The organism is Xanthomonas vasicola, assembly GCF_000772705.2.
GTDB lineage: Bacteria > Pseudomonadota > Gammaproteobacteria > Xanthomonadales > Xanthomonadaceae > Xanthomonas > Xanthomonas vasicola.
In genome coordinates this window covers 115,344-173,014 of sequence record NZ_JSBW02000086.1, presented here as the reverse complement: position 1 = coordinate 173,014, position 57,671 = coordinate 115,344, and the positions used below count along the sequence as shown (strand labels likewise).

Here is a 57,671-nt window from a genome sequence, read left to right as displayed (position 1 = left end):
GTCGATCTTCGACGACACGTGCGATCGCCGCAATCAACTCGGCATCGCGCACTGTCCAGTCGAGCGGTGGCGCATACCACGCCGCACGCGCAAGCCCGACGCATGTACAGGACCGACGCAGTGGCCGCGCGTGCACCTCGATCAGGTACCGCACGGCCTCGCGCTTGCGCGCCGGCCCTAGAGTTTTTTTGCGATGAGATCCTTCATGGCCGCGTTGTCGAGCGCCAACTCGGCGTACATCCGCTTGAGCTTGGCGTTCTCGGACTCAAGCTCCTTGACCCGCCGCAACTCCGAAGCCTCCAGGCCTCCGTCCTTGCTCTTCCACTGGTAGTACGTCGCTGTGCTGATACCGACCTGGCGACAGATGTCCTTGACGGACACGCCGGCGTCGGCCTGCTTAAGCGTCGCGACGATCTGCGTCTCGGTAAACTTTGATGTGCGCATAGAACCTCCTGGCTGAGGAAACGATGCCAGAAAGAACTACTTATGCGGTGTCTGCCAGGTGGGGGAGCTTACGCCTCCACCGGCGGCAACACCTCCATCAACAACTGGCCTTCGCTCGCGGTGATGCGCAGCTTGGTGCCGATGGCAAAGCCCAGTTGTTCCAGCCATAGGCCGCTAAGGCGGACGTGTGGCACGTGCTGGTCGCCGGCGCACGCGGCAATGAGGTAGCTGACGGCGGATTGGCGCGCTTGGCGTGTGGGCTTCACCCTGCTTTGTTGAACTCAACGCGTCATCGACGGACCGGCCTGGGTAACGGCTTGCTGCGACTGCTCCAGCGCCTGCTGCTGTTCGCGTGCCTGGGCCTGAGTCTGGTTTATTGCCTGCAGGCGATCGAACGACTGGATCTCTGGTGTCTGCACGGCGTCCAGGGTCGGCATATGGGCGCGCTGGTGTGCCGGGTCATTGAGCGCACCCTGGACAAGGAAGACCTTGTCGCCGCCAGCCAATTGAGGTGTCGGCTTGTTGAGCACTACATGGTCCACCCGTGACAGCCCTTCCTCTTTTGCCAGCGCAAGCAGGCTGGCGGTCATGCGCTGACTTGCCCCGTCCCACTCTTTGCCGTGCTGGGCATCTAGCTGCGTCACGCCACCCTTGATTTGCTGGTAAAGCGCGTGGTCCGTATGGCCTGGCTGTGAGGGCAACAACGCGGTCTTCGGTGATGCCGGATGTGATTCGGGTCCAAGGCCACCCTGCTTCACATCAGAAGTAGTGATGTCGCCAACCGTTCCGGGCTCCGGCCGCCCCTGTTTAAGCTTCCAAGGGACGATGTGTTTGTCGTAGTAATCGCCATAATATTGCTCGTATGTCTTACTTGGAGCGACCGAAGGTTGTTCCGTCTTGAAGACCTGGGCAATCTGGTTCAATGCAGCATCGCGTGTGATGTGACCTGATATTTGCTGATCTGCAATTGCCTCGTACTGCTGCGGCCTCGTGCCGCTTCCAGAAATACCGATATCCGGCCCCTGATGATTCAGAATCTCGCGTCGGACTAGTGCGTTACTGAGCGTTGCAGCTGCTTCGCCGCGCAGCATGTTATTCACATAAGCTTGCTTGGAAGAATAATCTTTAGGCTCGGCAAACCCATGGTGTCCAATCTCATGCGATAGTGATCTGGCAATCCGCTCGCCTTTGCCAGCTGCGTTCTGGTCAATCACTACTTTTTTACCTGGATCCAGGTAAGTGCCTCCACCCGCACTGCCCCAATCAACGCCTATGCCATCGCGCTTGAACTGAGAAAGGCCTGCTTGGAGTGTAGGCGAAGAGTTAATTAGAGGCGCTAATGCTGGATCTTTCAGCGGAGAAGCCGGCAGCGCGCCATTGGATGGTGCACCTACCTGTTTCGGCTGTGGAATTTTTTGTTCTTCATTACTTTCCATCACGCATTTCCCTTGCTTGATTCATCAAGCTTTATCTCAAAGTTTGCTGATCGAGATATAGCTTAGGTGTGACTGGTCTTCCGTCAGACCAAAGATGACCTTGGTGCCGTTAACTGTCATCTCCCAATAGGCCCTGGAATCTCGCGCATCTGGACGAGGTGGGTAAGGGATAGCGTCTACCCAGGGAGACTCCATAAAAATCGGGCCAGGTGGTGAGAAATCGATAACCAACTTCCCACGCGATGGATCATCTGTCGCATTAATGAACTCAACATGCCGCACCTTTTTACCTGCCAGCACGCCTTGCTCGCTTACCCGAAGCTCTCTTTCTCCGTCTAAGTGCCGTGGTCCAAATTGAGCTTGGAGCTGAGTACTGACGTCGGCAACATCCTGGAAGTCTGTTGCGATCAAACGATCGACGTCTTGTTTGAGGCGCTCCGTCACGTCTTTGCTCCTGGTTTCAGAGGAGGGCTTTGCAGCCGCTATGGCTAACTGATCGCGTGGAGTGCTCGGGGCACACCCCGCATGAAGGGTGCATAGGGCCAGCAGGGCAATTGATAACAACGTTGCCTGAGGGAAGGCATTACGTCCTTGGTTAACTTGCCGGCCATGGGATTTCCCAAGGTGAAGGGCCATCTCCCTTATCCTGCGCTAAGAGTAGCGCTGAAATTTAACACGTTGATGACCTCAGATCAGGCGGCGGCAGCAATTACTTCACCTGGTTCTCCGTTGGCGAGATCGGCTAGCGGCGGACAGGATTCAGCTGAATGCGGCGAGCATCGCTCACCGACGCGCCCTAAGGTGCTTTGCAGGCACCTCCGTCGGCGGCAACACCTCCATCAGCAGCTGCCCCCGCGCTGGCGGTGATGCGCAGCTTGGTGCCGATGGCAAAGCCCAGTTGTTCCAGCCATAGGCCGCTGAGGCGGACGTGGGGCACGTGCTGGTCGCCGGCGCCCGCGGCGATGAGGTAGCTGACGGCGGATTGGCGCGCTTGGCGTGTGGGCTTCACCCTGCCTTGTTGAACTCAACGCGTCATCGACGGACCGGCCTGGGTAACGGCTTGCTGCGACTGCTCCAGCGCCTGCTGCTGTTCGCGTGCCTGGGCCTGAGTCTGGTTTATTGCCTGCAGGCGATCGAACGACTGGACCTCTGGTGTCTGCACGGCGTCCAGGGTCGGCATATGGGCGCGCTGGTGTGCCGGGTCATTAAGCGCACCCTGGACAATGAAGACCTTCTCGCCGCCAGCCAATTGAGGTGTCGGCGTGTTGAGCACTACATGGTCCACCCGTGACAGCCCTTCCTCTTTTGCCAGCGCAAGCAGGCTGGCGGTCATGCGCTGACTTGATGCATCCCACTGCCTTCCATGCTGGGCATCGAGCTTTTGCACTCCATCCCTGATCTGTTGGTAAAGCGAATGATCCACGTGGCCGGGGTCTGACGGAAGAAGCTGAGCTGATGAGCCTGGCAGCTGGGGATCGCGCTCCCGGAGCTCCTGTTCCAACTCGCGTGCAGTGATGGGCGAGACATGCAGGTGCGTATTCTTGCTGTGCTGGAACAGGCCGGGCGTTGGCGGCTGCGTGCTGCTGTCGAGGTAAGGCATGGGGCGCGTATCGCTGCCCAGGTCGATGCCGTTGCGCTCCAGTACTTCTTCCTTCAATCCCAAGCGCTGCATGTCCAGGATCATCGGTTGCTCCGGGTCTCCTGGCTTTGGCTTGTTGTAGTGGCGCTCGTAGATGGCAGCCGTTCCAACCACCCACGGGCCGTAGTGGTTGGCGTAGTCGGACTGACCCGTATAGCCGATGCGAGTGCTCTTGGCATCCTTGTCGAAGAAGTTTGCACCCATCGCCTCAACGTTGGCAGGAGTGACAGGCATCGTCATATCTGCGTTCAAGGTAAGGTTGGACTTGAGCGCGTAATTGAACTGCGGCATTCCGCCAGTTCGATCAATGAAGTCGTGCATGCGGCCGGGTGCTTCCCGATAAATATCTTCCAAGGAGGCATGCGGATTTGACTGGTTTACCCTGCTGACGATTGCATTCCAGCCTGCAATTTCTGCACTTGCTTCATCTACACGGTTACTTGCTAGAACCTTCTCCGCCGCGTCCGAATAGTCGTGCGTGGTCTTGGCTATTTGCGCCGCAGCGGTTTCGAACGTCTTACGGGAAGCAGCTGCGTTTGGGCTGTACATGGCGTGTTGCAGTTCATGCCCCAGCACAAACGTCATGTCACCGGAATCAAGCAACTTGCCGCCATGCCCATTGGAAAGCCTGGACAGCGGCAGCCGGATGGAATTCTCATTCGGCGTGAACGTCCCGCCTGCATTCGGATCAGTCAGAGGTTTTAGACTGAGTACGCGTTGCTTGGCAACCGCATCATTGAATTGGTCAAGCAGAACGGGCGATGCGGCTAGCACACCCTGCAGATTGGTGACATGTTCGGGGGTGACGCCTGGCTCGCGCCCGAAGTCATCAACAATGGCTTGTGCCTGTGGACTCAATGGCATGACCGTTCCTTGGTTTAACGAATGTAGATCCATTCAACGCAGTGGCGCTCCACCCGCTCCTGCGGTGCATCAGCCTCACCTCGTGGAAACACCTCCACGCGCACGCCTGGGCGGCTAAAGAAGTCACTCATCCATCGCCCGTCTTCCACCATGTTGCGTTGACGTACAAATCCGATGTTTTCCAGCTTCTTGGTAAACGTATCGAAATCGATCCCGCAAATCTCCGTCATGGGCGGGGAAGAACCCGCTTGCGCCGGAATAAAAGTGAACTCGAACCAACGCCCCGCAGTAGGCGTCTGATCCATGCCAAAGCTGTAACCCCACTCACTGGTAAGCGGAGCACTGGCACCGTAACGCTTGGGATCAGCTACCGCACGCGTCACCGGAACCCCCATTTTGGACTGCAGGTAGTCGGGTGTCAGATCGTCCAGTCCGTCAATAGCTTGAATCAACGCAAGCATGCGGGTGAGTGCATCCTCTGCCGTTCGTATCGGCCCATTGGGTTCACTGCCAGCGGGAGTGACTGGGGATTCGGATGAGGAACTCATGGCAGATGTCTCCGTGACGGTTGCCGGGGCTGGTGTGGCCGCTGTGTGGGCGCAAGCGCCCAGGGCGAAGGTGGCGAGCAAGGCGTAGAGGGGGCGCGCGATCATGAAGCGTCCGTTGTGCGCTGGTGTGGCTGCGACGCTAGTGGCATCCGGCACCGAGGTCAATCGCAAGGCTTCTGGCAGCCGCACCATCATCGCCGCACGCTGCGCGCCTTGGCCGGCACCTGCACCGGCGGCAACACCTCCATCAGCAGTTGCCCTTCGCTTGCGGTGATGCGCAGCTTGGTGCCGATGGCAAAGCCCAGTTGTTCCAGCCATAGGCCGCTGAGGCGGACATGGGGTACGTGCTGGTCACCGCCGTGGTCGTGAGCGCCGGGGTAATGCGTGTAGCTGACGGTGCATTGGCGCGGGCGGCGGGCGCGGCGGGGTGCGCCCAGCGTGCCGGGGCCTTGCGGGGAGGCGTCCGGGTCGGGCGGCAGCATCGGTGGCAGCTTGGTGCGGTCGGGTTCCACAACGACCCACTGCACCCGTTTGGTCGGCGCGGGGCGCGTACGCGTGCGGGTGGGCCGTGCGCTGGCAGATGTGGTGGGTGGGCGGTGGCGTGTCATGGCGCCTCCGATTGGCGGCGGGTAGCGCTACTAGGTGTAGCGACGCACTGCTGCAACGCCACGTCGATGCGTGCAGAAAGGCTGTGCAAGGCCTGCGACAACACGCCGGGCTGGTTGAGCAACTGCTGCGCAAGACCGTCGCTGGCCTGCTCAACGGCCGCGCGTGCGGCTAGCCGGCGCAGCACTTCGCCTGCCTCGCTCAACAAGCTGTGGGCGGAAGCTGGCAACAGATAACCCGGCACCGATGCCGGCATGGATGGTGCGGTAGACATGGCAACGCCCTCCTGGAACAACCCAAGAACCGTCGCCAACGGCGACGGGATGTCGGGAGGTTCGAAACCGTACATAGTCGGCGGGCATATTCCCCTTGCGGGTGTTGTATTAGCCGCCCTCCCGACGCAGGCATTGCGTCGGCTTGTACCTGCAGGATGCAGGCACAAAAAACCCACCGGTTTGACGGAGGTGGGTACCGCTATGTACGGAGTTTCGACGCTCCTTGGGCCTAGATTGCAAGTACACGGTCTGGCGTGTCAATACACGCTGGCAGGCCTCGCGCGGCTGTGTGCGCCGCTGGCGCAGTTCCAGACGGGCCACGCAAGCCGAGCGCCGTCGCCTGATAAGTGCGCCTGCCCCATGACCCCATCACGCTGGAACCGCCCGCCCGACTCGCCCTGTGAGATCGATAGGGGCTAACATCCTGTCTTTGATCCAGAGATTGAGCTATGACACGGGCGCAGTTGGCCAAGGTAGTGGCGTTGAACACCGACCATCAAGTCAGGATGGAAGTGGCCGACAACCTTGATTTTGTTAGAAGTCTGGACGCCGAAAGCATGAAGCTCGTCGTCACTTCGCCGCCTTACAACATCGGCAAGCGCTACGAGAAGCGCACCTCGTTAGAGCGCTACCTCTCCGAGCAGGCAAAGACCATTGCGGAGTGCGTCCGCGTGTTGCACCCGAACGGCTCTATCTGCTGGCAAGTTGGCAACCACATCACCGCGGATGGCGAAGTCGTCCCATTGGATGCAGTGCTCTATCCGCTTTTCAAGCAGCATGGGTTGAAGCTTCGCAATCGCATCGTTTGGCACTTTGAGCATGGTTTGCACTGCACGAAGCGCTTTTCCGGGCGTCACGAAACCATCCTGTGGTTCACCAAAGGCGATGACTACACCTTCCACCTTGACCCCGTTCGTGTCCCTTCAAAGTATCCAATGAAGCGTCACTTTAAGGGGCCGAAGGCTGGTCAGCTGTCGTCAAATCCTCTGGGCAAAAATCCGGGGGACATGTGGATTATTCCGAACGTCAAAGCGAACCATGTAGAGAAGGTCGATCATCCTTGTCAGTTCCCCGTCGAATTGGTTGAACGCCTTGTCCTTTCGATGACAGATGAAGGTGATGCGGTCCTTGACCCTTATGTTGGAGTCGGATCCAGTGTGATCGCAGCAGTCAAGAATAACCGTCTTGGCTATGGCTGCGATCTCGACAAGAAGTTCGTCAACATAGGATGGGAAAGAGTCAGGGCCTTGCGAGCAGGGGAGCTAAAAACGCGTCCCATGGGCAAGCCTGTCTACGACCCAACATTGCCAAGGGGTGGCCATTGAAAGTCGCAAAAATCTACTCACATCTGAACGGCCTGGAATTTTTAAAAGTTCACCATGAAAAGGTGATTTTGGAGCTGGATCGGGTCATTACCCGTATAGACGCTGAGGCTTGCCGCACCAAAGAAACAAAAGAGGCAAGAAAGGCAGGGCGGTTCGCTGATGGTCTTCTGTATAGCCCGGTAGCACTGAATGAAGCTTTTAACGATGCTCTGTCGCAGCTTCACTGGTATGAAGATCGCTATTCCTACTTCGTGACCGATGACGCTAGGCTCATTAGAGCGACATTAGGGTTGGACAGAGCGGAGCAAAAGCGAATAATTGAGGATGCAGGTCATAAGGCGATTGCAACCTACAATCAGACGGATTTTGTGAAAGACAGGGTGGCCATAGAAGTGCAGTTTGGAAAGTATTCGTTTGTAGCTTACGATCTTTTTGTCAAACACATGGCATTTTATGTTGGTGACAAAATTGACGTCGGCATAGAAATTCTGCCAATGAAATCTTTGCAGGAGAATATGTCTTCGGGAATTGCTTACTACGAAAGTGAGCTTTCCAATCTTGTAAGGCAAGGCCGAGGTGTGCCCGCTGTTCCTCTGGTGCTGATGGGCATAGAGCCTTAAAAAATAACCCCGCAGGCATTGACGAAATGCGTTGCGGGATTATTATTTTGAAAATCAGCTCCAAAGATAACCAGTCCTTGAAGCGAGCAAATAACTGTTCCAGGTTCACTTCTTTCAGCGAACTCTGAGTCAAGCGCAGCATCGCTGACTAGTTCGATTGAAGAAGGTTGCGAGACGACGCCATGACCAGCCCAGCGACAGTGCGAGCATTCGCAGCAGGAAAGACATCATGCGATGATATCCGGCGGTAAACGACCACGCACACGCGAAGATGTCGTCGTGGCGAAAGCTGCAGCCTAACCGTCCGCGGGCCATCGCGCCCATACCCCCACGCGGCAGGCATGGGCGCGACACGCTGGCGCCTAGAACTTATAAGTCAGCCCCAGGTACGCCAGCCGGCCTGCGTAGCCGCCGGTATAGAACCGCGCCCGGGTGTCGTCGCCCAGGTGCTGGCGCGACTCCTGCTTGGTCAGGTTCAGCACCGAGGCGGTGAGGCTGAGCGCGGGGGTGATGTTGTAGGCCGCGTTCACATCGATCTGGTAGTACGGCTCCTCAAAGACATTCAGCCCGTTGACCAGGCCTTGCACCAACTCGCCGCGGCGGTTGTACGAGGCGCGCAGCAGCAGGCTATCGGCTTCGTAGAACACGGTAAGGTTTGTCTGGTCCCTGGCGCTGCCCGGCATGGAGGTCTTGCCGGCTTCGGTGCCGTCCTCCAGCCGCACCGCCGCCTTACTGGCATCGTTGTAGGTGTAGTTGAACTGCACCCCGAGGCCGAACGGCAGCGTGTGCTGCGCGTAAAGCTCCACACCCTGCGAGACCGCGTCCTGGCCGCCGGCCTGGGTGCTGTAGTTCTGCACGGTGACCTGTTGCCCGTCGATCATCATGTTGAGGTCGCTGATCACATCGACCGCAAAGTTCTCCACGTTCTTGCGGAACAGCCCCACACCGGCGACCGAACCCGGTTGGAAATACCATTCCAGCCCCAGGTCGAACTGGTTGGCTTTGTACGGCTCCAGGTTCTTGTTGCTGCCCGAGCCGTACCAGCCCTGCTCGCTGGCACCGCCGGTCAGGCGCCGGTCGGCCACGTACTCGGGGCTGTAGTACTCCAGGCTGCCAGGCGCGGCGATGTCGTTGTAGCTTGGGCGTGCGATCACCTTCGCGGCTGCCGCGCGCAGCAGCAGGTTCTCGGTCAGGTCGTAGGCCAGGTTGAAACTCGGCAGCACGTCGGTGTAGTTGCGGTCCAGCCCGCTGACCACGAACGACTCGGTGCGCTGCACGCTGTCGGACAAACGCCAGTAGCCTTCGCTCCCGCAATAAGTGTCGGCCGGAGCGCCGCTGGGCATGGCGGCGCCCTGCTGGCAGGCCAGCGGATCGCCGTCGGCGCCGTCGAAGAAGTAGTCGTTGTAGGCGGTCACCTTGTCGGTGGAATCGGCACGCTGGCCGGTGCGCGCCACCCGCACGCCGACGTTGCCCCGCAGCCGCTCGGTGTGGAAGTTGAGTTGCAGGTAGGTCGAATAGATCTCTTCGTCGACGTTGTAGACGAAGTTGTCTTCGCTGCGGGTCTGCATCGCGCCGTAGGTTTGGTTCAAGTAGCCGATGTAGCCCGGGAAGTTGATCGCCGGGAACGCGCTGGCCTTGATTCCACCGGCCAGATTGTCCTGCGCGAACAGCAGCCCCGGCGAGAACTGCGTGGCGATGGCATTGCAGCGCCCGTTCCAGTAGCGGTTGTCGTAGTCGCTTGGGTCGGTGCCTGGGCACACCCAGTGGTTGTTGCCTGTATTGCGGTGGATGCCGCCGTCGCGACGCTTGATGCCGAACTGCAGCGAGTCGAAGAAGCCGCCGTCCATATGCCAGGTGGTATCGATCTGCGCGTACTGCTGCTGATTGGTGTTGCGGGTCCAGGACGAGCCGGTCGAACCCAGGTCGACTTGCATGATGCCGTCGCGCAGGTTCTGCATCAGCTCCGGCGAGAACGTCATGGACGGCGTGCCGGTCAGGTCCCAGGCGCTGGCGAAGTTGCCGTTGGTCCAGCTGCCGTCGGCGTTCTGGAGGCGCGGTTTGATCGGCAAGGAGAACTGCAGCTCCGGCCCGCCCTTGGCCCAGGTGCGGCCGACCTTGAACGCCACGTCCACTTGCTCGCCACGCCATTCGCCTCCCAGGTCCACCGTCTGCGACTGCGATTTCTCGATGTTGTAGCTGCCGGTGATCTGCGGCGTCGGCACGGTGCAGTCATCCGAGCCCCAGCCGCCGGGCGGCAATCCGGCTGCGGCGGCCTGGGCCTCGCTGCAATAGTAAGTCTTGCCCGGACGCAGGCTGTAGGCGGCGCCAGTGACAATCGTGCCGCTGGGATCGAACTGCAGTCCGTCGAGCAGACGGCCGCCGCGCCAGTTGCCGTCGCCGTTATAGCGGGCAATGTTCCACTCGGGAATCTTGATGGTATTGGTCTGCGAGTTCTGCGACAGGTCGAAGCGGAAGTAGTTCGCGGTCAGGGTCAGGTCGTCGGTCGGCTTGAACTGTAAGGTCAGTTGCCCGCCCTTGCGCTCGCGCTCCTCGCGTTTGGCGTCCAGGCTGACCGCCGTCGGCATCATGAAACCGGTGGCGTAATTGCCGTCCTGGTTCCAGAAACCGGTACCGCCCCACCAGTTGGCGTTGAAGTCCGACGGATTTCCGTTCACGTCGACCGCCGGGCCGACTTCGTCGCGACCGTACCACTGCCAGCTCTCGGTACTGGCATTGAGCGTGCGTGCGGTGCGCTTCTGCTGCGTGTAGCCAACGAAGACGCCGAAGCGGTTGTCCTTGTCGTGCCACGAGTACGAACCGGAGAACTGGCCGTCGGTCTTTTTGCTGGTATCCGACCAGGTACCCTCGGCGGAGACGAAGCCGGAATTGGGCTCCAGTTCCAGCGGGCGCCGCGTCTGCAGGATCACCGTGCCACCGATGCCGCCTTCGTCGATGCGCGCTTCCGGGGTCTTGTACAGCTCCGCGCTGCCGAGCAGGTTGGACGGCAGCAGCGTGTAGTTAAACGAGCGGGTCGGGTCGCCGTTGGACTCGGCGGTGGCGATGTAGTTGCCGTTCAATTCGGTCAGCACCAGCTCCGAAGACAGGCCGCGCACACTGACGTTCTTGCCTTCGCCACCGTCGCGGCTGATGACCACGCCGGGCACGCGCTGCAGCGCATCGGCCACGTTCTTGTCGGGGAACTTGCCCACGTCCTCGGCGGTGATCACATCGACCACGGCGTTGGCGTTGCGCTTGTGCTCCAGACTTTTTTCGATCGCGTAGCGGTAGCCGGTCACCGTCACCGCGTCCAGGTCCGTGGCCTGCACCGCGGCCTGGCCCGTGGGCGCCGGCGTGCCGTCGGCCTGCTGGGCGACAGCGGTGGTAGAGGCGGCACTCGCGAACAAGACGATGGCGATACCGGCGGACAACGTGCTGCGGTTGCGTGCGAATGGCATGCAGTTCATTTCGATCATGCTCTCCCAATAGTGATCGGCTTCGGCGGCTTTCTGTCGATCCAACGATCGGACAGAACGCCGCGCGAAGTGACGCAAAAATCCGGCGCCGTTTGCGGCGACCCGGTTTTCCTCCTCATCCCTCCCCTTGTGCGCAGATGCGATTAGATCGTTCTAATGCAGCGGAAAACTTAAGTATCACAGCCTATCCGGCAGCGCATTCTGCCCCGCAACAGGCGCGCGGCGTTGTAAGCATCACGATGACCGGCCGGGCTCGCCACGTTTGCAGGCGGCACGGTACAGCCTGCAAACGTCGCTAGCTGCAGCAGCTCGATCCCCGCATGCAAAACGCTCTCGCCATCTCCAGACGCAAGCGGTCTATCGAAGCGCCTGCACACGCCATTACTTGCAACCGAGCTCAGTGATATACGTGGTCGACATGAGTGTGTTGACACGCTCCGGGACATGTCCGGCCACACGCTGCTTGGCCGCCATCGCCATGGCAGGGATGTGCCGCGACGGCGCGTCAGACAGGATGTCTGCCGCGCAGAAGAGCCCATTCCCGGCCACGCTGGCGCCCCCTACCGAAGCCTGCAACCGAAAGTACGCGCCTGGACGTACCCTCACCCCAACCCCTCCTCCTGCAGGAGAGGGGCTTGAGCGCCGCGTCGGTCATGTCTTCTATGCCCGCCTCCTTTATGTCCACCTCCGTAACGCAGGGGCTGACCTGAGACACACTGAGCGCATAGAGACCTTTCACGACCGAGGAACCGGTCCTCGGCCGCACTCCCGCCCTCAACGAGGTCGGCAATTGAAAGACCCGTCCCCCAGAACGACAACTTTCTGGCGCATCAACCAGGCGCACCTATCAAGTCCGCCGCGCCTGGGCCGATACCGCATGCATGGACAGACTCAGCGTAATCGGACTGGTGCTGGCGATCGTGGCGATCGTGGGCGGCAGCGTGTTGAAAGGTGCCGGCATTTCGTCGCTGTGGTCGCCGGCTGCCTTCCTGATCGTCATCGTCGGCACCGTGGCGGCGATCCTGCTGCACACCTCGCCGGCAGTTTTCCGGCGCGCGTTCAAGATTCTGCGTTGGGTGATCCAGCCGCCGGCCAGCGATCGCCCGCAGCTGCTGGCGCGCATCGTCGAGTGGAGCAACATCGCCCGTCGCCAAGGGCTGCTGGGCCTGGAAGACCAATTGCCGCGCCAGGACGACGCCTTCCTGCGCAAAGGCCTGCAGATGCTGGTCGATGGCGTGGAGCCGGAAGCCATGCGCAACATGCTCGAGATCGAGGTGGACAACCAGGAGCGTCAGGATCTTGCCGCGGCCAAGGTATTCGAGGGCATGGGCATCTATGCGCCCACACTGGGCATCATCGGTGCGGTGCTGGGCCTGATGGCAGTGATGAAGAATCTGGCCGACCCGGCCATGCTCGGCCACGGCATCGCCGCGGCGTTCACCGCCACCATTTACGGCATCGCCTCGGCCAACCTGCTGTTCCTGCCGGTCGCTGCCAAGCTCAAGAGCGTGATCCATTGCAGCACCAACGAGCGCGAAATGGCGATCGAAGGCCTGATCGCGATCGCCCAGGGCGAGAACCCGCGCAACATCGAATCGAAATTGGCAGGCTACTTGCATTAGCTTGTTATGGCCCGTCGTCGCAAACACCACGAAGAACATGGCAACCACGAAGCGTGGGCGATTCCGTATGCCGATCTGATGACGCTGCTGCTGGCGTTCTTCGTGGTGATGTACGCCATCTCTTCGCTCAACGAAGGCAAATACAAAGTCATGGCGCAGGCGCTGACCAGCGCCTTCGGTGGCTCGTCGAACAAGGCCAGCCCGGTGCAGCTGGGCAAGACCCAGAGCCTGGGCGCCGATCACGACCGCCCTTCGGTGATCAAGGCCGGGGCGCCGATGGCGGCATCCAACGGCCCGACCGACCCGACCCTGCTACCGTCGATGGCCGCGCAGATGCGCATGCCGGTGTCGCTGCGCAACCAGGCGCAACTGTCGCGCGCGCAGCGGCAGATGGATGCGGTGGAGCAACAGCTGAGCAAGACGCTGGCGCCGCTGATCGACAAGAAACTCATCACCATCCGCCGCAACGATTTGTGGATCGAGGTGGAAATCAACAGCGACATCCTGTTCGGCACCGGCTCGGCCGCGTTGGCCGGCAATGCCCGCGCCACCTTGTCCACGCTGGCCTCGGTGCTGCGTGACGCACCCAATGGCGTGCGCGTGGAGGGCTATACCGACAACCAACCGATCGCCACCGCGCAATTCCCCTCCAATTGGGAACTGTCGGCCGCGCGCGCGGCCAGCGTGGTGCACCTGTTCGCCGACGACGGCGTCGCCCCGCAACGATTGGCGATGGTGGGCTATGGAGAATTCCGCGCACGTGCCGATAACAGCACTGAGGCGGGACGGAATGCGAACCGGCGTGTGGTGTTAATCATCCTCGCTGACTCGGCTGGCTCACTCGCACCCGATCCGCCATCGCAGTTGCATGCGACCGCCGCCGGGGCGCCCAAGCTTCCCAAGTCTGACGGCGGCCAAGCGGCCGCCACCACCGAAAGCGGCACAAGTTCCGTCCCCGCCGTAATTCAAGGAGTGCAGTGACATGCGTATCTGGGCAATCGCCAACCAAAAGGGCGGCGTCGGCAAGACCACCACGACGCTGGCATTGGGTCGCGGCCTGGCCGCGCTCGGCCACCGCGTGTTGTTGATCGACCTCGATCCGCACTCCTCGCTCACCCGTGCGTTTGGCGTGGCGGTCGACCCGCCGCCGCGCGGGGTGCTGGACCTGTTCGGCACCCCGCCGAGCGATCTGGCCAGCCTGGCGCACGAAAGCAGCATTCCCGGCCTGTCGTATGTGTGCGCGCAAGCCGCACTGGCCACGCTGGAACGCCGCAGCGCCAATCAACCTGGACTGGGCCTGGCGCTACAGAACGCCATGACCCGGCATGCCGGCCAGCACGATTACATCCTGCTCGACTGCCCGCCGACCCTGGGCCTGCTGATGATCAATGCGCTGGCCGCCTGCGACCGCGTGGTGGTGCCGACCCAGGCCGAGCCGCTCGCGCTGCACGGTCTGGCCAGCATGGTGCGCACGGCCGACATGGTGCAGCGTTCACGTCGCCGCGAGCTGCCGGTGTCGATCCTGCCTACGCTGTTCGACCGCCGCACCCGCGCCGGCAACGAAACGCTCAAAGAGATGCAGACCACCTACGGCCCGGTGGTATGGGAAGACGCCGTTCCGATGGATACCCGAATCTGCAACGCCGCTGCGCTGACCGTCCCCGCCACCGGCGGCGACTATCAGGGCCGCGGCCTGTCCGCTTATCGCCGCGCGCTGGAATGGGTGCTGGCCGATGACGCAATGCGTATGGAGCAAGCCGCATGAGTAATCCCACCGCCAACGGTGAGCTGGACGATTATCTGGAAGGCCTGCTGCACGATGCAGGCGTCGAGATCCTCGCCCCGCCTGCTGCGTCCGCTATCGAAGCGCCGACGCTTGCGCACGCAGATGTCGCGCTGGCCGAGCCGCCGGTGCAGGCTGCCGCGCTTCCCGAAGCTGCCGCTGTCTCCGAAGCCGCCACCTCGAACGCAATTGCCGCCGTGCTGAGCGCCGATGCGATTGCTGCCGATTTCCTGGCGGAAATGGATGCCGATCCGGCATTCGGCCCGCCTGTCGTTGCCGCGCCCAGCGCTGCGGATATCGCTGCCGACTTCCTCGCCGAAATGGATGCCGACCCGGCCTTCGGTCCGCCTGTCGCAGCCGCGCCCAACGCTGCCGACATCGCTGCCGATTTCCTCGCTGAAATGGATGCGGACCCCGCCTTCGGCGCCGCGCCCACCGCCGTGGACCTGCTCACCGCCGATCTGCTGGCAGAAATGGATGCCGACCCGGCCTTCGGGCTGGAGGCCGCACCGGTCGCCGCACCTGCCCCGACACCGAAACCGGCACCACGTGCAGCCCCTGCACCGATACGCGCGGCACCCGCGCCCACCGGGCTGCAAGCATTGCTGGCGCCCGACCAGGCCGACAAGATTCATGCCGAACGCCGCGCCAGCGAACGCAGCACGCGTTGGTTGCGTCTGCGCTGCGGCGAACAAACCTATGCCCTGGAATTGCTCAAGGTGCAGGAAGTGGTCTTGCCAGTCCCGCTACTGCCGTTGCGCGGCACTGCCAGCGCGATGCTCGGCATCATGAACCTGCGTGGCCAGGTGGTGCCGGTGATCGATCTGGGCATCCACCTGGGCTCTTTGCCGGTGGACATGGATCTGCACACCCGCGTGGTGGTGCTGGAAGAAAACGGCGAAACCATGGGCCTGCGTGTGTCGGCCGTGGAAGACGTCACCAGCCTGACCGACCAGCAGATCGAACCGCCAGACAATGCACGTCTGTGCCGCATCTACAACAACCTGTTCCGCGGTGTCGCACGTCTGGGTCATCAGCCGATGATCCTGCTCGATGCCACCCATCTGCTGCATTGATACGCGTAGCTTGCTCGCACCTGCACGCATAACGATTCAGCGTTAAAGCTTTCCCGCACCCCGCCGTTAGTACGCATAGAACCAGCCGTTCGGAGCAACAATGAGCACAGTGACATTGGGCGAGGATCTCGGTATCGAGACCAGCGCCGACCTCAAGCAAAAGCTTGCCGGATTCCTCACCCAGGACGGCGACCTGGTGCTTGACGCCGGTGAAGTCCGACGCATCCACACCGCCAGCGTGCAGTTGCTCTGCGCCTTTGTGCAGACCCGCCGTCAGGCAGGCCTGAACACCGAATTCGATGGCTGCAACGACACTTTTAGAGATGCGGCCCGTCTGCTCGGCGTCACCGACGCGCTCGGACTTCCAGCATCCAATGACAACCTGAAATCTGTGGAGAACGCCGCATGAGCGCACGTATCTTGGTGGTGGACGATTCGGCGTCGATGCGCCAGATGGTCTCTTTCGCCCTCACCTCTGCCGGCTTTGCCGTCGAAGAAGCCGAAGACGGCGCCGTTGCGCTGGGCCGCGCGAAGGGCCAGCGCTTCAATGCGGTGGTGACCGACGTGAACATGCCCAACATGGACGGCATCTCGCTGATCCGCGAGCTGCGCCAGCTGCCGGACTACAAGTTCACCCCGATGCTCATGCTCACCACCGAGTCCGCGGCCGACAAAAAGTCCGAAGGCAAAGCGGCAGGTGCCACGGGTTGGCTGGTCAAGCCGTTCAATCCAGAACAGCTGATCGCCACCGTCCAGAAAGTTCTCGGTTAAACCCTTTTCGCTTCACCTTCGGATTTCACGCCCATGAGCATGGACCTGCAACGTTTCCACGCCACCTTTTTCGAGGAAAGCCGCGAAGGGCTCGACGCGATGGAGGCCGGGCTGTTGTCCCTTGAAGAGGGCAACCGCGACCCGGAAATCATCAACTCGGTGTTCCGCGCCGCGCACTCGATCAAGGGCGGCGCTGCCACCTTCGGGTTCGACGCCGTTGCCGGCCTGACCCACGTGCTGGAGACGCTGCTGGACGAGTTGCGCTCAAATAAGCGCCAGCTCGAACCCAATGCGGTCGATGCCATGCTTGGCTCGGTCGATGTGCTGCGCGCCCTGCTGCGCGAAGCCGAACACGGCACCCCGGCCGACCCGGCTGCGGTCAAGGCCGTGCATACCCGTTTGAATGCCGTGCTCGCCGGCGAAGAACCGGTGGCTGCGGTGGTCGCCAAGCCGAAGGAAGAAGAACCCGAAGCCTGGCATATCGGTTTTACCCCGGCGCCGTCGCTGTTCATGAGCGGCAACGACCCGCTACGCATCATCCGCGAGCTCGAGCACCTGGGCCCGCTGCAGATCGCCGCGCGTCTGGAGCGCATGCCGGGCTTTGAAAACATCGATCCGCTGGAAGCCTATCTGGCGTGGGATCTGGGCCTGATCGGCAAGATTCCGCGCAGCAAGATCGAAGACACCTTTGCCTGGGTGGTGGACGATTGCGAACTGGACATCCGCCCGATGGCGGTGCCCGGCCCGCCGCCGAGCCTGGCCGTGGACGCTGCGGCTGCTGCACCGGTTGCAGCTGTCGCCGCTGCACCCAGCGCCGCGGGCGAACCTGCTGCCGCTGCAGCAACGCCGGCCAAGGCCGCCGCTGCCGAAGCCGAAAGCTCGATCCGCGTCAGCGTCGACAAGGTCGATGCCTTGATCAACCTGGTCGGCGAGTTGGTGATTACCCAGGCCATGCTCAAGCAGGTGTCCACCGGCCTGGACCCGGCGCATGCCGAACAGCTGTTTGCCGGTCTGGATCTGCTGGAACGCAATACCCGCGATCTGCAGGAAGCGGTCATCGGCGTGCGCATGCTGCCCGTCGATGCAGTGTTCCGCCGCTTCCCGCGCCTGGTGCGCGACCTTTCCAGCCGTCTCGGCAAGCAAGTACGCCTGCGCACGATTGGCGAAAGCACCGAGTTGGACAAGGGGCTGATCGAAAAGATTGCCGACCCGTTGGTTCACTTGGTGCGCAACTCGATCGACCATGGTCTGGAAATGCCCGATGCGCGCCGCGCCTCCGGCAAGGACGAGACCGGCACCATTACCCTGGCGGCATCGCATCAGGGCGGTCACATCGTGATCGAAGTGAGCGACGACGGCCGTGGCCTCAATCGCGCCAAAATCCTGGAAAAAGCGGCCGAGCGCGGCATCGCCGTGCCTGACAACCCGACCGATGCGCAGGTGTGGGACTTGATCTTCGCACCGGGCTTCTCCACCGCCGATGCCGTCACCGACCTGTCCGGTCGTGGCGTGGGCATGGACGTGGTTCGCCGCAACATCCAGGGCCTGGGTGGCGAAGTGCAGCTGGAAAGCAATGCCGGCAGTGGCACCCGCGTGTTGATCCGTCTGCCGCTGACCCTGGCCATCCTCGACGGCATGACCGTCTCGGTCGCCGGCGAAACGCTGATCCTGCCGCTGTCCTACGTGCTCGAAGCACTGCAGCCGGCGGCGGAAGACGTCCGCTCGATGGCCGGCGATGGTCGAGTGCTGCGGGTCCGTGGCGAGTATCTGCCGATCCTGTCGCTCACCAATTACTACGGCTTCGGCGGGCAACAGTCCTCCAAGGAATCGCTGGTGGTGGTGGTCGAAGGCGATGGCCAGAAGATCGCGCTGGAAGTGGACGAATTGCTCGGCCAGCAGCAGGTAGTGGTCAAGAACATCGAGAACAATTACCGGCGGATTCCGGGCGTTTCCGGTGCCACCATCCTCGGCGATGGGCGGGTTTCGCTGATCGTGGACATCGGTGGTCTGGTGCGCTCCCTACGTGTGCAACAAGCCGCCTGAACAAGATCCTCTCCTGCTGCAAGATCCACTCACATGCCCCGGCGACACCTGCCGGGGCATGTGCATTTATGGGTTAGCTTGGCTACGACGTCGCGCTGCCGACCAAAGCGGACAGAACCCCAGATGGCATTCAATGAATTCGTTTTTGCAACGCTCCAACGTCGGTCACCCATACGGTGGCGCTGTTCAAGATCGAGCATGCCGGGACAGAAAAGTAGCGCGTCGCAGTATTCAAGAAAATCACCGCGATGCCGCTATATGTGCCATGGGATTTTCGCGCATCAATCTCAATGAAGATTGAAGCACGCACCAACACAGACAGCGATCAAGCACCACTTCACCGTATGAAGACCTCTACTTTTTGACGGCATCAGTCAAACCGCATCGACGCAGAAGCACCTTGCCATCATTCGCAGTGAGGCCTGGGAGATGACGCAGATGCGCCATGTATGCGCATCGAACTCTCACAGTCATAGGAACTCCACAATGAAGCTTAGAAATTTAAGCCTTTCCGCCCTGCTCGCACTGAGCTTCGCTGCCATCGTGCTGGTGATGCTGGTCATCGGCGCGATCAACCTCAGCAGCCTATCGACAATCAATAACGCTACCGACAAGAATGACCATAGCTTCAAGGTTCTGGCGACCGGCGAAGCGATGCAGATCAACGCACTCAATATCGAAACAGGCTCACGTGGCTATCTGCTTTCGGGTGACAAATCGCATATCCAGTCGTTCGAACCCAGCCGGGAGACTTTCGAGAAAAAGTTCGACGAAGCCGTGAAGCTCACCGCCGACAACCCCAGCCAGCAGGCGCGTCTGGAACAGTTGGGGAAATCGTTCAAACAACTCATCGAGGTTGAGAAAGAAATCATCGCAGTCCGCGAAAGCACCAACGACAAGGAAAAAATCGCGAGCCTGTTTGCCGAGGCCCGTGACCGCGCGGCAATGACCACGATCCGCAAGATGCTTGCCGATTACATCGCCGAAGAGCAGGAACTGCTCACCAAGCGCAGCGCGCAATTGGTCAGTGTACGCGCGGAAAGCAAGTGGGCCATCATGCTCGGCAGTCTGTTCGTGATCGTGGCCGCGATCGCCCTGGCGGTCCTGATCCGTGGCCGGCTGTTGAAGCGGTTCGGTGCCGCGATCGTTGTCGCCGATGCCATCGCGGGAGGCAAGCTCGACAACCCGATCGATACCCAGACCAAGGACGAGGCTGGCGTGCTGCTGGTCAGCATGCACAAGATGCAGAGCCAGTTGCAGGCGGTCATCACCGCACAAACCGAAATGGCCAAGCGCCATGATGCCGGTCAGACCAGCTACCGCATGGAAGAAGGTGCCTTCCCGGGCGATTACGGCCGCATGGTCCGCGACAGCAATGCACTGGTCGCCTCGCATATCGCGGTCACGCTGCGCCTTGCGCAGATCATGGGCCGCTACGCCATCGGCGATCTCTCCGAGGACATGGATCGGCTGCCTGGCGAAAAGGCCGTGCTCAGCGAGACCATGGACAAGGTCAAGCAGAACCTGACCGCGATGAACCGCGAGATCAAGCATCTCGCCGACGCCGCCGCCGCGGGCGACTTCAGCGTGCGTGGCGAGGCCGACCGCTTCCAGTACGACTTCCGCACAATGGTCCAGAGCCTCAACCAATTGATGGCCACCGCCGATGGCAACCTCAACGCCTTGTCCAAACTCTTGCAATCCATCGCCGCCGGCGACCTGACCGCACGCATGCACGGAGACTTCCGCGGCGTATTCGCCACGATGCGCGACGATGCCAATGCCACCACCGAACAGCTGTCCGGCATTGTCGGACGCATCCAGCACGCCACCTTCTCGATCAATACCGCGGCCAGCGAGATCGCCGCCGGCAATAACGATTTGTCGCAGCGCACCGAACAGCAAGCGGTCAATCTGGAAGAAACCGCCGCCTCGATGGAGCAACTTACCTCCACCGTGCGCCAGAACGCCGAAGGCGCGCGCCAGGCCAACCAACTCGCCATTGGCGCCGCCGCTGTCGCGTCGCAAGGCGGCGATGTGGTCGGCAAAGTGGTGGCGACCATGGCCGACATCGAGGTCTCGTCGAAGAAGATCGCCGATATCATCAGTGTCATCGACGGCATTGCCTTCCAGACCAATATCCTGGCGTTGAATGCCGCTGTGGAAGCGGCGCGTGCCGGCGACCAAGGCCGCGGATTTGCGGTGGTGGCCAGCGAAGTACGCACGCTCGCGCAACGCTCGGCCGGCGCAGCCAAGGAAATCAAGCAGCTGATCAATGACTCGGTGGGCAAGGTCGCGCAAGGTTCGTTACTGGTGGATCAGGCCGGCAAGACCATGGCCGATGTCGTCGCCAGCGTGCAGCGCGTTACCGACATCATGGGCGAGATTTCTGCCGCTTCGCAGGAACAGTCTGCCGGGATCGAGCAGGTCAACCTCACCGTGACACAGATGGACGAAGCCACCCAGCAGAACGCTGCGCTGGTGGAAGAAGCCACCGCCGCAGCACGTGCGATGGAAGAGCAAGCCGGTCAGCTGTCCGATGCTGTATCGATCTTTAAGTTCCAACAAACCGCCGCGGTGGCGCCTGCGGCCAAGCGCCCTACTCCACCGCGCCTGGCCACTGCCGAGCCCGGCGTTACTAAACCGACTAATGCCAAACGCCCACCTACACGGGCTGTTGTCGACGCCAAGGCCAAGCCGACTGCAGCGCCGCGCCCGGTGGTGGCCGCAGCAGCCAATGGCGATTCGAGCTGGCACGAGTTGTGACCGCAGCGTCTGTGTAGAGCCGCCGTCACGGCAGCAATACGTTCAAGCCCCGGCAGCGATGTCGGGGCTTCTTGTTTGCGCATGGCGTCTTATCAGCACTTGAACACAAGCATCCGCGCATCCATCAGACCAGGCATCGCATCGCAGCCAGCATGCCTGCGCGATGCGTCGCCCAGCCACGGCTTGCGCTGCCCGACAGAGAACCATGAATGCAAGCATGCTGCACTGCAGCATGCGGCTTCAGAAATCCAGCTAGAGAACGCTACCGGTGTATCTCTCTCCACCCTCCCCTCTGAGAAACACCATGAAATTCCTGCATTCCATGACCGTCGGGCGACGCCTGGCGTTCGCTTTCGCGTTGCTGATCGTTTTACTTGCCGGCTCCACCACTCTGGCGCTGTACCAGTTCAAGACCGTCAAACAACAGGTCGCAATCATCGTCGAAGTCAATAACCGCAAGGCGGCGCTGCTCAATCAAATGCGCGAGAGCAACATGCTCGGCGAGCGCTACCTGCGCGACTTTATGTTGGCGACTCCACAGCAGCTGCCTGCGGTCGATGCGCAACTCAAGGCCAATCGCGCACATTACGCGCAGCTGTGGGCGGCGTTGAAACAACTACCAACCAACAGCGACGGCATGCGCGCACGGCAGGCCATCGAAGACAGCCTCACCGCTGCACGCGCCACCAACGGCCGCCTGCTCGACCTGGTGCGCGCTGGCGACCTGGAAGGCGCAAAGCGGCTGCTCAGCGGCCAGGCGCAGCCATTGCTTGAGCGTCGCTCCAGGGCGATTGCCGCCGCGGTGGAATTGCAGAATCAACAGAATGCCGCCGGTGCCGACACCATCCTCAGCAGCGTTGCGCTGGCAAACCGTGCATTGATCGCCTTCGGTCTGCTCGCGGCCGGCCTGGCCGCCGCGTTGGCGTGGCTGATTTCCCGCAGCCTGGTGCTTCCGCTGCAGCAAGCCACACAGGTGGCCGATGCAATCGCCCACGGCAATCTGGATAACCCGATCGGCGCGCAGCCGGGCGATGAACCCGGCCAGTTGTTGACCAGCATGCGGGGCATGCAGGAGCAGCTCAAGGCCGTTGCCGCCGCGCAGCAGGAGATGGCGCGCCAGCACGACAGCGGCAAGATCAGCTTCCGCATGGACCAGGATGCGTTCCCGGGCGAATACGGCAGCATGGTGCGCGATACCAACAACCTGGTCGGCGCGCATATCGCGGTCAAGATGAAACTTGCGCAGATCATGTCGCGCTACGCCATTGGCGATCTGAGCCAGGACATGGACCGCCTGCCGGGCGAAGAAGCCGTGCTGAGCAATACCATGGACACCGTCAAGTCCAACCTGACGGCGATGAACAGCGAGATCAAACTGCTGGCCCAGGCCGCCGCCAATGGCGACTTCAGCGTGCGTGGCGACACTGCGCGTTTCCAGCATGATTTCCTGGCCATGGTGGAGAGCCTCAACCGACTGATGGCCACCGCCGACGGCAATCTGAGTGCGCTGTCCAAGGTGTTGCAGGCCATTGCCGCAGGCGATCTCACCGAGCGCATGCATGGCCAGTTCAACGGCGTGTTCGCGCAGATGCGCGACGATGCCAATGCCACCACCGAACAGCTGTCCGGCATTGTCGCGCGCATCCAGCACGCCACCTTGTCGATCAATACCGCGGCCAGCGAGATCGCCGCCGGCAATAACGATTTGTCGCAGCGCACCGAACAGCAGGCGGCCAATCTGGAAGAAACCGCCGCCTCGATGGAGGAACTTACCTCCACCGTTCGCCAGAACGCCGAAGGCGCGCGCCAGGCCAACCAACTCGCCATTGGCGCCGCCGCTGTCGCGTCGCAAGGCGGCGATGTGGTCGGCAAAGTGGTGGCGACCATGGCCGACATCGAGGTCTCGTCGAAGAAGATCGCCGATATCATCAGTGTCATCGACGGCATTGCCTTCCAGACCAATATCCTGGCGTTGAATGCCGCTGTGGAAGCGGCGCGTGCCGGCGACCAAGGCCGCGGATTTGCGGTGGTGGCCAGCGAAGTGCGCACGCTCGCGCAACGCTCGGCCGGCGCAGCCAAGGAAATCAAGCAGTTGATCGATGACTCGGTGGGCAAGGTCGCGCAAGGTTCGTTACTGGTGGATCAGGCCGGCAAGACCATGGCCGATGTCGTCGCCAGCGTGCAGCGCGTCACCGACATCATGGGCGAGATTTCTGCCGCTTCGCAGGAACAGTCTGCCGGGATCGAGCAGGTCAACCTCACCGTGACACAGATGGACGAAGCCACCCAGCAGAACGCTGCGCTGGTGGAAGAAGCCACCGCCGCAGCACGTGCGATGGAAGAGCAAGCCGGTCAGCTGTCCGATGCGGTATCGATCTTCAAGGTGCAGCAGATCGCCGCCGTGTCGCCTGCGGTTACCCGCTCGGCTCCGCTGCGCCTGGCCACCGCCAAGCCGGCAAGCGCGGCGACACGGGCGATCGCAAAACCCAACGCCAACGTCACCACAGTGCCCCGCCCGGTGGTTGCCGCAGCCGGCAACGGCGATTCGAGCTGGCAGGAGTTCTAAGCGCATAGCAGTTGCACGGCCGGCCGGTTCAGTGGCGAGTGCGCCCCAAGCCCCGACAGCGATGTCGGGGCTTTTTGTTTGTGAAATACGCTGTGCTGAGGTGTTTTCGCTGGGGGTTGTCGACAGCGTGCGGTTGGGCGCATGAAGCGGCGCGCATACCCTCATCCGGCGCTGCGCCACCTTGTCCCGCGGGGAGAGGGAGTCACTGCAGCGTCGGGGCAAGCGCGCCGTTGGTCGAAAGGTGATCAAGCACAGGCTTTTGCGGCCGATACAGGAATCACTGAGGGCCGCATTGCCCACGCTAGATCGAAGGAAGTCTGCATGCACACCGCCAAGTCCAACCGCTCCGCCCGCACCGTGCTGGGCTCCGTGTTCGCTGTTGCGTTGCTGGCTGCGGGCGTGTCATTGCCGCCCTCCTTCGCCGCGCCGGCCGCGCCGGTCTCGGTGCTTCTGGACAATGTGCCGGTCACGGCATTGCAGTCGCTGGCGTTGGATCTGGCACAGCTACGCGATGACCAACGTGCACAGCTTGCCGCCAGCCACGACGCGGCGCGTATCGAAGCCTATGACGAGCGTCTGGGCAGCCTGCGCCAGCGGATCGCCCGGCATGCCGGCTACTTCCAGGCCACCGCTCCGCAAGGCGAACAGGCGCACAAGTTCGCCTTGGTGCAGCAGCAGCTAGGCAAGTATCTGGCACAGCACCGCCAGGCCAATCGCGCCCTGCACGAGGGCGACCTGCAGTACGCACAAGCCCTGTCGCTTGGCCAGAGCGGCGATACCCGCGACATCTTGTGGAACGAACTGCACGACCTGCAGCAGTCGGTTGCCAGCGTCACCGTCAGCGGTGCCAAGCGCAACTGAGCGAATGCGGGCAACGCCGACGTTGCCACGCAGCAACGGATAGCATCGACGCAAGCGCGATTTGCTCCATGCTGACCACCACAGCCTTCGCCATGTGAAGCGGCTAACAAAATGCCTGCGCTGCCGCCGGGCCTAGGATACTGGGCGCTGGGTGCTGCCGCTCCATGCAACATGTGCCACGCATGCACAGAGATGTTGAGCGCACCACGCATACAGACTGGCGACACCGTCACGGGGTAAGCGACTTCAAGCCCGCCCCGCATTGTCTGTGCCGCCGTTGCCAGCGTCCAAAGCCGATACGCCGTGTTTTGCCATCCACGCACTACCTGGCGCGACGTCATGCCCTGACCAGCGCGCTGCAACTGCGACGCGCGCGCAAAACCGCCGTATCAACGCGCTAACGCACTGCGCAGCAACCACAACATCCCAGTATCACACCGCCGCAAAGCGTCCGCACCTAAGCGTCGCGTGCGGCTCAACATTTTCGGGGCCGGGTCGCTATTCGACTTATCCCCCGTCATATTCCTTTGCTGGATATCTGCCATGACGCTGAAGACCACGATTGCAAAAACGCTGGCCAACGTGCCGCTCAAGCGCAAGGTTGCATGAAGCGATGGACGCAGCCAAGGCCAGCCTGCTGGCGATCAACACCGAGATCAAGCGCCTGGCGCAAGCTGCAGCCAACGGCGATTTCAGCCAGCGTGGCGATGCAGCGCGCTTCAAGCACGATTCGGCGCGCATGATCAACGACCTCAACGCGATGATGGACGTCAGCGACCGCAACCTGGGCAAGCTGTCCGAGCTGCTGGCGTCGCTGGCCGAAGGCGACCTCACTGCGCGCCTGGACGGCCACTACAAGGGTGTGTTCGCGCGCATGCGCGACGACGCCAACGCCACGGCCACCCAGCTGGCCGGCATCGTCGGGCGCATCCAGCAGGCCGCCAGTTCCATCACCGGTTCGGCCAGCGAAATCGCCGCCGGCAACAACGACCTCTCGCAGCGCACCGAACAGCAGGCCGCCGATCTGGAAGAAACTGCGGCATCGATGGAAGAGCTCACTTCCACCGTCAAGCAGAACGCTGAAAGCGCGCGCCAAGCCAACCAATTGGCGATCGGCGCCGCGGCGGCCAATGCCATGCAGCAGCAGGCGCAGCAACTGGATGAAGCGGTGTCGAGCTTCCGGGTCGTTGCCGCTACGTCCAACCCGTTCGGCCATGCACGCCCACCGGCGCGGCTTGCGCTGGCCGCTTACTGATCGTACGTCCCCGCTTCGGCGGGCTCCCTTCTCTCGTCTCCTCCCCGTCTGACCACACCTATGACTTCGCTCTCCAAATACTCACGTTTCAGCGGACGCTTGGCGTACCGCCTGATGTTCGGTACCGCGGTCATTGCGTCGCTGTGCTTCGGTTTGACCGCGGCCATTACCTATTGGCAAAGCAGCCGCGCGTTGAGCAGCTCTGCACAGGCCACGATGCAAAATGCCGCGCGCTACCAGGCCGAGCAGATCGGCAGCGACCTTGGCCAGGCGCTGACCACCGGTCAATCCGTGGCCACGACATTGCTGGTGCAACGCGCCAATGGCGGCATCAGCCGCGACAGTGCTGCGGCCATGGTGCATGACCAGTTGCAGGATCACCCCGAGTGGGTGGGCATGGGTACGTTGTGGGAGCCACAAGCCTTCGACGGCAAAGACAGCGCTTTCGCCAATGCCAAGGGCCACGATGCCACCGGCCGCTTCATGACCTACTGGGGACGCAGCGACCAGACCCTGGTACGCGAGCCACTCACCGACTACGAGACCCCCGGCCTGGGCGACTGGAATCTGAAACCGCGCGCCCTGCTGCGGCAGACCGTGGCCGAACCCTACAATTACAAGATCGGCGGCAAGACCGTGCTGATGACCACCTTGTCCACGCCGATCCTGCAGGACGGCAAGTATCTGGGCGCGGTGACCGTGGACGTGGCACTGGCTGCATTGCAGCAGCGCCTGGGCGCCCTGCGCCCGATGCAAGACGGTTATGTCGAACTGCTGTCGCCCGCGGGCGTGGTGCTGGCCTCGCACGACACCGCGCGCATCGGCAAGCAGGTCACCGATGCCCGCCACCGCACCATGCTGGAGGCGATCAAGGCCGGCAAGGATGCACTGAATTTCACCCCCGATGCAGATGGTGCAGTCAGCGCGTATGTGCCACTGCAAATCGGCAAGGCGCAGGAGCGCTTCGCCCTCGGCGTGGTGGTGCCGTATGCCACGATCATGCAGCAGGCGCATCGCTTGCTGTGGACCATTCTTGCCGTCGGCCTGGGCTCGGCGCTGGTGCTCAGCGTCGCGTTGTTCGCGCTGCTGCGTCGCCAGGTGGTGCAGCCGCTGGAGGCCGCCGCGCACGTGGCCGATGCGATCGCCTCGGGCAAGCTCGACAACCAAATCACGGTGCAGCGCCAGGACGAAGTGGGCCGCCTGATGGGCGCCATGCAACGCATGCAGACCGATCTGCGCGAGCGCATCGAGCGCGACGCGCAGGTTGCCAGCGAAAACCTGCGCATCCGCACTGCGCTGGAACATTCGGAAATGGAAGTGTTGCTGGCCGACGAACAGCACAACGCCGTGTTCATCACCGAAGCGCTGCACACCTCGTTCAAGCAGGGCGAGCCCGCCTTCCATGCCAAGGGCCAGACCGGCTTCAGTGCCGATGCGGTGGTCGGCAAGCCGGTGGAATACGTGTTCGGTAACGACAGTGAAGGCACCGCGCGGTCGCAACGTCTGCGCCAGTTGCAGTCCACCTCAACGGAGCGCTACCGCTTCGGGCCGGTGACGCTGGATCTGACGATGACCCCGCTGTATGCCCCCGATGGCCGCCGTAGCGGCAGCATGCTGTTGTGGCGCAATGTCAGCGCCGAAGTCAGCACTCAGCAGGAAGTGGCCGAATTGGTGCAGTCCGCCTTGATGGGCGACTTCGGCCAACGCCTGGCATTGGAAGACAAGCATGGGTTCTATCTGGAATTCGGCCGTCAGCTCAACGGCTTGCTGGAAACCACCTCGCTGAGCCTGGAACGGATTTCCAGCCTGCTCAGCGCCTTGGCTGAGGGAGACCTCACCGTGCGCATGGATGGCGACTTCCAGGGTGTGTTCGCCCGCATGCGCGACGATGCCAATGCCACCGTGGCGCAGCTCACCGGGATTGTCTCCGGCATCCAGACATCGGCTACGCAAATCAGATCAGCCGCCAGCGAGATCGCTGCGGGCAACAACGATCTCTCCCAGCGCACCGAACAACAAGCAGCCAATCTGGAAGAAACCGCAGCGTCGATGGAGGAACTCACCTCCACTGTCAAACAAAATGCCGAGCACGCGCGCCAGGCAAATCAGCTGGCCATCGGCGCGGCCGACGTGGCATCGCACGGCGGTTCGGTCGTGGCACAGGTGGTGACCACCATGTCCGGCATCGAGTCCTCGTCCAAGAAGATTGCCGAAATCATCTCTGTCATCGACGGCATCGCGTTCCAGACCAATATCCTGGCCTTGAATGCAGCCGTGGAAGCGGCGCGTGCCGGCGAACAAGGCCGCGGGTTTGCCGTGGTCGCATCGGAAGTCCGCACCTTGGCGCAGCGCTCGGCCGGTGCCGCAAAAGAGATCAAGCACCTGATCGACGATTCTGTGGGCAAGGTGGCGCAAGGCTCGTCGCTGGTGCATCAGGCCGGCACCACCATGAGCGAGATCGTGGCCAGCGTGCAACGCGTGACCGACATCATGGGCGAGATTTCTGCTGCCTCGCAGGAGCAGTCATCCGGTATCGAGCAGGTCAACCTCACCGTGACGCAGATGGATGAAGCCACCCAGCAGAATGCTGCGCTGGTGGAAGAAGCCACCGCTGCCGCGCGTGCGATGGAAGAACAGGCTGGCCAGCTGACCGAAGCGGTTGCAGTCTTCAAGCTCAGCCATGCGATCAAACCCGTGTTGGCTGCATCGACTGCCAAACCAGCAGTGCGTGCAGTAGCCACCTCCAAGCCCGCGCCCGCCGGCGGCAAGCACGTGGCGACACCGCTGCGCCACCCCGCAAGCAAGTCGTCTGGCACGGCCGGTAACGACAGCCAGTGGCAGGATTTCTAACCGCCCTGTACTGAGTGCGCTGCATCATGTCCGGCGTGGCTGCGCTGCATGCGCGCCGGACATCGCGCAACAAGCGGACACAACCTCAACCGCATGATGCGCAGCGTTATTCGCACTCCATCGCTGCAGCCCCGCACGGTGCATGATTGCCTCGCTGCGCACTGCACTGCCCCATCCGCCCGTCCGTCGCGCATCAAGATTCATGCAGCGTGGCCGTTAGTGTGGATGACATCGACTGCCGGCGCCCCACCGCATCAGCCGGTCCAGCAATGCATGTGAGCTGTTGCAGCGACTGCAGGCAGACCATGCATCCGGATATTAGGTTCCGCAGGTTGCCACGCGAGGGATGCCATGAAGTCATCTGTTATCGCCAGCTGTTTCGCGCTGTTGGGTGTGGTGGGTCATGCCCGCGCCGAAGACCCGATCGCGACCGATCGCCCCGATTTCGTCGAATCCAGCCTCACCGTGGGCGATCGCCGCGTGCAGGTGGAAACCAGCGTTGCGTGGGAACGCGATGATGCAGTGGATGCGTATTCCACGCCCACGCTGCTGCGCTATGGCCTGGGCCAGACCTGGGAATTGCGGTTGGAAACCGATGGTTGGCAGCGCATCGACCTGCCCGGCGATGCGCAGGTGAGCGGCATGTCCGATGTCTCGCTTGGCATCAAACATCACCTGGCAAGCTCCGACGACGGCAAGGCCTCGCTGGCCTGGTTGCTGCACGTGGATCTGCCCAGCGGCGCGCAGGCATTGCGCGGCCATGGTGCGCGTCCATCGTTCCGGCTGGTGGCCGAATGGGAGCTCAGCGACAGCGTCTCTGCCGGCATGATGCCCGGCGTGATCTGGGACGACGACGGCCAAGGAAACCGCTACGCCGCCGGTATTTTCGGTGCAGTGCTCGGCAAGGCCTGGAATGATCGCGTGCGATCGTTCGTGGAAGTGGCGCTGCCGCAGATCGCCAAGAGCGACGACGGCGGCACAATGGCACTGCTTGATGTCGGCTCGGCCTGGCTGCTGAGCAACGACGTACAACTGGACGCGGTCTACAGCCGCGGGCTCAACGACCGCTCACCGGATCACGCGCTGGGCGTGGGTCTGTCTTTCCGCTTCTGACACGGGTTGCACCATGAAAATCATGCACATGTTGGGCGTCCTGGTGCTGGTGGCCGCATTGGCGCTGCTCGCCTTGGGCGGCGTTGGCTATAACGGCCAACGCGGTCTGCTCGATGCGATCGCCGCACAGGTCATCTCATCCGACGCGCTGCGCAACCACATGCAGGCGGACATGATGCACGACGCGCTACGCGGCGATGTCACCGCCGCGTTGCTTGCTGCTTCTACGCAGGACGATAAAGCCGTTGCGGCCGCGCGCACCGCATTGGGCGAACATGCGGGCGAATTCCGCGAGTCGCTGGCAGCCAACAGCAAACTGCCGCTGGAACCTGCATTGCGCAAGGATCTGGATGCGGTGACGCCGGCACTTCAGGCCTATATCGCGTCCGCCGACCAAGTGGTGAAAGCTGCCGAAACGCATGCCGACAGCACAGCGGCTTACGCGGATTTCAACGAGAAGTTCGGCCAGCTTCAGACCCGCATGGGCGCCATCAGCGAGCGCATCCTGGCCGTGAATGAAGCCAGCCGCCACCAGGCAGAGCAATACAGCCACCGCGTGATGTGGCAGCAAGGTGGTGCCATGGTGCTGGCATTCGTGTGCCTGGCACTGGCCGCCGGCTGGATTCTGCGCTCGGTGTTCGGCCTGCTCGGCGGCGAACCGCAGTTGGCCATGACAGCGGCGCAGCACATCGCCGAAGGCCGCCTGGACCAACCGATTCCGGTCGCCGCAAAGCACAGCCGCAGCCTGATGGCCGCCTTGGCGCGCATGCAGCGCGACCTGCGCGAGCGTCTGGAACGGGAACGCAGCATCGCGGCCGAAAACCTGCGCATCCGCACCGCATTGGATAACGCCTCCACCGGCATGTACATCGCCGACCCCGACCTCACCATCATCTACACCAATAGCGCGCTGCAGAATTTGCTGCACACCTATGCAGACGATATCCATGCCTGCGCGCCTGCGTTCAATCGCACGGCCAATCTGGTCGGCCAACCGGTCTCGCTGCTGGAAGTCGGCAATGCACAGGACGCCGAGATCTATCAACGCCTGGATCGCCAGGGCGCTGCCCAACGCGAGGTGCACTACCGCGCAACCTGCATCACCCAAAACGTCTCGGCCATTCGCGACGATGCCGGTGCGCATCTGGGGTTTGTTTGCGAATGGCGCGACCGCACCGCCGAGGCACGTGTCGAAATCGACGTGGCCGACGTGGTGCGCAGCGCCGCTGCCGGCGATCTTTCCCAGCGCATCGATAGCGCTGGGAAACAAGGCTTTTTCCTGCAACTGGCGCAGCAGCTCAATGCCCTGCTCGATGCCAACGCGGTCAGCATCGCCGAGGTCTCGCGCCTGCTCAGCGCACTGGCCGATGGCGACTTGAGTGCGCGGATGCAGGGCGATTTCCATGGTGTCTTCGCCACGATGCGCGACGACGCCAATACCACCGCCGAGCAACTGGCGCAGGTGATCGGGCGCATCCAGCAGGCCGCCGGCAGCATCCACACTGCCTCCAGCGAAATCGCCGCCGGTAACAACGACCTGTCGCAGCGCACCGAGCAACAGGCGGCCAATCTGGAAGAAACCGCCGCGTCGATGGAAGAACTCACTTCCACCGTCAAACAGAATGCCGAGAGCGCCCGCCAGGCCAATCAGTTGGCAATCGGTGCGGCCGGCGTGGCATCGCAGGGCGGCGCAGTGGTGGCGCAAGTGGTCACCACCATGTCTGGCATCGAAGTCTCCTCGAAGAAGATCGCCGAGATCATCAGCGTCATCGACGGCATCGCGTTCCAGACCAATATCCTGGCCCTGAATGCGGCCGTGGAAGCGGCGCGCGCCGGCGAACAAGGCCGTGGTTTCGCCGTCGTCGCCTCGGAAGTGCGCACGCTGGCGCAGCGTTCGGCCGGTGCCGCAAAAGAGATCAAACATCTGATTGACGATTCGGTGAGCAAGGTCACCGAAGGCTCGCAGTTGGTGCATCAGGCCGGCACCACCATGGCCGATATCGTGGCCAGCGTGCAGCGTGTCACCGACATCATGGGCGAGATCGCGGCCGCATCGCAGGAACAGTCCTCCGGCATCGAGCAGGTCAACCTCACCATCACCCAGATGGATGAAGCTACCCAGCAGAACGCCGCATTGGTGGAAGAAGCCACCGCCGCGGCGCGCACCATGGAAGACCAGGCCAGCCAGCTGGCGCAGGCAGTGTCGCGCTTTACGCTGGCCGATGCGCCGCGTTCGCTGGGTGCAATTCCTGCCGTCAAAAAACCCGTCATCGCTGCGGTTGGCAGGGCAAGCAAAACCAGCACACGAGCGCCGGCCGCACGCAGACCAGCAGTGAGCACACCGGCGGCCACTGCCGGCAACGACAGCCAGTGGCAGGACTTCTGAACCATGTCTGCGCACAACTGCCGCCTTCACAGCGCGCAGCTGTGCGTGCAGCGGCGCATCCTCATGGCCGCTATTGCCGCTGAAACAGCGGTTTGGGCGCCCTTGGCTGGGCGGTTTCCTTTGATACCAATACTTCACAACTAAAGAATCCGACCTATCAGCCGTTAGCTCGCTGGACAACGTGTCTAGCAAATGCTTCGGAGGAAGTGATGAACAAGTTCAACGACTGGCCGATCCGCCGCAAACTGATGTTTGCGTTCTGCCTGAGTGCCGTGCTCACCGCATTACTGGGCGGCCTGGGTTTTTCGAGCATGAAGCAGATGCAGAGCGAAACCACCCTGATCAATCAGGACGTGGTGCCGGTATTGAGCCGCCTGTCCGAACTGCGTGGCTTCGCCGGCGAATTCCGTGTGTACGAAGTGGGCCAGTTCGTCAATCTTGAGGACCCGGAACGCTACGCGTATTTCTTCAAGCGCATGGACGAAATCCAGTCCAAGTACGCCGAGACCCAAAAGCAGCTGGATGCCAAGATCGGCCCGGCCTCGCCGTTGAAGGCCGAGTACGCCAAGCTGACCGATGCCAGCGCCCGCTATTTCGCGGCCAACCAGCAGCTGCGCAAACTCTATGCAGACCCCGACCGCGCCGCCGCGATGGAGTTCTCACGCAAGCAGTCGGGCGAGATCCGCAAGGAACTGTTCGCCTCGATCGACAAGCTGTATGCACAGCAGTCCAAAGCGCTTAACGACATGGTGGCTGCCAGCGCTGCCTCGTTCAAGCTCACCAGCGCCGTGCTGCTGATCGGCACCTTGCTGATGGCCGCCCTGTCGATGACGTTTGGTTGGTTGATTGCGCGCAGCATCACCACCCCGCTGTCCAAAGCACTGGGCGCCATCCAGGCGGTGTCGCGCGGCGATCTGAGTGTGCAGGTCGGCAAGACCAGCAAGGATGAGATCGGCCAGATGCTGGACGCCACCGGTGGCATGACCCAGATGCTGCGCCGCTTTACCGATGAAACCGCGCGCATGTCGCATCTGCATGCTGCCGAAGACATCACCCACCGCATGCCGGAGGATTTCCCCGGCGTGTACGGCACGCTGGCTGGCGGCATCAACACGATGATCTTCGAGCATCTGGATGCCATCACCGATTCGGTGCGCATCCTCAATCAGTACGCACAGGGCGACCTGACACAGGACGCACGCCGCCTTCCGGCCAGCCGCGCGATCCTGCACGAGGCGATGGACGCGGCCAAGGCCAGCCTGTTGTCGATCAACACCGAGATCAAGCAGCTGGCACAAGCTGCCGCCGCTGGCGATTTCAGCGCACGCGGCGATGCAACGCGCTTCAAGTACGACTTCGCGGTGATGGTGTCGGATCTGAATTCGATGATGGAAGTCAGCGACCGTAACCTGGGCAAGCTGTCGCAGTTGCTCGGCGCCGTGGCCGAAGGCGACCTCACCGCACGCATGGACGGCCAATTCCACGGCGTGTTCGCACGTCTGCGCGACGACGCCAATGCCACCACCCAGCGCCTGACCGACATCGTGGGACGCATCAAGCATTCCACCTTGGCGATCAATACGGCTGCGGGCGAAATTGCGGCCGGCAACAACGACCTGTCGCAACGCACAGAACAGCAGGCGGCGAATTTGGAAGAAACCGCTGCCTCGATGGAAGAGCTCACCTCCACCGTCAAGCAGAATGCCGAACACGCTCGCCAGGCCAATCAATTGGCCATCGGCGCAGCGGGTGTGGCCTCGCATGGCGGCAGTGTCGTCGGCCAGGTGGTCACCACCATGTCCGGCATCGAAACCTCGTCCAAGAAGATTGCCGAGATCATCAGCGTCATCGACGGCATCGCCTTCCAGACCAACATCCTCGCGTTGAATGCCGCAGTGGAAGCGGCGCGTGCCGGCGAACAGGGCCGCGGCTTTGCCGTGGTTGCTTCGGAAGTGCGCACGCTGGCGCAGCGTTCGGCCGGTGCGGCGAAAGAGATCAAGGGCCTGATCGACGACTCGGTGAGCAAGGTAGCCGAAGGCTCGGCGTTGGTGAATCAGGCCGGTAGCACCATGGCGGAGATCGTCTCGTCGGTACAGCGCGTCACCGACATCATGAGCGAAATTTCTGCCGCCTCGCAGGAACAGTCGGCCGGCATCGAGCAGGTCAACCAGACCGTCACCCACATGGACGAAGCCACCCAGCAGAACGCGGCGCTGGTGGAAGAAGCCACTGCCGCCGCACGCTCGATGGAAGAGCAGGCGCAGCAACTCACCGAAGCGGTGGCGCTGTTCCGTCTGTCGGCCGAGCTGGAAGCGGTGACGCGTGCTACGCCGGTGGTGCGCCACATCGCCGCCAAGCGCCCGGTGGCGCTCAGCAAGCCTGCCGCCAAGCCGCAGGTTGCGCGCCCGGTGGGCCGTGCCGCAGTGGCATCGGCACCGTCCAACGAGTCCGATTGGGCTGAGTTCTAAAAGCGGCGACGAACGTGGCAGCGCTCACCGCCGGGTGGGCGCTGCCGCTGCCAGAAGTGGCATGCACCTCGCTGACACCGCGGTTTCCCCGCGCCGTCCGCCCAGCTGACGACTGTTCGTACTGTGTTTGTCGTCGCTTCGAACACCCTGCACGGCCCTGAAATAGCCGCTGTAATGCGAGCCGCGCTCTTCGGAGCGCGGCTTTTTTATTGCGTGCCCAGTTCAAATAAACCCACCAGTACATAAAAACTGGATTACCTGGATACAGTCTATCTTTGAATAAAACTAGTAATAGTAGAGCTCGCATTATCCATAGATCAACCAAATTGACTCGATTCAATAACGCAGCGCTTTATTTCACAAGCCTAACTTGAGTTATATTTTTTTCGTTATCCAGGTATTCAGTAAATATATGTAGCCGCCGTTACAGCACATAGCGACGTCAGTCGGAAATCGACAGCCGTCACCGCTTCTCTCCTCTCACTGCGCAATGCCTCAAAGGAACCGGCCATGACCGCACTTCTGCAACGTTACAACGTCGGCCCACGACTGGCCGCAGCATTCGCTGTTCTGATCGTGCTGTCTGGGCTGACCGCGTTGATCGGTTATCGCGGCCTGACTTCGGCGCGTGCGTTGGTCGAGCATCTGGTTCAGCAAAACATGGTGAAGATCCGCTTATCCAACGACATGATGGATGCCAACTACGTCATCGCCACGCAGATTCGCAATGTCGTGTTGCCGACCTCGAACGAAGACAATCTGAAGTTTATCGAAAACATCAAGAATGCCCGCGCTGATTATCTCAAGGCACGCGATGCCCTGTACGCGACACCGGCATCGAACGAAGGCACGAAAATCCGTGCCGAAATCGATCGTCGCCGAGCGGTTGTCAAGGGCTTGAATGACAAGGTTATCGATCTTGGCATGAGCGGCCACAGCGATGATGCCCTGTCCGTGCTCCTCACCAAAGCCGCACCTGCGATGCAGCAATGGCAGGACAAGATTGCAGAGAACATCGTGCTGCAGAACAGACTGGCTGCCGAAGCGTCCGCCGAGGCGCTGCAGTCGATGGATGACTCGCGCAAGCTGCTGATCGGTGGTTCGCTGCTGGTTGTTTTGCTGAGCGGTACGCTTGGCGTACTCATTACCCGCAGCCTCACCCAGCCGTTGAGCCGCGCTACCCGCGCTGCCGAATCCATCGCAGGGGGTAAGCTGGATAACGATGTCGACACCCAGTTCAACGATGAGACCGGTCGCCTGCTCAAGGCGATGAAAAAGATGCAGTTGCAGTTGCGCAATCTGCTGGCTGCACAGACCGACATGGCAAGGCGCCACGACGAAGGCCAGATCAGCTTCCGCATCGATGCAGAGGCATTCCCCGGAGAATACGGCCGCATGGCCAAGGACACCAATAACCTGGTCGGTTCGCATATCGCAGTGAAGATGAAGCTGGCGCAAATCATGGGCCGTTACGCAATCGGCGACCTGTCCGAAGATATGGACAATCTACCCGGCGAAAAAGCCGTACTCACCGACACCATGGCGCAGGTCAAATCCAACCTGTTGGCGATGAATACCGAGATCAAGCATCTTGCGCAATCGGCGGCCAATGGCGACTTCACAGCGCGCGGCGATGCCGAGCGCTTCCAGTACGACTTCCGCGTAATGGTGGAAAGCCTCAACACCTTGATGGCCACCGCCGACGGCAACCTGCAATCGCTGTCGGGCCTGCTGCAGTCGATCGCTGCGGGCGATCTCACCGCGCGCATGAGCGGCGAGTTCCACGGCGTGTTTGCGCGGATGCGCGACGATGCCAATGCCACCGCCACGCAGCTGGCCGAGATCGTCAGCGGTATCAAGACTTCGGCGATTTCAATCAGAGGTGCAGCCAGCGAAATTGCCGCCGGCAATCAGGATCTGTCGCAACGCACCGAACAGCAGGCTGCCAGCCTGGAAGAAACCGCTGCATCGATGGAAGAGCTCACCTCCACCGTCAAGCAGAATGCCGAAAGCGCACGTCAGGCCAACCAGCTTGCCATCGGTGCGGCCAAGGTGGCCTCGCAAGGTGGCGAGATCGTCAGCAAGGTGGTCGGCACCATGAGCGGGATCGAAGCCTCGTCCAAGAAGATCGCCGACATCATCTCTGTCATCGACGGCATCGCGTTCCAGACCAATATTCTGGCATTGAACGCGGCGGTGGAAGCCGCACGTGCCGGCGAACAAGGCCGTGGCTTTGCCGTGGTGGCCTCGGAAGTGCGCACCCTGGCGCAGCGCTCTTCGGGCGCTGCCAAGGAGATCAAGGACCTCATCGACGACTCGGTGCAGCGCGTCACCGACGGCTCGGTGCTGGTGCATAGCGCCGGCACCACGATGGGCGAGATCGTCGCCAGCGTGCAGCGCGTCACCGACATCATGGGCGAGATCTCTGCCGCTTCGCAGGAACAGTCGGCCGGCATCGAACAGGTCAATCAAACCGTGACCCAGATGGACGAAACCACGCAGCAGAACGCCGCGCTGGTGGAAGAAGCCACCGCCGCTGCACGCGCAATGGAAGAGCAGGCCCAGCAACTGACCGAAGCGGTGGCACTGTTCCGCCTGACGAACGAAGGGCAAACGGCGACCCGCACCGCGCCGGTGGTGCGCCATATCGCCGCCAAGCGCCCGGTGACGGCCAGCAAGCCCGCAGCCAAGCCACACGTTGCACGCCCGACGGCACGCCCCACCGTCGCGTCGGTGGCATCCAGCGAATCCAATTGGGCCGAGTTCTAGTACCAGCCCAGGGACTGTACCTAGACACCGCACTCGCTAGCGAGCGCGGTGTTTTTTTATGGGCGAACGCCGCTAGCGCAGAGGCATCGCCACGCATCACGCAGCTGGCTGCAGCAACACGGCCCAGGTATCGCGAACGGGTTTCCATCCGTCATTGATCCATCAGCAGCGCCTGCGTTGACTCCAAGCCCGCCCTTAGCGACGTGTCAGCGGCCGCCAGGTATCGGCAGCACCGGGGGGCGGTTTCTCAAACATAAACGCTCTCGCAATTGCATGATCGACTTGTGAAGAATCTCTTCAGTAGCGCGCGGCATCGCCGCTACTTAAGTCAGCGATGGGGCATGCACGCGCGCGCGAGAACGCCTCACTGCACCGTGCCCACCGCACGGTCGATTCCGGCGCGCCGCAAGGCAGCTCCCACTAGTCACGCTATTACCAGCTCAAGGCACATTCGATGAAACAGCTAAGTCTTTCGACACAACTGGCACTGGGCTTCGGCACCGTTGTTCTTGTGCTCTTGATCGTTGCAACAGTGGGTATACGCGGGCAGTCCGAGCTGTCGGACGCGGTCGGCATGAACGACCACACCTATCAGGTCATCGCCACCGGCCGCGCCATGTCCATCGCCACGGTCAATGTCGAGACCGGCGCACGCGGCTTCTTGCTGTCGGGGCAGGAAACGCATCTCACGCCGTTCAACAAGGGCAAGACGCAGTTCGAAGAAGACTTCACCCGTGCCAAGACGCTGACCGCCGACAACCCGGTGCAGCAGGAACGTCTGCAGCGCCTGCATGCGGCGTATGAGCAATTCATGCGCTTTCAAGACAAGTTGATCGCGCTGCGTGGCAAAAGCAGCGACACCGAACTGTCTGCATTGCTCACCCAGTTCAAGGCTGGCCATGAACGTGCGGCGATGGGCCAGATCCGTCAGCTGCTGGTCGACTTCGAAGCTCAGGAAAACGACCTGCTGGTCAAGCGCAGCGCGACATTGCAGGCCGCAAAGGCCCGCAGCCGTTGGTCGATGATCATCGGCAGCGGCATCGCTGTGCTGGTGGCGCTGGTGAGCGGTTGGTTGATCCGTCGTCGCCTGATCAATCGCCTGGGCACCGCCTCGCACGTAGCCGATTCCATTGCCGCCGGCAACCTGTCCATCAGCGTGGACAGCAGCGGCACCGACGAAACCGGCCGTCTGCTCGCCAGCATGAGCAAGATGCAGCAGCAGTTGCAGAAGGTGTTGCATGGCCAGCAGGAAATGAAGCGCCGGCACGATCAGGGCGAGCTGAACTTCCGCCTGGACGAGACAGCGTTTCCTGGCGACTTCGCCACCATCGTGCGCGGCAACAATGACCTGGCCGCTTCGCACGTGGCAGTGATGCTGCGCTTGTCCCAGATCATGGGCCAGTACGCGATCGGTGACCTGCGCGAAGATATGGAAGCCCTGCCCGGCGACAAGGCCGTGCTCAGTGACACCATGGCCAAGGTCAAGGACAACCTGTCGTCGGTCAATCGCGAAATCAAGCATCTTTCGCAGTGCGCCGCCAATGGCGACTTCAGCGCCCGCGGCGATGCCGACAACTTCCAGCACGATTTCCGTGTGATGGTGGAAAGCCTCAACGCCTTGATGGCCACTGCCGATGGCAACCTGCAGTCGCTCTCGGACCTGTTGCAGTCGATCGCTGCGGGCGATCTCACCGCACGTATGAGCGGCGAATTCCACGGCGTGTTTGCGCAGATGCGTGACAATGCCAATGCCACTGCCACGCAGCTGGCCGAGATCGTCACTGGCATCAAGCAGTCGGCCGTCTCGATCAAGGGCGCTGCCAGCGAAATCGCTGCCGGCAATAACGACCTGTCGCAGCGCACCGAACAGCAGGCTGCCAGCCTGGAAGAAACCGCTGCATCGATGGAAGAACTCACCTCCACCGTCAAGCAAAATGCCGAAAGTGCACGCCAGGCCAACCAGCTCGCCATCGGCGCGGCCAAGGTGGCCTCGCAAGGTGGCGAGATCGTAGGCAAGGTGGTTCAGACGATGAGCGGAATCGAGGCATCGTCCAAGAAGATCGCCGACATCATCAGCGTCATCGATGGCATCGCCTTCCAGACCAACATCCTGGCCTTGAACGCGGCGGTGGAAGCGGCACGTGCCGGCGAACAAGGCCGTGGCTTTGCGGTGGTGGCCTCGGAAGTGCGCACTCTGGCACAGCGCTCCTCGGGCGCTGCCAAGGAGATCAAGGACCTCATCGACGACTCGGTGCAGCGCGTCACCGACGGCTCGGTGCTGGTGCATAGCGCCGGCACCACGATGGGCGAGATCGTCGCCAGCGTGCAGCGCGTCACCGACATCATGGGCGAGATCTCAGCCGCATCGCAGGAACAGTCGGCCGGTATCGAACAGGTCAACCAGACCGTCACCCAGATGGACGAAACCACCCAGCAGAACGCCGCGCTGGTGGAAGAAGCCACCGCCGCCGCACGTTCGCTGGAAGAACAGGCGGTTGGTTTAACCGAGGCAGTGGCAGTGTTCAAGACCGAGCATGGCACCACCAGAAACGCCCGCACCGCACCTGTCGCCAAGGTGGCGCAGGCTGTGGGCGCCAAGCTAAGCACCGTTGGCGGCACTGCAGCCGCCAGGCCACGCGCATTTGCTGCATCGACGAACGCCGAGACCAGCTGGCAGGAGTTCTGACGGGCAAGATCGGCATCGGTGTGTAAAGACCTACCGATGCCAACTGCGCCACGCATCAGCTACGCAGACAACAGTGTTTTGCAACGCCGCAGGGCCCGATCAAGCGTATGCACTCTGCAGACGTTTGATCGAGCCCGCTTTGCATTGATCCCCCAACCGGCAATGCGCCGCATGCCGGTCGCAACCTGGCTGGCGTTGACCAGCCGCCGCAGAACCGGGCCGCCTGCCGATGCAGCTAGCGCTCATCAGCTAACCCATCCCTTTCCGCTCAATCACTTACCGACACGTACCTGGAGCGCCGGCAGCAAAGCAGTGCTTCAACCCTATACCGACAAGCGCGCCAAGCGCCCTTCCCTGCACACGCCGCTTCATGGTCATAGGCAGCACCACACCGCTTGGCATGCATCGTCGAGAGTCGTTCGCTTCTTCCGTGAAAGATACCAACTATAACAAAAGCAAAATAGCAAACTCAAGTATAGGACGGGGCCGCCGTTACCAGCCCTGCAATCAGGATGGAGCCGACGCTCGCGACCAGCGCCAGCGATGGGCATCGTGGGGCCCGTCCCTGGATTGCAACGGATGCCGACCGTGATCGCAAGGCTCCGCCATTACACCGGACCGTCTCCTTATCCCCCCTTCCTGGCAGGTATTTTTCATGATCGGTTTTCTCCAACGCTATAACGTCGGCACCCGCCTTTTGGCCGCGTTCGGCTTCCTGATCCTGCTGTCCTGTGGCCTGGTGGTCGCTGGCTTGATGACCTTGGCGCAAGCGCGCGAGCAGCTAGACTCGATCGTCAAGCGCAACATGACCATCCTCGAATATGTCAGCGAGATGCGCAGCGCCAGCTCGGCCATCGCGATCAACCTGCGCAATATCGTCCTGCCGACCACGCAGGAAGAAAACGTCGGTTTCGCCAAGGTGATCGAGGAACAGCAGCAGCACTACAACCAGAACCACGACAAGCTCTACGCACGCCCGCCGGCCAACGCCGCCGGTGAGCAGATGCGTCGGCAGCTTGATCTTGCGCGTGAAAAAGCGCGTGTTGCTAATCAGCAGGTGCTGGACCTGGGCATGAACTACAAGCCCGATGAGGCGCTCAAGGTGTTGATGCGGGAGGCGGTACCGGCGAACAAACAATGGCAGGCCGCACTCGATGCGTACGCCATGCGCCAGCGCACACGTGGCGCAACTGCCTATGCGGACGCCAATACCGCGATGGATCATGGCCGGGCGTTGCTGATCGCCGGCGGCATTGCGGTGATTTTGGTCAGCAGCCTGCTGGCCTGGCTGATCACTCGCAGCCTGACCCAGCCCTTGAACCGCGCCACCCGTGCCGCCGAGGCCATTGCCGAGGGCCGCCTGGACAGCGACGTGCACACCACCGCAACCGACGAGCCAGGCCGGTTGCTCAGCGCCATGGCCAAGATGCAGGCGCAGTTGCAGCGTTTTTCCAGCGAAACCACACTGATGATCGAGCTGCACGCCGACAAGGATATGGCGCACCGCATGCCGCAGGACTTCCCCGGCGTCTACGGCGATCTGAGCAAGGGCATCAACACCATGATGTTCGAGCACTTGGACGCCATCGTCGATGCGATCGCCGTGCTCAACGAATACGCCCACGGCGATCTGCGCCGCGATGCACGACGCCTGCCGGGTAGCCGCGCAGTGCTGCACCAATCGATGGATGCGGCCAAGGCCAGCCTGCTGGCGATCAATACCGAGATCAAACGGCTGGCCAGCGCGGCCGCGGCCGGCGACTTCAGCGCACGTGGCGATGCGCAGCGGTTCGAGCACGATTTCCTGCGCATGGTGCAGGACCTTAACGCGATGATGGAAGTCAGCGACACCAGCCTGAGCAAGTTGTCGGCGCTGTTGCAGTCGATCGCCGCTGGCGATCTCACCGCACGCATGAGCGGCAATTTCCACGGTGTGTTCGCCACAATGCGCGACGACGCAAACGCCACCACCGAACAGCTCACGCGCATCGTTGCGCGGATCCAGAGCGTAGCGAGCAACATCAGCGCAGCCACTGGCGAGATCGCTGCCGGCAACCAGGATCTGTCGCAGCGCACAGAGCAACAAGCTGCCAATCTCGAAGAAACTGCCGCCTCGATGGAAGAGCTCACCTCCACGGTCAAGCAGAATGCCGAAAGCGCACGCCAGGCCAACCAGCTCGCCATCGGCGCAGCCAGTGTGGCCTCGCAGGGCGGCGAGATCGCCAGCAAGGTGGTCGACACCATGAGCGGAATCGAAGCCTCGTCCAAGAAGATCGCCGACATCATCTCCGTCATCGATGGCATCTCCTTCCAGACCAATATCCTGGCCTTGAATGCCGCAGTGGAAGCCGCACGTGCGGGCGAACAAGGCCGCGGCTTCGCCGTGGTGGCCTCGGAAGTGCGCACCCTGGCGCAGCGCTCGGCCGGTGCGGCCAAGGAGATCAAGGACCTGATCGACGACTCGGTGCAACGCGTGGCCGAAGGCTCGCTGCTGGTGCACAGCGCCGGCACCACCATGGCCGAGATTGTCTCCAGCGTGCAGCGCGTCACCGACATCATGGGCGAGATCTCTGCGGCGTCGCAGGAGCAGTCGTCGGGCATCGAACAGGTCAACCAGACCGTGACCCAGATGGACGAAACCACCCAGCAGAATGCCGCACTGGTGGAAGAAGCCACGGCTGCCGCACGCGCACTGGAAGAACAGGCCATCGGATTGACCGAAGCCGTGGCGGTCTTCAAGACCGATAGCAACAGCGCCGCCCCGGTATCGCGTGCGGCGGCGCCACGGGTGGCAGTTTCCGCGCTGAAAGCCACCGTCGTCGCGGCCGTCCGTGCTCCGGCCGCCAAGCCGCGCGTCGTGGTCGCTGCGCCCAGCAACGACAGCAGTTGGCAGGAGTTCTGAACTGATCAACAGCACTGACTGAACCGAGCTGGTCGGCAGCCATGCCGACCAGCTAAAGGCATTTGAGGCGTCAGCCATTAGCTTGCTTATCTCCATCAGAAGTACCGATGACCACCTCATCCACGCCTCGCAAGGCGGTGTGCGGTAGTCGGTGAGGTCGTGGGCACCATGGTCGGCATCCAGGCGGCGTTCAAGAAGATCACCGACATCATCAGCGTCATCGACGGCATCGCCTTCCAGACCAATATCCTGGCCTTGAACGCCGCCGTGGAAGCCGCACGTGCCGGTGAGCAAGGTCGGGGGTTTGCCGTCGTGGCAGTGAAGTACGCACGCTGGCACAGCGTTCGGCCGGTGCGGCGAAAGAGATCAAGCGGCTGATCGAAGATTCGGTCAGCCGGGTCGAACACGGCAACCAATTGGTGGGCCAGGCCGGTCGCACCATGCAGGAGATCGTCGATTCGGTGCAGAACGTCACCACCAGCATGCATGAGATCAGCGAGGCCTCGCAGCAGCAGTCGCAAAGCATCGAGCAGGTTGGCCAGACCATCGCGCAGATAGATCAAGCCACCCAGCAGAATGCCGCGCTGGTAGAAGAAGCCACTGCGGCTGCCCGTTCGATGGAAGAACAGGCGCAGCAATTGCGCGATGCGGTCTCTGTGTTTCAGTTGCAGGCCTCGCCTGCACACAGCCGCCTGGGTCCCGCGGCCTAAGGCAACGCGTGCCGGCTTGTACGCATCGGGCCGCCGTGTGGGCGCATGCCTGCCTCGCTGGTGAAGTGACCGCTACCTTCGTCCGTTGGGCAAGAGCGCAACCACGGCACATCACGCGAATGCACGCGTTTGGCCCGGTGCAATGCGCAGCCCTCTTCTGCAAGCGCGCAGGCGCTAGACAGGCGCTGCGCTCTGGCACGGACCGCCAAGCGGACACAGTCTCCGATGCCCCCGCGCTTTCCAAGGGCGCGTGAGCAAGAAGTGAAAGCGCAGAAAACGGAAACCACCGCGGTGCCGGTTTGACAGGGTTTTCAGGCAGTTGTGCACGCCGCCCTCACCTTGGTGAAGTCTGCCCATACGCTTACCAACTAGCGAGTTCAGCAGCAATGCTTGCTGCCGTTACCAATTCCACGCATGCGTACCTGCCCTGCAATCGAAGGTGTTTCGACGTCTGATGTCGCAACGCGCGATGGATCGGTTCGACGCAGGCCCGCATCGGCGCCACCAGCGTACCCAGTACGCCTTCCCGCCCAGCGCACTGCCCCTTTCCTGCCCATCGCTCTCGAGATCCAACCATGATTGCTTTTCTTCAACGCTACAACGTCGGCAAGCGCCTGGGCTTCGCCTTCGGCACGCTGATCCTGCTGTCTTGCGCCCTGGTCGTCGCTGGGCTGTACACGCTGGCGCAAGCGCGCCAGACCCTGGACACGCTCACCAACCGCAACATGGTCATCGTCCAGCGTCTGCAGGAAATGAACAACGCGGTGTCGGTGATTGCCGTGCAGCTGCGCAACGTCGTGCTGCCGACGCCAGACGACGAAAATCAACACTTCGTGTCGATCATCGAAGAGCAGCGCCGCATCTACAAGCAAGCACACGACAAGCTCTACACCTTCTCGGCAACACCTGTGGCCCAGGCGCTACGTGCCAAGATCGATGCCAACAACCAGGCCGCCCGCGCGCTCAACCAGCAGGTGATCGACCTGGATCTTTCCGGCAGGACCAACGAAGCGATGCCCTTGCTGTTGCAGCGTGCTGCACCGGCCACGCAGGCATGGCAGGACGCGCTGCTGGAGTATTCGGAGCTGCAGCGCCAGCGTGCCCAGGAAGCCAATGCGCAGGCCACCACGGCGATGGCCCGCGGCCGCGCGATGTTGATCGGCGGCGGCCTGGCAGTGGTGCTGATCAGCTGCGTGCTCGCATGGTTGATCACCCGCAGCCTGGTCGTTCCGCTGACGCGTGCCACCCGCGCTGCCGAAGCCATTGCCCAGGGCAAGTTGGACAACGACGTCAGCGCGCAGTCCAACGACGAAACCGGCCGGCTGTTGCACGCCATGGACGGCATGCAGGGCCAGCTGCGCAACCTGATTTCCGCACAGCTGGGCATGGCCAAGCGCCATGAAGAAGGCCACATCAGCTTCCGTATGGACGCCGCCGCATTCCCAGGCGACTTCGGCCGCATGGCCAATGACACCAACGAGCTGGTGTCCGCGCACATCAAGGTCAAGATGCAGACCATCCACCTGATCGAGCGTTACGCAATCGGCGACCTGTCTGAAGACATGCCGCAACTGCCCGGCGAAAAAGCCGCCATCACCGCGGCGATGAATCAGGTCAAGCACAACCTGGGCACGATGAATACCGAGATCAAGCAGCTGGCGCAGGCTGCGGCCAATGGTGATTTCACCGCGCGCGGCAATGCCGAGCAGTTCCAGTTCGATTTCCGCATCATGGTGGAAAGCCTCAACACCTTGATGGCCACCGCCGATGGCAATTTGCAGTCGCTCTCCAGCCTGCTGCAGTCGATCGCCGCCGGCGACCTCACTGCACGCATGAGCGGCGAGTACCAGGGCGTGTTTGCGCAGATGCGCGACGACGCCAATGCCACCGCCGAACAACTGGCCAGCATCGTCGGCCGCATCCAGGTCGCAGCCGATGCGATTGGTCTGGCGTCGGGCGAAATCGCCTCCGGCAACCAGGATCTGTCGCAGCGCACCGAGCAGCAGGCCGCTAATCTGGAAGAAACCGCGGCCTCGATGGAAGAGCTCACCTCCACCGTCAAGCAGAATGCCGAACACGCTAACCAGGCCAACCAGCTCGCCATTGGCGCCGCTGCAGTCGCTTCGCAAGGTGGCGATGTGGTGGCCAAGGTGGTCACCACCATGTCCGACATCCAGGGCTCGTCCAAGAAGATTGCCGAGATCATCAGCGTCATCGACGGCATCGCGTTCCAGACCAATATCCTGGCCTTGAACGCCGCGGTGGAGGCAGCGCGTGCTGGCGAACAAGGCCGTGGTTTTGCGGTGGTGGCTTCTGAAGTGCGCACGCTGGCGCAGCGTTCGGCCGGTGCCGCCAAAGAGATCAAGCACCTCATCGATGACTCGGTCGAACGGGTTACCCAAGGTGCAACGCTGGTCGATCAGGCCGGCACCACCATGGCCGACATCGTGGCCAGCGTGCAGCGCGTGACCAACATCATGGGCGAGATTTCGTCCGCCTCGCAGGAGCAGTACGCGGGTATCGAACAGGTCAACCAGACCGTCACCCAGATGGACGAAGCCACCCAGCAAAACGCCGCCTTGGTGGAAGAAGCCACTGCCGCGGCACGTGCAATGGAAGAACAGGCGCAGCAGCTGACCGAAGCGGTAGCGGTGTTCAAGGTGGCTGCGCCTGCACCGGTGGCACGTCAGTTGTCGGCCATTGCCAGCGCACCGGCCAATGCCCGCTTCGCACCGCGCCCGGCTGCACGCGTCACTCCAGCGGCCGCAGCGCCACGTCACAGTGTTATGAGCAGCGCCGCATCGAATGCAGATTCTGGCAATTGGCAGGAGTTCTGATCGCCTAGGAGCCTGATTGCGAAGGCAGCATCCCACGACAGTCCGCCGCAAACGGCTGCCGTGGCGATGCGAATGTCGCTCAGGTGCTCAGTAGAGGCGTGTGACGTGTGCAGAGCATGTGAGTAGCAATTCCGCGCCTGATTTTTGCCATCAGGTGAATTTGCTGAAAACAGCATTTTTCAACGGATGAAATGCATAAATTTGCCTAGTGTCGGAATGCCGCCGTGGTTACCCGCACGCGCCCATCACTTGCCTGAGAACCCGCTTTACCAACTCGCCTAGCCCGCTCAATTGACTGCAGGCCACGCCGTTACTAGTGGCGTGATGACAAACAGATGCGAGCGCGGCGCGCCTTGCTGGCCTGTCGACGTAACCGCCTCCCACCCTCTTGAGCCGAGCGATTCCATGACTTCTCTTTTACTGCGTTTCAATGTGGGGCCGCGTCTGGCTGCCGCCTTCACCGTGTTGATCCTGCTCTCCGGTTTCATCGCCTTTATCGGCTACCGCGGCCTGAACTCCGCACAGGATCTGGTGGATGACTTGGTGCACGACAACATGACCAAGATCCGCCTTTCCAACGACATGATGAATGCCAATTACGTCATCGCTGCAGAGCTACGCAATGTCGTGTTGCCGACCAGCAGCGAAGACAATCTGAAATTTATCGCATCCATCAAGCAGGCACGCGCCGACTACACCAAAGCGCACGATGCGCTGTATGCGATGCCGTCTGTGCCACAGGGCGACGGCATCCGCGCGGAGATCGACAGCCTCACGCCGAAAGTGCGTGAAATGAACAACAAGATCACCGAGCTGGTGATGTCCGGCCACAGCGACCAGGCGCTGCCGCTGCTGCTTACCGAGGCCGCGCCCGCACTGAAGAAATGGCAGGACAAGATCGGCGAGAACATCACCCTTCAGGACAAGCTCGCCTCCGAAGCGGCAGATGTAGCGCTGCAATCGATGGCCGATTCGCGCAAGTTGCTGGTCGGCGGTTCGCTGCTGGTGGTGCTGCTGAGCGGCACCCTGGGCTTGCTGATCACCCGCAGCCTCACGCGCCCGCTGAGCCGCGCGACCCAGGCTGCTGAGGCGATTGCCGAGGGCAAGCTCGACAACGCCGTGCACAGCGATGCCAGCGACGAAACCGGCCGCCTGTTGCAGGCCATGGACAAGATGCAGTCGCAGGTGCGTAACCTGATTACCGCACAGCTGGACATGGCCAAGCGCCACGATGCCGGCCAGGTGAGCTTCCGCATGAATGCCGGTGCATTCCCGGGTGATTACGGCCGCATGGCCGGCGACAACAATGCGCTGGTCGACAGCCATATCCAGGTGACCGCACGCCTGGCGCAGATCATGGGCCGCTACGCGATCGGCGACCTTAGCGACGACATGGACGCCCTGCCCGGCGAACAAGCCAAACTGACCGAGACCATGACGCAGGTCAAACACAACCTGGCAGCGATGAATCAGCAGATCAAACAGCTGGCGCAAGCCGCTGCGGCTGGCGACTTCAGTGCACGTGGCGATGCAGCGCAGTTCCAGTACGACTTCCGCATCATGGTCGACAGCCTCAATCAACTGATGGCAACCGCCGATGGCAGCCTGCAAGCGCTGTCGGGCATGTTGCAGGCGATTGCCGCGGGCGATCTGACCGCACGCATGGACGGCGAGTTCCAGGGCGTGTTCGCACAAATGCGTGACGACGCCAATGCCACGGTTACGCAATTAGCCGGCATTGTTGGGCACATCCAGACTTCGGCAGTGTCGATCAATTCGGCCGCCAGCGAGATCGCTGCAGGCAATAACGACCTATCGCAACGTACCGAGCAGCAGGCTGCCAATCTGGAAGAAACCGCGGCTTCAATGGAAGAGCTCACCTCCACCGTCAAGCAGAATGCAGAAGGCGCACGCCAGGCTAACCAACTCGCGATCGGCGCCGCCAGCGTGGCCTCGCAAGGCGGCGAAGTGGTCGGCAAGGTCGTCGACACCATGGCCGGCATCCAGGCTTCGTCGAAGAAGATTGCCGACATCATCAGCGTCATCGACGGCATCGCGTTCCAGACCAATATCCTGGCATTGAATGCCGCAGTGGAAGCGGCGCGTGCCGGGGAGCAAGGTCGTGGCTTTGCCGTCGTGGCCAGCGAAGTGCGCACGCTGGCGCAGCGTTCGTCCGCTGCCGCCAAGGAGATCAAGGACCTGATCGGTGATTCGGTGCAGCGCGTGACCGATGGCTCGCAGCTGGTGGACCAGGCCGGCCGCACCATGGCCGAAATCGTGTCTTCGGTGCAGCGCGTGACCGACATCATGGGCGAGATTTCCGCTGCGTCGCAGGAGCAATCGGCCGGCATCGAGCAGGTCAATCTCACCGTTACCCAGATGGATGAGGCCACCCAGCAGAATGCTGCGCTGGTAGAAGAAGCCACCGCCGCTGCGCGCGCAATGGAAGAACAGGCGCAGCAACTCACCGAAGCGGCTGCGGTGTTCAAGGTCGATGCGAACGCGCCAGTGGCACGCAAGTTGTCGGCGATCGCCAGTGCAGCTGGCAACCAGCGGCCGGCAACACGCCCCGCTGCACGTGCCGCGGCAACACCACGCCGCGTTGTGGCAAGCGCGTCCACGTCGACCGTTGACGCTGGAAATTGGCAGGAGTTTTAAGCGACTCCACTGCGCACCACCGGTCGCCGGCAGTCGGCGACCGGCACAGAACAGTCGACTGCTTGCAGTCGCATCCTCCACCGTACCCATTTCCCCAGGCAGTCGCAGCTGCCGATATGCGTTCCACGCAACACCGTTGTCAGCAACACAGAACGATTCGAGAGCCTTTGATCCGCGCTCCGCAGATCTTACGGGCCGCTTCCCTTGCTGGGGAAGCGGCCTTTTTTTTATTGCCGTTCCCCAAGAATGACTGACCAACGCAGCAAGCAATCCTCAGGTCAGACGACGCGCAGGAACCGACGTGTACGCGTGCGATTCCGAGCAACGGCTAGAGACCGCTTGCCGCTGCTTTGGAAGAGGTGTTGGCTGCCTAACACCCCGGCGCGGAAGGGCGGCAAGACATGCATTCGCCAGCCGCACGGAGCCCGCCGCGCCCCTGATTTCACTCAAACCTTACAATTTGCAACATGCGGCGGAGACCATGAAACCGCTTTCAGCACCGAAAGCTGAATGGGACGCGCACAGTTGTGCTGATTTCAACGGGAAAAATCAATTTTTTGAACAACCAGCCGCTACGGACTTCACGCATCTGTAACGCCCTCCCCCGGGCAAGGTCGATCCTCATGCACTTTTTCAACCGCCTTTCGGTCGGTACGCGGCTCTCTGCACTGCTCACGCTGGTCATCGCCGTTTCGCTGGGTCTGTTGGCCCTGACCATCTACCGCCAGTCCGCTGGCGATATCGAATCGCAGGTCAAGGCCGAGCTGCGCTCCAGCACCCGGCTGATGCAGCAATCGGTGGCGATGTACGACGTCACCCTGAGCGAAGGCACCCAGCGCCTGGGCAGCGTGTTCGACGACATGCTCCCCACCGGCACGCGCGAACTCGATAGCCGCAGCACCGTCACTATCGGCGAGCAGAACACCCCGTCGCTGCGCGCCGGCAAGCAGGCGCTGAATCTCAATTTCGACGCAGTGGACCGCTTTGCCAAGGCAACCGGCGGCGTCGCCACGATCTTCACCCGCACCGGCGATGACTTCGTGCGCATCACCACCTCGCTGCGCAACAAGCAGAACGAACGTGTCATCGGCACCTTGCTCGATCGCAAGGGCAAGGCCTATGACGCACTGTCGCAAGGCAAGGCCTTCACCGGCCAGGCGCAGCTGTTCGGCGAGCAGTACATGACCCATTACCAGCCGCTGCGCAATGCCGCCGGCGAGGTGATCGGTGCGCTGTTCGTCGGGCGCGACTACACCCAGGGCCTGGCCGCGCTCAAGGCTCAGGTCAGCACCACCACGCTGGGCCAGGACGGCTATTTCGTCATCGTCGATATGGCGCCAGGCGAGCACCAGGGCCAGGTGATCGCGGCCCCGCCGGGCACCCCGGCCACGTTGGCGGCGCTGGTGCCGGCCGAACAGCAGGCGCTGTTGCAGGCGGTGCTGGACGGCAAGCAGCCCAGCGCCGACGTGCAGCTGCGCGATGCCAAGGGCGCCAGCCAGGCGTTCGAAGTCACAGCACAGCGCTACGCGCCGTGGCAGTGGGCAGTGATTGGTGCACAGCCGCGCAGCGCCATCGACGGCCCGCTGGATGCACTCATGGGCAGCATGCTGCTGTTCTCGCTGGTGGTGTTGGCGCTATGCATCGCAGTGGTGTTCATCGCCGCGCGCAAGATGGTCACCCGCCCGCTGCTGGCAGTGGAGCGCGTGCTCGGCGATGTGGCTGCCGGCCGCCTGGATAACCCCATCGACATCGATCGTCACGACGAACTCGGCCGCCTGTTGCTCAACGCGCGCACCATGCGCGACGACCTGCGCGCACGCCTGGAACGCGACCACCTGATCGCCAGCGAAGCACTGCGCGTGCGCACCGCATTGGACGACGTCAGCACCAATGTGATGATCGCCGACGCCGACCGCCGCATCATTTACGTCAATCGCCCGATGCAGCGCATGCTTTCCGAGATGCAGGACGTGATGCGACACGACCTGCCCAACTTCGATGCCACCGCACTGAGCGACACCCGTATCGACCAGTTCCATCGCAATCCCGAGCAGGCGCACCTGCTGGATCAACTCAAGAGCACGCACACCGCGCAGACCGAAATCGGCGGCCGCATCGTGCAGGAAGTGGTCAGCCCGGTCGTGGCCGCCACCGGCGAGCGCATGGGTTATGTCGTCGAATGGAGCGACCGTACCCAGGAAGTGCAGGTGGAACAGGAAGTTGCACACCTGGTGCAGGCCGCTGCCGCCGGCGACCTCAGCGAGCGGATCGACCTCCGGGGCAAGCATGGCTTTCTGTTACTGCTGGCCCAGCAGCTCAACACGCTGCTGGATAACAACGCCGATGGTCTGTCGCGCATCTCCGCCCTGCTCTCGTCGCTGTCGCAAGGCGATTTGACCGCACGCATGGACGGCGAGCTGCAAGGCGTTTTCGCCACCATCCGCGATGACGCCAACGCCACCGCTGATCAGTTGGCCGGCATCGTGCGCCGTATCAAGGACTCGTCGCTGACGATCAATTCCGCCGCCACCGAAATCGCCACCGGCAACGGCGACCTGTCGCGTCGCACCGAACAACAAGCGGCTGCGCTGGAAGAAACCGCTGCTTCGATGGAAGAGCTCACCGCCACCGTCAAGCAGAACGCCGACAACGCCGACCAGGCCAATCGCCTGGTGCTGGATGCCGCCGGCGTGGCCGTAAAGGGCGGCGATGTGGTGAACCGCGTGGTGACCACCATGGCCGATATCGACGCCTCGTCGAAGAAGATTGCCGAGATCATCAGCGTCATCGACGGCATTGCGTTCCAGACCAATATCCTGGCCTTGAACGCGGCAGTGGAAGCGGCGCGTGCCGGCGAACAGGGCCGCGGCTTTGCTGTCGTCGCTTCGGAAGTGCGCACGTTGGCACAGCGCTCTGCCGGTGCGGCCAAAGAAATCAAACACCTGATCGAAGACTCGGTAACCCGCATCGGTAACGGCGCTGCATTGGCTTCCGAAGCCGGCAGCACCATGCAGCAGGTGGTGACATCGGTGCAGCGTGTCACCGACATCATGGGCGAGATCACCAGCGCCTCACGCGAGCAAGCCGCCGGCATTGCCCAGGTCAATCAGACCGTCACCCAGATGGACGAAACCACCCAGCAGAATGCCGCGCTGGTGGAAGAAGCCACTGCCGCAGCGCGCTCGATGGAAGATCAGGCCGCACAGCTGGTTGATGCGGTGGCGGTGTTCCGCCTGGAGCCGCAGGATCGCCTAAGCGCCCTGCTGGCCAACGCACGCAACGCCTATAGCTAAGGCGGAAACGGCGATTCATTACACCGAAATCACAGCGTCGAATGTGCGGTGCCCTCGACTCTGTGGGTCACGCCACGAAGGCGTCCCTGTGGTCCATGCCGCCGTTGGTTCTTTAATCGGCAAAAACACCGCACCAAACAGTTCGATGGTGGTTTTACTGAAGAACGAGCACCGCGCCCCGTGGCCTGCTGGTTGCTTGTTGAAAGGCTGCACCCAGACCATCGCGACTAGTCCTTGCCAGCGATAGGCGTACACGTTTCGTCAGCCACTCTTAAAGAATTGGCTTTGCCGCCGATATCAAGGCGACGCCTGGACAACCCGCCAGGCGTCTTCCCGTTGCTACTGTGCTTGTGCCCATGTCCCAAGGCGATACCCCAGAGCTGGACCACGACGCCGATCACCTCGCCGAAGGTGACGAGCGCTATCTGCTGCGTAACAAGCGGCAGATCCGTGGATTACTGCGCCAGCTGCTCGACCAACGCGCCATCGTGACCATGCACGTGGCCGGCCGCGACATGGCCGTGCCCACCGCCGTGCTGGAATTGGACGAAGACGACGATTGCGTGATCCTGGACGGCAGCCACAACGATGCCTCCAACCGCGCCATCGAGGGTGCCAAATACCTGCTGTGTTACGCCCAACTGGAACGGGTCAATATCCGTTTTCGCCTGGAAAAGGCCGAGCGTATCGAGCGCGGCATTCACGTCGCTTTCCGCGCCGACCTGCCCGACGGGATGTACCACATGCAGCGGCGCGAATCGTACCGGCTGGAAGCGCCGATCACCGACTCCCCCATCTGCACGATTCGCCAAGAGGCCGCACAGGGCGACGCACTCAACCTGCAGCTGCGCGTGATCGACATCAGCAGCGGCGGCCTGGCGGTGTCGCTCACCGATGGCATGCCCTTGCTCGAACCGCAACGCACCTACCGCAACTGCATCCTGCAGCTGCCCGACGCTGCCCCTATTACGCTGCCGCTCACCGTGTGCAGCCAGTACAAGCAGACGCTGCTAAACGGCAGCGAAGGCTTACGTGTCGGCATGCAGTTCAGCGAACTGCCGCGCGGCGCCGACGAAACCATCCAGCGCTACATCTTCCGCGTCGACCGCCAGCGCAACGCGCGCAAGAGCGGCATGTTCTGAACCTGCCCGCACCGCGCGGGGCCGGCACCTAAAGATGCCGCCCACCCCGCCGATGTTGCTAGGGCATCCCTCATCCGTATCTGCCGCAGTCCTGCCGCAACCTGACACTTAGCCGCAACGCCCGGAGTTTCCATGAACGACAAAAGCACTGCCACCGGCACCGGTGGTGAATTCCTCAGCTTCGCTTTGGGCGAAGAACACTACGGCGTGGATATCCTGAAAGTGCAGGAAATCCGCGGCTACGATTCTGTCACCCGTCTGCCCGACGCGCCCGACTACATCAAGGGTGTGATCAACCTGCGCGGCACCATCGTGCCGGTGATCGACCTGCGTCTGAAGCTGCGCCTGAAAGAAGCGCGCTACGACGCCTTCACCGTGATGATCGTGCTCAACGTCGAAGACCGCGTGGTCGGCATCGTCGTGGACAGCGTTTCCGACGTGATTCCGCTTAACGACGACCAGATCCGCCCCACGCCCGAATTTGGCGCCGCGGTCGACACGCGCTTCATCTCCGGCATCGGCACCCAGGACGATCGCATGTTGATCCTGCTGGATATCGAAACCCTGCTGGACAGCACCGAGCTGGGTCAGCAACTGGTCGAAGAAGCCGCCTGATCAAGCGGTTGGTTCGCCTCGCCTGCGGTCGTCGGAGAGGTGTGGCGGTGGGCGGGAACCGTCATGTACGACGCGTACATGGCGCTACCGGCCACCCACTGCGCCACTCCGACGGCCGTACTGCGTTCACCGCGAGCGTATCTACAACCATCGCGTGTCAGGAGCCTCCCTACACGCGACGCACCGCTCTCTTGAAGTGAGATATAAATCACGTTTACCGGATTCAAGTTGAACGGCGGTTAGCCGATAGCTGAATGGAAGCCCGCGTCCACACAACGGGTCACCGTTCGACTTTTGACTCTGGAGAATCCCTATGAAGTTTCTGCTCTCGCTCCTCCCCGTTGCTGCTCTCGTGATCGTTGCGCCCACGCTGTCGGCTCAGTCGCAGGAAATGATTCCGCCGGAGATGGCCACCCGCTTCGTCGGCAAGGACGGCATGGTGTGCGGCAAGGTCGAAAAGGCCAAGTACGCGCAGAGCTCGGAAGGCGAGCCCACCTTCCTGTACATGGGCGGCATGTTCCCGCGCCACACCTTCTCCGCACGCATCGACGGCGCTAACCGCGGCAAGTTCAGCTTTGCCCCGGAAACGCTTGAAGGTAAGGACGTCTGCGTCCTCGGCAAGATCCAGCGCGACAGTTCGCGTGCCGAAATCGAAGTCAGCTCCCCGGCCAGCCTGAAGCTCGCCACCATCAAGTAATCGCCTCGCACATCGCCACGCCCTCGCGCGTGGCGATGTGCTGTTGTGGCTATGCGAACTGACTTCCACGGGGGAATCGTATCAATGCAATGGATCAACAGTCTGAAATTGATGCCCAAGCTGATGCTGGCGTTCGGCATCGTGCTGCTGATGATGCTTGTTCAAGGCATCATCGCCTATTCGGGTCTGGCGTCGCTCAACAACGTCACCCGCGATCTGGCCGGCAATACCATGTCCAGCGTGCGCGAAGCAGGCGATCTGCGCGGCATGCTCGGCGAATACCGCAATGCGGCTTACCAGAACCTGGTGCGCGCCAGCGATTCGGTCAAGCAGGAAGCAAAGGTTCGCTCCAAGAAACTCAATGGTGAGATCGAAGCCACCATCAAGGGCTACCCGCGCCTGATCGAGAGCCCGCAACAGAAGAAGCTGTTCGATGTATTCGTGGCCGACTGGAAGAAGGCCTCGGCCTCCTACGCCAGCGTCGATGAAATGATCGAACTCAATCTGCCCGACGATGCCGTCGATACCTTCGTCGGCGAAACCCGCACCCTGCACAACAAGGCCAAGGATTCGCTGGCTGCGTTGATCACCGAAGACAACATGCTGGCGCAGGCTGCCAAGACCAAGGCTGAAAAGGTCCATGCCACCTCCGTCTCGCTGACCGTGATGGTGCTGCTGATCGGCATTGCCGGCGGCCTGGGCCTGGCGTTCCTGTTCGCCCGTTCCATCGTCAAGAGCATGCGCGGCGCGGTCACCACCGCCACCGAAATCGCCGGCGGCAAGCTGGACGGCCAGATCAACGTGCAGGGCCAGGACGAAGTGGGCGAGTTGATGCGCTCCATGCAGCGCATGCAGCGCGACCTGAAAGAGCGTATCGAACGCGATCAGAGGATCGCCGACGAAAACCTGCGTATTCGCACTGCGCTGGACAAGTCCTCGACCGGCACCTTCATCACCGATCCAGAGCGGGTCATGATCTACGCCAACGACGCCTTCAGGAAGATCGTGGCGCAGTACGAAAGCAGCATCCGCCTGGCATCGCCCGAGTTCGACGCGAGCAAGGTCATCGGCCAGCACATCAGCTACCTGGGTCTGTCGGAAGCGACCGTGCGCAAGGCCATTGCCGCGTTGGAACGCGATGGCGTCACCAGCTTCGAAGAGCGCTTCGGCGAAGTGGTGCTGGCGCAGACGGTCACCGCCATCAAGAACGAACAGGGCGAGACCAGCGGCGAAGTCTGCGAATGGCGCGACCGCACCATTGAAGTCCAGGTCGAAGAAGAAGTTGCGCGTATCGTGCGTGCTGCCGCTGCTGGCGACATGGGCGGCCGCGTGGAAACCGACGGCAAGCAGGGTTTCTTCCTGCAGTTGGCGCAGCAGCTCAATGGCTTGCTGGATGCCAATGCCGGCAGCCTGGAGCAGATCTCTGCCCTGTTGTCCGCGCTGTCGCGTGGCGACCTGACCGTGCGCATGCATGGAGAATTCAGCGGCGTGTTCGCGCAGATGCGTGACGATGCCAATGCCACCGCAGAGCAACTGGCTGACATCGTTGGCCGCATCAAAGTGTCTTCCAGTGCGATCAACTCGGCTGCTGGCGAAATCGCTTCGGGCAACAGCGACCTGTCGCACCGCACCGAACAGCAGGCCGCCAACCTGGAAGAAACCGCTGCCTCGATGGAGGAGCTCACCTCCACGGTCAAGCAGAATGCCGAGAACGCCCGTCAGGCCAACCAGCTGGCAATCGGCGCCACCGGCGTGGCCTCGCAAGGCGGTGAGGTGGTGTCGCAGGTGGTTACCACCATGTCCGGCATCGAAGCCTCGTCCAAGAAGATCGCCGACATCATCAGCGTCATCGATGGCATCGCGTTCCAGACCAATATCCTGGCGTTGAATGCCGCAGTGGAAGCGGCACGTGCCGGCGAACAGGGTCGCGGCTTTGCCGTGGTCGCATCCGAAGTGCGCACGCTGGCGCAGCGTTCGGCCGGTGCGGCGAAGGAGATAAAGGGTTTGATCGACGATTCCGTGCACAAGGTCGCCGAAGGCTCGGCACTGGTCCGCAAGGCCGGCGCCACCATGGCCGAGATCGTGGCCAGCGTGCAGCGCGTGACCGACATCATGGGTGAGATTTCTGCTGCTTCGCAGGAGCAGTCGTCCGGGATCGAGCAGGTCAACCAGACCATCACCCAGATGGACGAAACCACCCAGCAGAACGCAGCGCTGGTGGAAGAAGCCACCGCCGCCGCCCGCTCGATGGAAGAGCAGGCCGGTCACCTGGCCGAAGCGGTGTCGGTGTTCAAGCTGGACGAATCGGCTGCGCCAGTTGCGCAGACCGCACGCGTGCGGCCGATCGCCTCACGCCAGGTTGCAGTGAAAGGCGCCGCCAAGCCGGTAGCGCGGGCAGCGGCAACCGCATCGCGGCCTGCCATATCCCAGGCCGCGTTGGCCGACGGTAACTGGCAAGAGTTCTGATTCACCGCTGTCACCACAACGCCCCGGCACTGCCGGGGCGTTGTGCATCTGGGCACTGCAATCTGCGTTGGTCACCGCGCGCCCGTTGCGACGGAATGCCTGATGG

Annotated in this window: 34 protein-coding genes and 4 pseudogenes (1 of these 38 only partly in view); 28 read left to right on the top strand and 10 right to left on the bottom strand. The window is 62.1% G+C overall.

Annotation, left to right across the window (positions count from 1 at the left end; genetic code table 11):
* The 9 genes and pseudogenes from NX05_RS23260 to NX05_RS19700 all read right to left on the bottom strand — a co-directional run.
* A protein-coding gene (locus tag NX05_RS23260) for an IS3 family transposase (RefSeq protein ID WP_172645762.1) occupies window positions 1–444 on the bottom strand; the annotation gives its coding sequence in 2 pieces (ribosomal slippage) (window positions 1–192 and window positions 192–444; 1,116 coding nt in all) (it extends 671 nt beyond the left edge of the window).
* 68 nt (window positions 445–512) lie between these two features.
* A pseudogene (locus NX05_RS25060) lies at window positions 513–698 on the bottom strand (SymE family type I addiction module toxin); the annotation flags it as partial.
* 27 nt (window positions 699–725) lie between these two features.
* Window positions 726–1,880, bottom strand: coding sequence for an XVIPCD domain-containing protein (locus NX05_RS19730; RefSeq protein WP_249027752.1), 1,155 nt, complete (start codon window positions 1,878–1,880; stop codon window positions 726–728).
* Window positions 1,881–1,916: 36 nt separating this feature from the next.
* Window positions 1,917–2,324, bottom strand: a complete 408-nt coding sequence (locus NX05_RS19725; protein WP_010376368.1) for a hypothetical protein — start codon at window positions 2,322–2,324, stop codon at window positions 1,917–1,919.
* 339 nt (window positions 2,325–2,663) lie between these two features.
* Window positions 2,664–2,877: pseudogene (locus NX05_RS19720) on the bottom strand (SymE family type I addiction module toxin); the annotation flags it as partial.
* 27 nt (window positions 2,878–2,904) lie between these two features.
* A complete protein-coding gene (locus NX05_RS19715; protein ID WP_017118103.1) occupies window positions 2,905–4,383 on the bottom strand; it encodes an XVIPCD domain-containing protein in 1,479 nt (492 codons plus the stop codon).
* A 14-nt stretch (window positions 4,384–4,397) separates the two neighbouring features.
* A complete protein-coding gene (locus tag NX05_RS19710; RefSeq protein ID WP_017117375.1) occupies window positions 4,398–5,036 on the bottom strand; it encodes a hypothetical protein in 639 nt (212 codons plus the stop codon).
* Window positions 5,037–5,122: 86 nt separating this feature from the next.
* Window positions 5,123–5,539 (bottom strand): SymE family type I addiction module toxin, encoded by a 417-nt coding sequence (locus tag NX05_RS19705; protein ID WP_039435038.1) that lies wholly within the window; start codon window positions 5,537–5,539, stop codon window positions 5,123–5,125.
* Entirely contained in the window at window positions 5,536–5,811 is a 276-nt protein-coding gene (locus NX05_RS19700; RefSeq protein ID WP_039435081.1) for a hypothetical protein, read from the bottom strand. Before NX05_RS19700 ends, NX05_RS19705 begins: the two co-directional genes overlap by 4 nt.
* Before the next feature lie 483 nt (window positions 5,812–6,294).
* Between NX05_RS19700 and NX05_RS19695 the strand changes: the two genes are divergently transcribed.
* Entirely contained in the window at window positions 6,295–7,137 is an 843-nt protein-coding gene (locus tag NX05_RS19695) for a DNA-methyltransferase (RefSeq protein ID WP_216583512.1), read from the top strand.
* The gene (locus tag NX05_RS19690) at window positions 7,134–7,757 is read left to right on the top strand and encodes a BglII/BstYI family type II restriction endonuclease (protein ID WP_039435045.1); all 624 of its coding nucleotides are present in this window, start codon (window positions 7,134–7,136) and stop codon (window positions 7,755–7,757) included. The genes NX05_RS19695 and NX05_RS19690 overlap by 4 nt, the downstream gene beginning before the upstream one ends.
* A gap of 362 nt (window positions 7,758–8,119) precedes the next feature.
* Here the strand turns inward: NX05_RS19690 and NX05_RS19685 are convergent, their stop codons facing one another.
* A complete protein-coding gene (locus tag NX05_RS19685) occupies window positions 8,120–11,275 on the bottom strand; it encodes a TonB-dependent receptor (protein WP_172645761.1) in 3,156 nt (1,051 codons plus the stop codon).
* An 836-nt stretch (window positions 11,276–12,111) separates the two neighbouring features.
* Between NX05_RS19685 and NX05_RS19675 the strand changes: the two genes are divergently transcribed.
* From NX05_RS19675 to NX05_RS19540, 26 genes and pseudogenes are all read left to right on the top strand, one after another.
* Window positions 12,112–12,852 carry a flagellar motor protein gene (locus tag NX05_RS19675; RefSeq protein ID WP_017118097.1) on the top strand — a complete coding sequence of 247 codons (741 nt, stop codon included), beginning with the start codon at window positions 12,112–12,114 and terminating at the stop codon, window positions 12,850–12,852.
* A 6-nt stretch (window positions 12,853–12,858) separates the two neighbouring features.
* Window positions 12,859–13,833, top strand: a complete 975-nt coding sequence (gene motD, locus NX05_RS19670; protein ID WP_039435050.1) for a flagellar motor protein MotD — start codon at window positions 12,859–12,861, stop codon at window positions 13,831–13,833.
* 1 nt (window position 13,834) lies between these two features.
* Complete coding sequence (locus NX05_RS19665) at window positions 13,835–14,617, top strand: ParA family protein (RefSeq protein ID WP_010375633.1); 783 nt, start codon at window positions 13,835–13,837, stop codon at window positions 14,615–14,617.
* Complete coding sequence (locus NX05_RS19660; protein WP_039435054.1) at window positions 14,614–15,711, top strand: chemotaxis protein CheW; 1,098 nt, start codon at window positions 14,614–14,616, stop codon at window positions 15,709–15,711. The genes NX05_RS19665 and NX05_RS19660 overlap by 4 nt, the downstream gene beginning before the upstream one ends.
* A gap of 100 nt (window positions 15,712–15,811) precedes the next feature.
* Window positions 15,812–16,120, top strand: a complete 309-nt coding sequence (locus NX05_RS19655) for an STAS domain-containing protein (protein ID WP_010365014.1) — start codon at window positions 15,812–15,814, stop codon at window positions 16,118–16,120.
* On the top strand, window positions 16,117–16,482 hold the full coding sequence (locus tag NX05_RS19650; RefSeq protein ID WP_002806565.1) for a response regulator: 366 nt from the start codon (window positions 16,117–16,119) through the stop codon (window positions 16,480–16,482). Before NX05_RS19655 ends, NX05_RS19650 begins: the two co-directional genes overlap by 4 nt.
* 33 nt (window positions 16,483–16,515) lie before the next feature.
* A complete protein-coding gene (locus tag NX05_RS19645) occupies window positions 16,516–18,525 on the top strand; it encodes a chemotaxis protein CheA (protein WP_039435058.1) in 2,010 nt (669 codons plus the stop codon).
* Window positions 18,526–19,011: 486 nt separating this feature from the next.
* Complete coding sequence (locus tag NX05_RS19640) at window positions 19,012–21,291, top strand: methyl-accepting chemotaxis protein (protein ID WP_053012902.1); 2,280 nt, start codon at window positions 19,012–19,014, stop codon at window positions 21,289–21,291.
* 304 nt (window positions 21,292–21,595) lie between these two features.
* Window positions 21,596–23,857 carry a methyl-accepting chemotaxis protein gene (locus NX05_RS19635; protein ID WP_053012900.1) on the top strand — a complete coding sequence of 754 codons (2,262 nt, stop codon included), beginning with the start codon at window positions 21,596–21,598 and terminating at the stop codon, window positions 23,855–23,857.
* 321 nt (window positions 23,858–24,178) lie between these two features.
* Window positions 24,179–24,718 (top strand): hypothetical protein, encoded by a 540-nt coding sequence (locus tag NX05_RS19630; RefSeq protein ID WP_017118092.1) that lies wholly within the window; start codon window positions 24,179–24,181, stop codon window positions 24,716–24,718.
* Between the two features lie 595 nt (window positions 24,719–25,313).
* Window positions 25,314–25,848, top strand: a pseudogene (locus tag NX05_RS19620) (methyl-accepting chemotaxis protein); the annotation flags it as partial.
* Window positions 25,849–26,033: 185 nt separating this feature from the next.
* Window positions 26,034–28,823, top strand: coding sequence for a methyl-accepting chemotaxis protein (locus NX05_RS19615; protein ID WP_039435069.1), 2,790 nt, complete (start codon window positions 26,034–26,036; stop codon window positions 28,821–28,823).
* Window positions 28,824–29,174: 351 nt separating this feature from the next.
* Window positions 29,175–29,936: a transporter gene (locus tag NX05_RS19610; protein ID WP_039435072.1), complete on the top strand. Its 762-nt coding sequence runs from the start codon at window positions 29,175–29,177 to the stop codon at window positions 29,934–29,936.
* A gap of 13 nt (window positions 29,937–29,949) precedes the next feature.
* The gene (locus NX05_RS19605; protein ID WP_039435076.1) at window positions 29,950–32,322 is read left to right on the top strand and encodes a methyl-accepting chemotaxis protein; all 2,373 of its coding nucleotides are present in this window, start codon (window positions 29,950–29,952) and stop codon (window positions 32,320–32,322) included.
* Between the two features lie 209 nt (window positions 32,323–32,531).
* On the top strand, window positions 32,532–34,790 hold the full coding sequence (locus NX05_RS19600) for a methyl-accepting chemotaxis protein (protein ID WP_039446136.1): 2,259 nt from the start codon (window positions 32,532–32,534) through the stop codon (window positions 34,788–34,790).
* Window positions 34,791–35,300: 510 nt separating this feature from the next.
* Window positions 35,301–37,559 (top strand): methyl-accepting chemotaxis protein, encoded by a 2,259-nt coding sequence (locus NX05_RS19595; RefSeq protein ID WP_053012898.1) that lies wholly within the window; start codon window positions 35,301–35,303, stop codon window positions 37,557–37,559.
* Between the two features lie 574 nt (window positions 37,560–38,133).
* The gene (locus tag NX05_RS19590; protein ID WP_053012904.1) at window positions 38,134–40,245 is read left to right on the top strand and encodes a methyl-accepting chemotaxis protein; all 2,112 of its coding nucleotides are present in this window, start codon (window positions 38,134–38,136) and stop codon (window positions 40,243–40,245) included.
* A 655-nt stretch (window positions 40,246–40,900) separates the two neighbouring features.
* The gene (locus NX05_RS19585; RefSeq protein ID WP_039446131.1) at window positions 40,901–43,147 is read left to right on the top strand and encodes a methyl-accepting chemotaxis protein; all 2,247 of its coding nucleotides are present in this window, start codon (window positions 40,901–40,903) and stop codon (window positions 43,145–43,147) included.
* 124 nt (window positions 43,148–43,271) lie between these two features.
* A pseudogene (locus NX05_RS24020) lies at window positions 43,272–43,857 on the top strand (methyl-accepting chemotaxis protein); the annotation flags it as partial.
* Window positions 43,858–44,432: 575 nt separating this feature from the next.
* Entirely contained in the window at window positions 44,433–46,694 is a 2,262-nt protein-coding gene (locus NX05_RS19570) for a methyl-accepting chemotaxis protein (protein WP_039439011.1), read from the top strand.
* A gap of 405 nt (window positions 46,695–47,099) precedes the next feature.
* Window positions 47,100–49,352, top strand: coding sequence for a methyl-accepting chemotaxis protein (locus tag NX05_RS19565; protein WP_039435113.1), 2,253 nt, complete (start codon window positions 47,100–47,102; stop codon window positions 49,350–49,352).
* Between the two features lie 623 nt (window positions 49,353–49,975).
* A complete protein-coding gene (locus tag NX05_RS19560; protein ID WP_039435116.1) occupies window positions 49,976–52,645 on the top strand; it encodes a methyl-accepting chemotaxis protein in 2,670 nt (889 codons plus the stop codon).
* A gap of 356 nt (window positions 52,646–53,001) precedes the next feature.
* On the top strand, window positions 53,002–53,787 hold the full coding sequence (locus tag NX05_RS19555; protein ID WP_039435120.1) for a flagellar brake protein: 786 nt from the start codon (window positions 53,002–53,004) through the stop codon (window positions 53,785–53,787).
* Window positions 53,788–53,919: 132 nt separating this feature from the next.
* Window positions 53,920–54,402, top strand: a complete 483-nt coding sequence (locus NX05_RS19550; protein ID WP_002806488.1) for a chemotaxis protein CheW — start codon at window positions 53,920–53,922, stop codon at window positions 54,400–54,402.
* Window positions 54,403–54,715: 313 nt separating this feature from the next.
* On the top strand, window positions 54,716–55,099 hold the full coding sequence (locus NX05_RS19545; RefSeq protein ID WP_003486337.1) for a hypothetical protein: 384 nt from the start codon (window positions 54,716–54,718) through the stop codon (window positions 55,097–55,099).
* Between the two features lie 84 nt (window positions 55,100–55,183).
* Window positions 55,184–57,565: a methyl-accepting chemotaxis protein gene (locus NX05_RS19540; RefSeq protein ID WP_039439009.1), complete on the top strand. Its 2,382-nt coding sequence runs from the start codon at window positions 55,184–55,186 to the stop codon at window positions 57,563–57,565.
* Window positions 57,566–57,671: the final 106 nt, after the last annotated feature.

Excerpts from the sequence above, each read along its gene's own strand:
- NX05_RS19730 (WP_249027752.1), bottom strand. The coding sequence starts at position 1,880 with ATGGAAAGTAATGAAGAACAAAAAATTCCACAGCCGAAACAGGTAGGT.
- NX05_RS19715 (WP_017118103.1), bottom strand. The coding sequence starts at position 4,383 with ATGCCATTGAGTCCACAGGCACAAGCCATTGTTGATGACTTCGGGCGC.
- NX05_RS19710 (WP_017117375.1), bottom strand. The coding sequence starts at position 5,036 with ATGATCGCGCGCCCCCTCTACGCCTTGCTCGCCACCTTCGCCCTGGGC.
- NX05_RS19705 (WP_039435038.1), bottom strand. The coding sequence starts at position 5,539 with ATGACACGCCACCGCCCACCCACCACATCTGCCAGCGCACGGCCCACC.
- NX05_RS19700 (WP_039435081.1), bottom strand. The coding sequence starts at position 5,811 with ATGTCTACCGCACCATCCATGCCGGCATCGGTGCCGGGTTATCTGTTG.
- NX05_RS19675 (WP_017118097.1), top strand. The coding sequence starts at position 12,112 with ATGGACAGACTCAGCGTAATCGGACTGGTGCTGGCGATCGTGGCGATC.
- motD (WP_039435050.1), top strand. The coding sequence starts at position 12,859 with ATGGCCCGTCGTCGCAAACACCACGAAGAACATGGCAACCACGAAGCG.
- NX05_RS19665 (WP_010375633.1), top strand. The coding sequence starts at position 13,835 with ATGCGTATCTGGGCAATCGCCAACCAAAAGGGCGGCGTCGGCAAGACC.
- NX05_RS19660 (WP_039435054.1), top strand. The coding sequence starts at position 14,614 with ATGAGTAATCCCACCGCCAACGGTGAGCTGGACGATTATCTGGAAGGC.
- NX05_RS19655 (WP_010365014.1), top strand. The coding sequence starts at position 15,812 with ATGAGCACAGTGACATTGGGCGAGGATCTCGGTATCGAGACCAGCGCC.
- NX05_RS19650 (WP_002806565.1), top strand. The coding sequence starts at position 16,117 with ATGAGCGCACGTATCTTGGTGGTGGACGATTCGGCGTCGATGCGCCAG.
- NX05_RS19645 (WP_039435058.1), top strand. The coding sequence starts at position 16,516 with ATGAGCATGGACCTGCAACGTTTCCACGCCACCTTTTTCGAGGAAAGC.
- NX05_RS19640 (WP_053012902.1), top strand. The coding sequence starts at position 19,012 with ATGAAGCTTAGAAATTTAAGCCTTTCCGCCCTGCTCGCACTGAGCTTC.
- NX05_RS19635 (WP_053012900.1), top strand. The coding sequence starts at position 21,596 with ATGAAATTCCTGCATTCCATGACCGTCGGGCGACGCCTGGCGTTCGCT.
- NX05_RS19630 (WP_017118092.1), top strand. The coding sequence starts at position 24,179 with ATGCACACCGCCAAGTCCAACCGCTCCGCCCGCACCGTGCTGGGCTCC.
- NX05_RS19615 (WP_039435069.1), top strand. The coding sequence starts at position 26,034 with ATGACTTCGCTCTCCAAATACTCACGTTTCAGCGGACGCTTGGCGTAC.
- NX05_RS19610 (WP_039435072.1), top strand. The coding sequence starts at position 29,175 with ATGAAGTCATCTGTTATCGCCAGCTGTTTCGCGCTGTTGGGTGTGGTG.
- NX05_RS19605 (WP_039435076.1), top strand. The coding sequence starts at position 29,950 with ATGAAAATCATGCACATGTTGGGCGTCCTGGTGCTGGTGGCCGCATTG.
- NX05_RS19600 (WP_039446136.1), top strand. The coding sequence starts at position 32,532 with ATGAACAAGTTCAACGACTGGCCGATCCGCCGCAAACTGATGTTTGCG.
- NX05_RS19595 (WP_053012898.1), top strand. The coding sequence starts at position 35,301 with ATGACCGCACTTCTGCAACGTTACAACGTCGGCCCACGACTGGCCGCA.
- NX05_RS19590 (WP_053012904.1), top strand. The coding sequence starts at position 38,134 with ATGAACGACCACACCTATCAGGTCATCGCCACCGGCCGCGCCATGTCC.
- NX05_RS19585 (WP_039446131.1), top strand. The coding sequence starts at position 40,901 with ATGATCGGTTTTCTCCAACGCTATAACGTCGGCACCCGCCTTTTGGCC.
- NX05_RS19570 (WP_039439011.1), top strand. The coding sequence starts at position 44,433 with ATGATTGCTTTTCTTCAACGCTACAACGTCGGCAAGCGCCTGGGCTTC.
- NX05_RS19565 (WP_039435113.1), top strand. The coding sequence starts at position 47,100 with ATGACTTCTCTTTTACTGCGTTTCAATGTGGGGCCGCGTCTGGCTGCC.
- NX05_RS19560 (WP_039435116.1), top strand. The coding sequence starts at position 49,976 with ATGCACTTTTTCAACCGCCTTTCGGTCGGTACGCGGCTCTCTGCACTG.
- NX05_RS19555 (WP_039435120.1), top strand. The coding sequence starts at position 53,002 with ATGTCCCAAGGCGATACCCCAGAGCTGGACCACGACGCCGATCACCTC.
- NX05_RS19550 (WP_002806488.1), top strand. The coding sequence starts at position 53,920 with ATGAACGACAAAAGCACTGCCACCGGCACCGGTGGTGAATTCCTCAGC.
- NX05_RS19545 (WP_003486337.1), top strand. The coding sequence starts at position 54,716 with ATGAAGTTTCTGCTCTCGCTCCTCCCCGTTGCTGCTCTCGTGATCGTT.
- NX05_RS19540 (WP_039439009.1), top strand. The coding sequence starts at position 55,184 with ATGCAATGGATCAACAGTCTGAAATTGATGCCCAAGCTGATGCTGGCG.